General features: G+C 63.4%; 52 protein-coding genes, 1 tRNA gene and 1 pseudogene (2 of these 54 only partly in view). 28 read left to right on the top strand and 26 right to left on the bottom strand.

Translation table 11 applies throughout. The annotated features are described in order from the left end of the window. From ABIB80_RS21235 to ABIB80_RS21225, 3 genes are all read left to right on the top strand, one after another. Positions 1-623, top strand: partial view of an ABC transporter permease gene (locus ABIB80_RS21235; protein WP_219684330.1) — the 3' portion only. The gene continues 238 nt to the left of window position 1, outside the view; only the last 623 of its 861 coding nucleotides appear in the window; its start codon lies off the left edge, out of view; it ends in the stop codon at positions 621-623. Positions 624-879: 256 nt separating this feature from the next. After that, complete coding sequence (gene ilvD, locus ABIB80_RS21230) at positions 880-2730, top strand: dihydroxy-acid dehydratase (RefSeq protein ID WP_219684328.1); 1851 nt, start codon at positions 880-882, stop codon at positions 2728-2730. A gap of 236 nt (positions 2731-2966) precedes the next feature. Next, entirely contained in the window at positions 2967-3290 is a 324-nt protein-coding gene (locus ABIB80_RS21225; protein ID WP_354128248.1) for a hypothetical protein, read from the top strand. 35 nt (positions 3291-3325) lie between these two features. Here the strand turns inward: ABIB80_RS21225 and ABIB80_RS21220 are convergent, their stop codons facing one another. Beyond that, entirely contained in the window at positions 3326-4441 is a 1116-nt protein-coding gene (locus tag ABIB80_RS21220) for a helix-turn-helix domain-containing protein (protein ID WP_219684369.1), read from the bottom strand. Positions 4442-4735: 294 nt separating this feature from the next. On the opposite strand from ABIB80_RS21220, the gene ABIB80_RS21215 reads away from it, so the two are divergent. Further along, entirely contained in the window at positions 4736-5497 is a 762-nt protein-coding gene (locus ABIB80_RS21215) for an SDR family NAD(P)-dependent oxidoreductase (protein WP_219684327.1), read from the top strand. A gap of 120 nt (positions 5498-5617) precedes the next feature. Here the strand turns inward: ABIB80_RS21215 and ABIB80_RS21210 are convergent, their stop codons facing one another. Continuing rightward, positions 5618-8536 carry an ATP-binding protein gene (locus ABIB80_RS21210; protein ID WP_354128240.1) on the bottom strand — a complete coding sequence of 973 codons (2919 nt, stop codon included), beginning with the start codon at positions 8534-8536 and terminating at the stop codon, positions 5618-5620. 148 nt (positions 8537-8684) lie between these two features. Further along, positions 8685-9635, bottom strand: a complete 951-nt coding sequence (locus ABIB80_RS21205; RefSeq protein ID WP_219684324.1) for a helix-turn-helix domain-containing protein — start codon at positions 9633-9635, stop codon at positions 8685-8687. A gap of 298 nt (positions 9636-9933) precedes the next feature. Here ABIB80_RS21205 and ABIB80_RS21200 point away from each other — a divergent pair. Beyond that, a tRNA-Ser gene (locus ABIB80_RS21200) sits at positions 9934-10023 on the top strand. Between the two features lie 50 nt (positions 10024-10073). Beyond that, complete coding sequence (locus ABIB80_RS21195) at positions 10074-10817, top strand: DUF7168 domain-containing protein (RefSeq protein ID WP_219684323.1); 744 nt, start codon at positions 10074-10076, stop codon at positions 10815-10817. A gap of 24 nt (positions 10818-10841) precedes the next feature. Here the strand turns inward: ABIB80_RS21195 and ABIB80_RS21190 are convergent, their stop codons facing one another. Then, complete coding sequence (locus tag ABIB80_RS21190) at positions 10842-11048, bottom strand: hypothetical protein (RefSeq protein WP_007591053.1); 207 nt, start codon at positions 11046-11048, stop codon at positions 10842-10844. A gap of 148 nt (positions 11049-11196) precedes the next feature. On the opposite strand from ABIB80_RS21190, the gene ABIB80_RS21185 reads away from it, so the two are divergent. From ABIB80_RS21185 to ABIB80_RS21170, 4 genes are all read left to right on the top strand, one after another. Continuing rightward, entirely contained in the window at positions 11197-11493 is a 297-nt protein-coding gene (locus ABIB80_RS21185) for a hypothetical protein (protein WP_219684322.1), read from the top strand. Positions 11494-11678: 185 nt separating this feature from the next. Continuing rightward, positions 11679-13712, top strand: a complete 2034-nt coding sequence (locus ABIB80_RS21180) for a VTT domain-containing protein (RefSeq protein WP_219684321.1) — start codon at positions 11679-11681, stop codon at positions 13710-13712. Further along, the gene (locus tag ABIB80_RS21175) at positions 13712-14407 is read left to right on the top strand and encodes an endonuclease/exonuclease/phosphatase family protein (RefSeq protein WP_219684320.1); all 696 of its coding nucleotides are present in this window, start codon (positions 13712-13714) and stop codon (positions 14405-14407) included. Before ABIB80_RS21180 ends, ABIB80_RS21175 begins: the two co-directional genes overlap by 1 nt. Before the next feature lie 138 nt (positions 14408-14545). Then, complete coding sequence (locus tag ABIB80_RS21170) at positions 14546-14737, top strand: hypothetical protein (protein WP_007591059.1); 192 nt, start codon at positions 14546-14548, stop codon at positions 14735-14737. A 49-nt stretch (positions 14738-14786) separates the two neighbouring features. On the opposite strand, the gene ABIB80_RS21165 is transcribed toward ABIB80_RS21170, so the two are convergent. Continuing rightward, on the bottom strand, positions 14787-15011 hold the full coding sequence (locus tag ABIB80_RS21165) for a hypothetical protein (RefSeq protein WP_007591061.1): 225 nt from the start codon (positions 15009-15011) through the stop codon (positions 14787-14789). A 251-nt stretch (positions 15012-15262) separates the two neighbouring features. Between ABIB80_RS21165 and ABIB80_RS21160 the strand changes: the two genes are divergently transcribed. Further along, entirely contained in the window at positions 15263-15580 is a 318-nt protein-coding gene (locus ABIB80_RS21160) for a DUF1476 domain-containing protein (protein ID WP_007591062.1), read from the top strand. 18 nt (positions 15581-15598) lie between these two features. Here ABIB80_RS21160 and ABIB80_RS21155 read toward each other — a convergent pair whose 3' ends face one another. Together ABIB80_RS21155 and ABIB80_RS21150 are read right to left on the bottom strand one after the other, a co-directional pair. Next, positions 15599-16093, bottom strand: a complete 495-nt coding sequence (locus ABIB80_RS21155) for a GNAT family N-acetyltransferase (RefSeq protein ID WP_219684319.1) — start codon at positions 16091-16093, stop codon at positions 15599-15601. Further along, positions 16083-16667, bottom strand: a complete 585-nt coding sequence (locus ABIB80_RS21150) for a TIGR00645 family protein (RefSeq protein WP_007591065.1) — start codon at positions 16665-16667, stop codon at positions 16083-16085. The genes ABIB80_RS21155 and ABIB80_RS21150 overlap by 11 nt, the downstream gene beginning before the upstream one ends. Before the next feature lie 158 nt (positions 16668-16825). Between ABIB80_RS21150 and ABIB80_RS21145 the strand changes: the two genes are divergently transcribed. Further along, entirely contained in the window at positions 16826-17140 is a 315-nt protein-coding gene (locus ABIB80_RS21145) for a hypothetical protein (RefSeq protein WP_219684317.1), read from the top strand. A 667-nt stretch (positions 17141-17807) separates the two neighbouring features. Beyond that, complete coding sequence (locus ABIB80_RS21140) at positions 17808-18743, top strand: septal ring lytic transglycosylase RlpA family protein (protein WP_219684316.1); 936 nt, start codon at positions 17808-17810, stop codon at positions 18741-18743. On the opposite strand, the gene ABIB80_RS21135 is transcribed toward ABIB80_RS21140, so the two are convergent. Continuing rightward, positions 18737-19693, bottom strand: a complete 957-nt coding sequence (locus ABIB80_RS21135) for an alpha/beta fold hydrolase (RefSeq protein WP_354128239.1) — start codon at positions 19691-19693, stop codon at positions 18737-18739. The two genes, ABIB80_RS21140 and ABIB80_RS21135, sit on opposite strands and share 7 nt — an antisense overlap. Before the next feature lie 149 nt (positions 19694-19842). Here ABIB80_RS21135 and ABIB80_RS21130 point away from each other — a divergent pair, with 149 nt between their 5' ends. From ABIB80_RS21130 to ABIB80_RS21090, 9 genes are all read left to right on the top strand, one after another. Next, complete coding sequence (locus ABIB80_RS21130) at positions 19843-21105, top strand: D-alanyl-D-alanine carboxypeptidase family protein (RefSeq protein WP_354128238.1); 1263 nt, start codon at positions 19843-19845, stop codon at positions 21103-21105. Positions 21106-21107: 2 nt separating this feature from the next. Continuing rightward, positions 21108-21794: a dTMP kinase gene (gene tmk / locus ABIB80_RS21125; RefSeq protein WP_007591078.1), complete on the top strand. Its 687-nt coding sequence runs from the start codon at positions 21108-21110 to the stop codon at positions 21792-21794. After that, positions 21791-22837 (top strand): DNA polymerase III subunit delta', encoded by a 1047-nt coding sequence (locus ABIB80_RS21120; protein ID WP_007591080.1) that lies wholly within the window; start codon positions 21791-21793, stop codon positions 22835-22837. The genes tmk and ABIB80_RS21120 overlap by 4 nt, the downstream gene beginning before the upstream one ends. 109 nt (positions 22838-22946) lie before the next feature. Continuing rightward, complete coding sequence (gene metG / locus ABIB80_RS21115) at positions 22947-24929, top strand: methionine--tRNA ligase (protein ID WP_219684311.1); 1983 nt, start codon at positions 22947-22949, stop codon at positions 24927-24929. Between the two features lie 13 nt (positions 24930-24942). After that, positions 24943-25719 carry a TatD family hydrolase gene (locus ABIB80_RS21110; RefSeq protein ID WP_219684310.1) on the top strand — a complete coding sequence of 259 codons (777 nt, stop codon included), beginning with the start codon at positions 24943-24945 and terminating at the stop codon, positions 25717-25719. 13 nt (positions 25720-25732) lie between these two features. Beyond that, positions 25733-26530: an MBL fold metallo-hydrolase gene (locus tag ABIB80_RS21105; protein WP_007591086.1), complete on the top strand. Its 798-nt coding sequence runs from the start codon at positions 25733-25735 to the stop codon at positions 26528-26530. A 166-nt stretch (positions 26531-26696) separates the two neighbouring features. Further along, positions 26697-27290, top strand: coding sequence for a TRAP transporter small permease (locus tag ABIB80_RS21100; protein WP_007591089.1), 594 nt, complete (start codon positions 26697-26699; stop codon positions 27288-27290). Positions 27291-27292: 2 nt separating this feature from the next. Then, positions 27293-28606: a TRAP transporter large permease gene (locus tag ABIB80_RS21095; RefSeq protein ID WP_007591091.1), complete on the top strand. Its 1314-nt coding sequence runs from the start codon at positions 27293-27295 to the stop codon at positions 28604-28606. A 35-nt stretch (positions 28607-28641) separates the two neighbouring features. Further along, positions 28642-29619, top strand: a complete 978-nt coding sequence (locus tag ABIB80_RS21090) for a TRAP transporter substrate-binding protein (protein WP_007591093.1) — start codon at positions 28642-28644, stop codon at positions 29617-29619. A 194-nt stretch (positions 29620-29813) separates the two neighbouring features. Here ABIB80_RS21090 and ABIB80_RS21085 read toward each other — a convergent pair whose 3' ends face one another. Beyond that, positions 29814-30719 carry an AraC family transcriptional regulator gene (locus tag ABIB80_RS21085; protein WP_354128237.1) on the bottom strand — a complete coding sequence of 302 codons (906 nt, stop codon included), beginning with the start codon at positions 30717-30719 and terminating at the stop codon, positions 29814-29816. Positions 30720-30906: 187 nt separating this feature from the next. Between ABIB80_RS21085 and ABIB80_RS21080 the strand changes: the two genes are divergently transcribed. After that, on the top strand, positions 30907-31425 hold the full coding sequence (locus ABIB80_RS21080) for a hypothetical protein (protein ID WP_354128236.1): 519 nt from the start codon (positions 30907-30909) through the stop codon (positions 31423-31425). 121 nt (positions 31426-31546) lie between these two features. On the opposite strand, the gene ABIB80_RS21075 is transcribed toward ABIB80_RS21080, so the two are convergent. The 5 genes from ABIB80_RS21075 to ABIB80_RS21055 form a co-directional block, all read right to left on the bottom strand. Then, complete coding sequence (locus ABIB80_RS21075) at positions 31547-33028, bottom strand: NCS1 family nucleobase:cation symporter-1 (RefSeq protein WP_354128235.1); 1482 nt, start codon at positions 33026-33028, stop codon at positions 31547-31549. A gap of 315 nt (positions 33029-33343) precedes the next feature. Continuing rightward, positions 33344-34036, bottom strand: a complete 693-nt coding sequence (locus ABIB80_RS21070) for a TetR/AcrR family transcriptional regulator (RefSeq protein WP_007591097.1) — start codon at positions 34034-34036, stop codon at positions 33344-33346. A 165-nt stretch (positions 34037-34201) separates the two neighbouring features. Beyond that, positions 34202-35851 carry an acyl-CoA synthetase gene (locus ABIB80_RS21065; protein WP_354128234.1) on the bottom strand — a complete coding sequence of 550 codons (1650 nt, stop codon included), beginning with the start codon at positions 35849-35851 and terminating at the stop codon, positions 34202-34204. Between the two features lie 23 nt (positions 35852-35874). Then, positions 35875-37764 carry a TRAP transporter large permease gene (locus tag ABIB80_RS21060; RefSeq protein WP_354128233.1) on the bottom strand — a complete coding sequence of 630 codons (1890 nt, stop codon included), beginning with the start codon at positions 37762-37764 and terminating at the stop codon, positions 35875-35877. A 15-nt stretch (positions 37765-37779) separates the two neighbouring features. Further along, the gene (locus tag ABIB80_RS21055; RefSeq protein WP_219684298.1) at positions 37780-38799 is read right to left on the bottom strand and encodes a TRAP transporter substrate-binding protein; all 1020 of its coding nucleotides are present in this window, start codon (positions 38797-38799) and stop codon (positions 37780-37782) included. A gap of 457 nt (positions 38800-39256) precedes the next feature. On the opposite strand from ABIB80_RS21055, the gene ABIB80_RS21050 reads away from it, so the two are divergent. Beyond that, entirely contained in the window at positions 39257-40453 is a 1197-nt protein-coding gene (locus tag ABIB80_RS21050) for a M24 family metallopeptidase (protein WP_219684297.1), read from the top strand. Between the two features lie 139 nt (positions 40454-40592). On the opposite strand, the pseudogene ABIB80_RS21045 reads toward ABIB80_RS21050, so the two are convergent. From ABIB80_RS21045 to ABIB80_RS21010, 8 genes and pseudogenes are all read right to left on the bottom strand, one after another. Further along, positions 40593-41421: pseudogene (locus ABIB80_RS21045) on the bottom strand (hypothetical protein). Positions 41422-41502: 81 nt separating this feature from the next. Then, positions 41503-42792 (bottom strand): siderophore utilization protein FsrB, encoded by a 1290-nt coding sequence (fsrB, locus tag ABIB80_RS21040; RefSeq protein WP_354128232.1) that lies wholly within the window; start codon positions 42790-42792, stop codon positions 41503-41505. Positions 42793-42811: 19 nt separating this feature from the next. Further along, positions 42812-45106 carry a TonB-dependent siderophore receptor gene (locus ABIB80_RS21035; protein WP_473253595.1) on the bottom strand — a complete coding sequence of 765 codons (2295 nt, stop codon included), beginning with the start codon at positions 45104-45106 and terminating at the stop codon, positions 42812-42814. 208 nt (positions 45107-45314) lie between these two features. Beyond that, a complete protein-coding gene (locus tag ABIB80_RS21030) occupies positions 45315-45980 on the bottom strand; it encodes a methionine ABC transporter permease (protein WP_219684292.1) in 666 nt (221 codons plus the stop codon). Then, the gene (locus tag ABIB80_RS21025; RefSeq protein ID WP_354128231.1) at positions 45970-47136 is read right to left on the bottom strand and encodes a methionine ABC transporter ATP-binding protein; all 1167 of its coding nucleotides are present in this window, start codon (positions 47134-47136) and stop codon (positions 45970-45972) included. The genes ABIB80_RS21030 and ABIB80_RS21025 overlap by 11 nt, the downstream gene beginning before the upstream one ends. A gap of 230 nt (positions 47137-47366) precedes the next feature. Then, entirely contained in the window at positions 47367-48839 is a 1473-nt protein-coding gene (locus ABIB80_RS21020; RefSeq protein WP_007591112.1) for a DASS family sodium-coupled anion symporter, read from the bottom strand. 114 nt (positions 48840-48953) lie between these two features. Then, complete coding sequence (locus ABIB80_RS21015) at positions 48954-49760, bottom strand: enoyl-CoA hydratase/isomerase family protein (protein ID WP_007591115.1); 807 nt, start codon at positions 49758-49760, stop codon at positions 48954-48956. A gap of 33 nt (positions 49761-49793) precedes the next feature. Further along, positions 49794-50552, bottom strand: coding sequence for a PA4824 family protein (locus tag ABIB80_RS21010; RefSeq protein ID WP_219684289.1), 759 nt, complete (start codon positions 50550-50552; stop codon positions 49794-49796). 62 nt (positions 50553-50614) lie between these two features. On the opposite strand from ABIB80_RS21010, the gene nthA reads away from it, so the two are divergent. Genes nthA through ABIB80_RS20995 form a run of 3 tightly spaced genes read left to right on the top strand, consistent with a single transcriptional unit; the run spans position 50615 to position 52277 of the window. Beyond that, entirely contained in the window at positions 50615-51241 is a 627-nt protein-coding gene (nthA, locus tag ABIB80_RS21005) for a nitrile hydratase subunit alpha (RefSeq protein ID WP_007591118.1), read from the top strand. Further along, on the top strand, positions 51238-51897 hold the full coding sequence (gene nthB / locus ABIB80_RS21000) for a nitrile hydratase subunit beta (RefSeq protein WP_007591120.1): 660 nt from the start codon (positions 51238-51240) through the stop codon (positions 51895-51897). The genes nthA and nthB overlap by 4 nt, the downstream gene beginning before the upstream one ends. After that, entirely contained in the window at positions 51897-52277 is a 381-nt protein-coding gene (locus ABIB80_RS20995; protein ID WP_007591121.1) for a nitrile hydratase accessory protein, read from the top strand. The genes nthB and ABIB80_RS20995 overlap by 1 nt, the downstream gene beginning before the upstream one ends. Before the next feature lie 147 nt (positions 52278-52424). On the opposite strand, the gene queC is transcribed toward ABIB80_RS20995, so the two are convergent. Then, positions 52425-53138 carry a 7-cyano-7-deazaguanine synthase QueC gene (gene queC, locus ABIB80_RS20990; protein ID WP_219684288.1) on the bottom strand — a complete coding sequence of 238 codons (714 nt, stop codon included), beginning with the start codon at positions 53136-53138 and terminating at the stop codon, positions 52425-52427. 139 nt (positions 53139-53277) lie between these two features. Between queC and mazG the strand changes: the two genes are divergently transcribed. Then, positions 53278-54138 (top strand): nucleoside triphosphate pyrophosphohydrolase, encoded by an 861-nt coding sequence (gene mazG / locus ABIB80_RS20985; RefSeq protein ID WP_007591123.1) that lies wholly within the window; start codon positions 53278-53280, stop codon positions 54136-54138. A gap of 190 nt (positions 54139-54328) precedes the next feature. Here mazG and hflX read toward each other — a convergent pair whose 3' ends face one another. The 3 genes from hflX to ntrX form a co-directional block, all read right to left on the bottom strand. Then, positions 54329-55711: a GTPase HflX gene (hflX, locus tag ABIB80_RS20980; RefSeq protein WP_007591124.1), complete on the bottom strand. Its 1383-nt coding sequence runs from the start codon at positions 55709-55711 to the stop codon at positions 54329-54331. Positions 55712-55722: 11 nt separating this feature from the next. Further along, entirely contained in the window at positions 55723-55971 is a 249-nt protein-coding gene (gene hfq, locus ABIB80_RS20975; RefSeq protein ID WP_007591126.1) for an RNA chaperone Hfq, read from the bottom strand. Between the two features lie 238 nt (positions 55972-56209). Continuing rightward, positions 56210-56481, bottom strand: partial view of a nitrogen assimilation response regulator NtrX gene (gene ntrX / locus ABIB80_RS20970; RefSeq protein WP_007591127.1) — the 3' portion only. The gene runs 1099 nt beyond the window's last position; the window shows 272 of its 1371 coding nt (coding positions 1100-1371); its start codon lies off the right edge, out of view; its stop codon occupies positions 56210-56212.

Genomic DNA, 56481 nt, shown 5'->3' with positions numbered 1-56481 from the left:
GGCTGCTCGTCTCGATCCGCATCTCGCTCCTGATCGCGTTTGGCGCCACGGCGATCTCGGCCATCGTCGGCACCACGCTCGGTTTCCTCGCCGCGCATTTCCGCGGGCCCGTCGAGCAGCTGGTGCTGATGTTGTCCGACTTCCAGGCCAGCATGCCCTTCCTGATCATGGCGCTCGCGGTGCTGGCCTTCTTCGGCAATTCGCTGCCGCTCCTGATCGGCTTGATGGGATTTTTCGGCTGGGAGCGCTACGCCCGGATCGCGCGCGGCCTTGCCATTTCCGCCAATGCCCAAGGCTATGCGGCGGCGGTCCGGCAGCTCGGCGCGACGCCGGCGCGGATTTACCTCCGGCATATCCTGCCCAACATCGCCTCGACCCTGATCGTGTCGACCACGCTGGTCTTTCCCGAGGTGATCCTGATGGAGTCGGGCCTGTCGTTTCTCGGCCTCGGCGTGCAGCCGCCGATGACCAGCCTCGGCAACATGGTGGGCTACGGCCGCGAGTACCTGACCCGGGCACCCTGGATCATGCTGGCGCCGGCCACCACCATCGTGGTGACCACGCTGGCGGTCTCCGTGATCGGCGACTGGCTGCGCGACCGGCTCGATCCCGAGCTGCAATAGAGCCAAGGGCGCTCTTGTAGCCTGGATGGAGCGAAGCGTAATCGCGGGGGCCGGTCTCGCCCCCGGCGCGCACTTGCCCCGGATTGCGCTGCGCTCCATCCGAGCTACGAAGAGCCCGCGCCGGGAGCAGGGGAGCCCTGTCCGGCTCAAGTTCCCGTTGCGCGCGTTCCCCCCGTGCGCTATCCGGCCGGAAAGGCCTGAGCGGCTTCGAAAATTTGCCCCGCCCGGCCGGCCAAACCCGAGGACGGAAACCGCCATGCCAGCCTATCGCTCCCGCACCACCACCCACGGCCGCAACATGGCGGGCGCCCGCGGCCTCTGGCGCGCAACCGGCATGAAGGATGGCGATTTCGGCAAGCCGATCATCGCGGTGGTCAATTCCTTCACCCAGTTCGTGCCCGGCCACGTCCATCTCAAGGACCTCGGCCAGCTCGTCGCCCGCGAGATCGAGCAGGCCGGCGGCGTGGCGAAAGAGTTCAACACCATCGCGGTCGACGACGGCATCGCCATGGGCCACGACGGCATGCTCTACAGCCTGCCATCGCGCGAGCTGATCGCCGACAGCGTCGAGTACATGGTCAATGCCCATTGCGCCGACGGCATGGTCTGCATCTCCAATTGCGACAAGATCACGCCCGGCATGCTGATGGCGGCGCTGCGGCTCAACATCCCCGCGGTGTTCGTCTCGGGCGGACCGATGGAGGCCGGCAAGGTCACGCTGCAGGGCAAGACCAAGGCGGTCGACCTGATCGATGCCATGGTCGCAGCCGCCGACTCCAAGGTCAGCGACGAGGACGTCAAGGTGATCGAGCGCTCGGCATGCCCGACCTGCGGTTCGTGCTCGGGCATGTTCACGGCCAATTCGATGAACTGCCTCACGGAAGCCCTTGGCCTTGCGCTCCCCGGCAACGGCACGGTGGTCGCAACCCACGCCGATCGCAAACGCCTGTTCGTCGAGGCCGGCCACACCATCGTCGACATCGTGCGCCGCCACTACGAGCAGGACGACGCCTCGGTGCTGCCGCGCAATGTCGCGAACTTCAAGGCGTTCGAGAACGCGATGACGCTGGACATCGCGATGGGCGGCTCGACCAACACCGTGCTGCATCTGCTCGCCGCCGCCCATGAAGGCGAGGTCAAGTTCACCATGCAGGACATCGACCGTCTCTCGCGGCGCGTGCCCGTGCTGTGCAAGGTCGCACCGTCGGTCGCCGACGTGCATGTCGAGGACGTCCATCGCGCCGGCGGCATCATGGGCATCCTGGGCGAGCTCGATCGCGCCGGCCTGATCGACACCTCGGTCTCGACCGTGCACGCGCCGACCATGAGGGACGCGCTGGAGCGCTGGGACATCAAGCGCTCGAAGAGCGAGTCTGTCCGCACCTTCTTCCGGGCCTCGCCCGGCGGCATCCCGACGCAGGTCGCGTTCAGCCAGGAGCGTCGTTACGACGAGCTCGATTCCGACCGCGAGAAGGGCGTCGTCCGCAACCTCGAGCACGCCTTCAGCAAGGACGGCGGTCTTGCCGTGCTCTACGGCAATCTCGCGCAGGACGGCTGCATCGTGAAGACCGCCGGCGTCGACGCCTCGATCCTGAAATTCTCCGGCCCCGCCCGCGTGTTCGAGAGCCAGGACGCGGCCGTCGAAGGCATTCTGGGCGGCAAGGTCGTCGCCGGCGAGGTCGTGGTCATCATCTATGAAGGCCCGCGCGGCGGCCCCGGCATGCAGGAGATGCTGTATCCGACCAGCTATCTGAAATCGATGGGGCTGGGCAAAGCCTGCGCGCTCGTCACCGACGGACGCTTCTCGGGCGGCTCGTCGGGCCTGTCGATCGGCCATCTGTCGCCGGAAGCGGCCGAAGGCGGCAACATCGGTCTCGTCAGGACCGGCGATCGCATCGCCATCGACATCCCGAACCGCAGCATCACCCTCGATGTCTCCGACGAGGAGCTGGCCAAGCGCCGCGCCGCGGAAGAAGCGAAGGGCGACACCGCCTGGCAGGCGATCGGCCGCAAGCGCAACGTCTCGACCGCGCTTCAGGCCTACGCCGCGCTCACCACCAGCGCCGCGCGCGGCGCGGTGCGCGAAGTGAAGCGGCGCTCGAGGTAACAGCGTCTCGTGCGGGCGTGATGCAACTTTCGCGCATCGCGCATGGTCAACAAGTTCTGAACGGCCGGCGCAAGCCGGCCGTTTGCATTAAGGATGCCCCGACGAACTTCGGCAAAGCAAGGTTTTGCGGCGTATACTGCAGCGACCTTCGCAAATCCATTTCGGGCAATTGGGGCACCACAATAATGTCTCGCACTCTCGCTGTCGTTTTCTCGACCGTCGTCGCTGCGATTTCCATGACGAGCGCGGCCTCCGCCGGCTGCTACAATTGCTACACGCCGCCGCCGTGCACGACCTGCTACCGGCAGCAATATGTGCAGCCGCAATACCGCACCGTCGACGAGACCGTGATGGTGTCGCCAGGCGCCGTCGTGGCGCACCGCGCGCCGGCGCAGTACCGCACCGTGATGGTGCCGCAGACCGTGATGGTGGCGCCGCCCAGCGTCCAGTACGAACGCATCCCGCCCCAATACGCCACGCGCCAACGCGTCGAGATGGTCCAGCCGGGCTATTCCTATTACGCCCCGGTGCAGATGGGCTGCGCGTCCTGCGGGTACTGAGCCGGCGAAGCTACGAAAAATTCAAGCGGCGCTCCTTACGGGGCGCCGTTTCGCTTTTGAGGGCGGCAAATGAGGCCTGGAAACGGAAGCGACACCAAACCGGGCTTCGCGGCCGGGAACATGTTTCGCGAATGCGAGCCATTTCCCGATTCGCATGGCCTCGCGGCTGCGGTCTGGGTGGCTGCGCGTCCCGCGTGCTCACACCGCGCAGCTTTTTGAACCGAAGAGAAAGCATTCTTGCTTTCTGATCTCCAGCGCGCAGGCGTTTCGCCTGTCGTGCGTTTGAACACCGTGGAAAAATGCGCCTGCGTGCAGAAGCCAACGGCAAGCGCGACCTCGACCAGCGGCGTTTCGGTGTTTGATAATAGTGACTTGGCACGTTCGATGCGCTGATGCTGGAGATATTCATGCGGACGGTAGCCAGTCGCAATTCGGAATTGCGCCGCGAAGTGCATGCGAGAGAGACCGGCGATGTTTGCGAGGTCGGAAAGACCGATGTCGCGGTCGAAATGCGCTTTGACGTACTCTTCGACACGACGCAGACGCCACTTGGGCAAGCCATTGACCTTGATCTGTGGGCCTTCGAGCCGAGCCACATGCATGGCGAGGGTCCGGCCTATGCAACGTGCAAACTCCCTGTTGGTCGTGTCCCCATACCCGGTCAGCACCTTTGCAAGTTGATCGACGAGAGGATCACGCAACAATACCAGTTCATTCATGCTTTCGGCCGCGAGTAACTGTCGCGTCGATTGCTGTGAAATCATGTAGTCGGCAGAAACGCGGAAGTGCAGGAAGTCACACGGCGAGTGAAATTGCGCGATGATTCGCTTCGACGGCGCCGAGACGTACAGCGTGCCTGCCGGCATGTTGCCATCGAAGATCGCCTGCCCATCGCCGGCGAATGTCAGGCGGGACGCCTTGAGCGCGATTCCCAAAAAATATTGATCGGGTGGTGTCGTCGCTTCGGCACGCAGTGTGGCATCCTGCAGGTTGGTCCAGCGCGAGATTACGATGTCTCTGGCGACGACGCCGGGGTGGACTCGACGCCAGGACTGTTCCTGGTAGAGGCCCTCCGTTTCGAGTAGACTTTCATCTCGCAAGGGACAGTCTCGACGATTGAACGATCGCTCCACTTGTGTGCCGATGGACATCATCCGTTCTTTCCGGGTTTCGCGGCCATTGCGATCGTGAAACCTCAACATGTGCGATAAAGGGAAAGATACGTCTGAAGGCGGATCGATATGGGTTATCGATTGCAAAATATTGCTATATCTCGAAAGAGGCAGTCACTGTCGAACGGAGAGTGTGGCGTCACGTTGCTCCATTGAGGTGCATTGGTCGTCTTAGCAATTCTTAGCAATTCACAACGCGCGGGAGGGTGCCCCATCGCTATCTTGACCTCGTGGCATTTAGGATAAGGGCCGCGAGGATCAAGGAGAATTCAGATGGAACAGCGTAGACGAATCGCCATCGTCACGGGGGGCAGCCGCGGTCTTGGGCGTAACACGATGGTCAGCCTTGCCCGCAGAGGTGTCGATACCATCTTCACATACAAGTCGGCACGCAATGAAGCTGACATGGTGACTGCGCAAGTTAGAGAGATGGAATCCCGCGCCATACCTTTGCAGCTGGATGTCGGCGACGTGAGCGCATTTGGCGGCTTTGTCGCGCAGGTGCGGGAAGCCCTGGCTTGCCTCGGAGCAACGCATTTCGATTATCTGGTCAACAATGCCGGCATTTCACATCACAATTCGTTTGAAATGACGACTGAGGACGAACTCGATGCCCTCTACAGGGTGAATTTCAAGGGCGTGTTTTTCCTGACGCAGAAATTGCTTCCGCTCATCAGAGACGGCGGCAGGATCGTGAACATCTCCAGCGGCCTCGCCCGGATCATCATTCCCGGCAGCGCGCCGTACGGCGCGTTGAAGGGCGCCATTGAGGTCCTTACGCGTTATCAAGCCAAAGAACTGGGCCCGCGTGGGATCGCCGTGAATGCTGTGGCCCCCGGCGCAATGCAGACCGACTTCAGCGGTGGTATTGTGCGCGACAATCCAGCACTTAACAAACGTGTCGCCGATATGACTGCGCTCGGACGTCCTGGTGTCCCGGACGACGTCGGGCCGATGATTGCTTCGCTGCTGTCCGAGGACAACCGCTGGATCAACGCCCAGCGAATCGAGGTCTCGGGCGGCATGGCGATCTAGCTGCCCGCAACGGCTGTGCGGACTCCTTGAAATCAAACCGGGGTCTCGCTATTTGCGTGGCCCCGTTATCTGCCGATGAGAGATCGTCAAGACGGACGGCGGGCTGGGAGGTCGACCCGATCAGACGTGGAAGTCGCACGGCGCCTCCAGAATGCTTGCGGCGGCGACGAGATCGGTCGAGCCCGTTTTCTCCGAATGCGCGCGATAGATTGGGCCGATGAGGGCGAGGGCTTCGTGGATGCGGCGAGTTTGTATCAACAAGCGTGCCAGCGGCACGGCAGCCTTTAATTCCCAACCAGGGGAGGCCTGCATTCCCGCAAGTTCAATGGACTTGCGCAAGGATGACTCGGCGGATTCGAAGTCCGGTTGGGGGCTTCTCAAGATAATTTGGCCTTGTGTGCGCAGAAGGCTCGGAAGGTAGAATTGCTGATTCATTTCCCGGGCCGATGACAGGGCGCCGTCGATCGTCGCGCGCGCCTCGTCATGATTTCCGCACTGGGATAGCCCATCCGCCAGAGCTATCGACGCTGTTGGAGTGAGCATGTGCAGGCGCTCGCGGCTAAGCCGTTCGAGCGCTTGTCGCAATGTCTCAACTCCGGTCGAGAAGTCTCCGGTCATCAAGAGCCATTCTCCCCTCAGCGCCAATGCGGCAGACGTGTGAGTTTTGATCGATAAACGTTCGGCGTGTACAAGCAAGCGCTCGATATACAGGGCCGACTCAACGGTGTTGCCGCTCCAAAGCAAGACAGGTACGGAGTGGGTGATCGCCATGGTGTAGTTGCTTGGCAGAGATATCTCCGCCGCATCGTCCATGGCCTTGATGGCCAGCTTGCAGGCGCTATCGGGGGATCCGCGGAGCCAGACGCAGCGTGCCAGCGAGATCTGGGCCCTCAGGCGATCGTCGTATCCGAACAGATTGATTTTCGCGCGGCCGGTCGTGGCTTCAAGCCTGGAACCGCGCTCGTAGTGGGCGATCGTTGCCAGTTGGTCGCCTGCCATATGACTGGAAGCTGCCATCAGCCATTCAGCATTGATGCGATCTTCAGGAGAATCGCTGCGTTCTGCGATGGCTCCGCTGCGCTTCACGGCGGCCAGCGCCGCTCCGAAATCGCCAGTTCGGTTGAAGAAGAGGGCCAGGTCGCCCAGAAGGCGAAGCTGTTGGGGCGCTTGCCCGAGAGCCTCGGAGAGAACCAACCCACGCTCCAGGGCATTCCGAACCTCCGGCGTATTTCCGAGGGTGTACATCGTGGACACCGCCAGCGCTTCCTGCAGGCGCGCTTCGCTCTCGGGAATTTCGCCGAGGTCGTCTTTAAAGCTTAATGCCAGTTGTGACCAGTGCCGGCATTCGTTCAACAACCAGAGACCGAGAAAGAGCGGGGCGGTGTCGGCCGCAAGCTGAACGCCAAGCGGGCGGGACTTCTCGTTGGAAAATGTCCATTCGAGTGCCTTTCGCAAATTTCCGACATGCGGCGCGTGACGTCCAATATCAGCATAGGTGCCGTGCTCGAGCGCGGTGGCCTTGAACAGCTTCGAAAAATAGAGCGCGTGGCGCGCGGCAATCGATTCAGTCTGTTCGGTCTCGGCCAGCTTGGCGGCCGCGTATGCCCGAGTCGTGTCGGGAAGCCGATAGAAGACGGTGTCACCTTCCCGATGAACCCAGACGAGAGACCGGTCGATCAAGCTCATGATCGTTCTGGAGACGTTGGCGCTATCATGGTCGCCATTGTTCGTGATCGAACACGCGGCGTCCATTGTGAACAGACCGACGAGCATGGAGAGGGCGGATAGGACGCGCTGTTCCTCTCGATTGAGAAGCCTGAAGCTCCAGTCGAGCATCGATTCGAGCGTTCGATGTCGGGGAGCCGCGTCGCGGCGACCAACCAGGCCGAGGTCAACGTTACCGACAATCAGGTTGGCGACCCCAGAAATACCGTAGGTGCCAACCCTGCTGGCCGCCATTTCGATTGCCAGTGCAATTCCGTCGGTTCTTCGGCATATTCCGGAGACGATCGGCGCCTCGATATCGCTCAGCTCGCCATTGAATCCGCTAAACTTGGCGCGATCCAGGAAGAGTTGCACGGCTGGCGTGGCCAGCGCCTGCGCTGCGGTGGGGCACTCCTCCATCGGGCAGGCGAGAGGGCTTAGCAAATGGATCGTCTCGCCGTCGACACGCAGCGCTTCTCGCGACGTCGTCAGCAGATGGACAGCTGGAGCTTGTTGAAACAAGCGCGCGGCCAGACCGGATGTTGAATCGAGGAGATGCTCGCAACTATCAAAGATGATCAGCACGCGTCTGCCGGTGAGGAAGTTCAAAATCTCCTCAACGGGATCGGCGCCTCCGATCCGGCAGCCAATTGCCGAGATGATAGCCTCGGGTATCCGTTCGGGGTCAGAGACGGCGCCGAGATCGACAAAAGCAATATTGTCGTCACCAAACTCCGCTCGCAAACGGTCCGCAACGGCTGTCGCGGTTGTAGTTTTCCCGATGCCTCCGGAGCCGACGATACTTACGAACCGACGTTCAAGGAGAAGTTCGACCAGGCTGTTGACAACATCGTCGCGGCCGACCAGCAACCGGGGTGGTGGCGGCACGCGGCCCGTGAGCCGGGGCGCCGGGGATGCGGTCGGCAGAGACGGCGCCTCGGTGGCCTCTCGCGTGACGGATGCGACGAAGCTGTAACCTACACCGCTGACATTGACGATGTAGCGTGCACCGTCGCGACCGTCTCCCAAAACGCGGCGAAGCGATGCAATGTGTACTCTGACACCCGCATCGTCGACGGCCACGCCTCGCCATGCGAGATCGACCAACTCGCGCCGACTGACGACCTCGCCGGCGCGATCGATCAGGACGATCAACAGGTCGAGCGCGCGAGAGCCGATCCGCACCGGCTTTCCGTCCTTGGTCAGCAAGCGGCGCGCGCGGTCCAGGCGGAAGTTTCCGAACGACGTCGTCGTTTCTCCTGAATGAAGATCGTTGTCGCGCTGGGGCGATAAGGGCGAGGGGGCTTCGGCTCGAACCTTCGCATGAACTGCCACCTGCGACTCCCTTTCCCCGGTCGATAAATATCGTGCGCAGGGCGCAGGCAAAATCTTCCAGAATCGCAGGTAAAATCTTCCAGAATTGTGACGCAGGTTGCGGAAAACTGATCCGCCCGGGCTATCCATTGGTCGAAGGGCGCCGGCCTTAGCCGTTATCGATGGTCTCTGGTTGGTCACCTGATCGACGCCAACGCCCGGGGCCGACACCCACATTCTCCGTGAAGGAATTGGTGAAATGGCTTTGGCTGGAAAATCCGCACGCAAGGGCAATCTCGGCTATCGAAAGCGTCGACCCTGACAGCATTGCTTGTGCCCGCTGCATGCGACGACCGAGCTGCCACTGATGAGGTGACATTCCGGTGGTGCGCTTGAAGGCCCGACCGAAATGGGCGACCGAAATGCGGCATTCCCGGGCGAGTTCGGCCATGGAGACGTCGAGCTGGCTGTTTATTAGGTCTTTCGCACGACGTTCCTGCCATGCTGCCAGCCCGTATGTTCGAGTTTTGTTTGCGCCATTCAACGTCGCATATTGTCCGAGCACGTTGATGCACGCAGCATCAAGGATCGAATCGAGCAGAAGTCCGGTCGTCGCGTGGGGCCGGTCCAAGGCCGCAAGAGCCGTCTCGGAGAGATGACGCATGACAGGATCGTCATGGCCGGTCGTCGGCCGATGGATGAAATCCGCGAATGCCGGTAAGTCATTCTGTTCGGCGTAGGCCTTCATGGTCGAAATCGGCATGTAAAAGTGCACAGTGCCGCCGGGATTCCGACAAAGGACCCGAGGATCTTCTCTAAGATCGATGATGTAGGTTGTTCCACCTTGCACGGGATCGGATGAGACGAACCGACTGCCTTGCCAGAATTCCTGCCGAATACTTTTGAGTGGAACGATCACCTGATAGGCGTCGAGAAAACCGAGCGAGCCGCTTGGCTTTCCTGTGGCTCCTCCTCTCAGCACCGAGACAGCGATGGTCCCTCGCTGCAAGGTACGACGGACATGGGTGGGAGGTTCGGGCAAACGGAAACTGGCTGCCAGATGCGCACCATAGGCGCCTTTGCTGGCCGATTTCCCACCGGTGGCGTGTGGCTCGCTCATCTGGAAACCTCGACGGCAATTATGCGACCGAATGCTCGATCGATCGATCTCAAACGCACGATTTCGTTGACTTCTGGACGTCATGCGCGCCTGACGAAGTCGGCGAGTGGCTCGGCAAGTTCCCGGAACAGAAGCCCCTGTAGGTCTTACTTGGTGCCAGTCCGAAGGGTCGAGCGTTGACGGCGCTATGGGTCTCACCGTAAAGAGCACTCACTGACCACGTTGGGTAGTAAAGCGGTAGTAACGGCCTTTTTTCGTTCAGCTCGCGCCGCTGCTAACCCTCTGAAATTGTTGCTCCGGAAGGGTGGCCGAGTGGTTTAAGGCACCGGTCTTGAAAACCGGCGTGCCCGCAAGGGTACCGTGGGTTCGAATCCCACCCCTTCCGCCAGTCGATCCGACCGGGGGTCTATCGGTCAGGCTTTCCGGGGCAGGTGATCCGTGAATCCAACATCCAATCCGGCCGTGCTCGACAAGCTGAAGCTCCGCATTCAGGCGTTGCGTGCCAAGACGATCGCCAATGGCTGCACCGAGGACGAGGCGCTGTCGGCGGCCGCCAAGGTCGCCGAGCTGCTGGATCGCCATGATCTGTCGCTCTCCGACGTCGAACTGCGGGCGTCACCGTGCGAACGGAAGGTTTACGAGACCCATCGCAAGAAGCGTATTCCCCTGGACGACTGCATCGGCGCGATCGCTCATTTCTGCGATTGTCGGGTCTGGCGCGAGAAGAACGCGGCCGGCGAGAACCACTATGTGTTCTTCGGTCTCGGCGCGGATATCGAGGTCGCGCATTATCTGGCTGAATTGATCGACGGCGCCGTGCGCGCCGAGCTCGGCCGTTTCAAGACTTCGATCGACTACAGCAGGTTCCGGCACCAGCAGCGGCACCTGGCCAATGCTTCCTTCGCGCTCGGCATGGTGGCCTCAATCGCGCAGAGGCTGGTGGCGATCAAGGCCAGTCGCGATCAGGTCAACGAAAGCGCCGGCCGCGGGCTGGTGGTTCTCAAGACCTCGGTGGTCGATGCGGAGTTCGACAAACTCGACCTGAAGATGCGGACCCAGCGCAGCGCCAGCCGGATGGTATCGATGACGGCCTATGAAGCCGGCGGCGCCGCCGGTGCGTCGCTCGCCATCAATCCCGGGCTTGGCGGGTCGCAGGCAGGGACAGCTCGTAAGGGAAGCTGAACGCAGCCTCACCGTCATTGCAGTTCAGTCGATCGATTTCTCGAGCTTCTGGGCTGCGCGGAAGTCGTCCATATGCTGCAGGTTCGGCCCGTAGGCAGCCTCTTTGGTCAGCAGGTGGTAGATCCGGGCCACGACGGTTTGGAGATGCTTCATTCGACCGCGCGGCATCGCCCGGGCCTTGCAAAGGGCCCGGACCGCGTGCGCCCGGAAATAATCAAAAGCGTCTGACATCGCGGACTCAACGTCCCGCGCAATGATTGGTTCTTGGATTGGTTCTTGTTCGCGCGTCCTAAAACGCTGCCAGGAACGCAATCGCGTTCAGGAACCTGGCCCAGGTTGGCCTGTTGTTCGCACTCTCGTCCAGCTACGGAGGGCGCCCTTGGAAAGTACGATCATCGGAGAATTCGACACGCGCCGCGGCGCCGAGCTTGCGATTGAGCATGTCGTGCAGGAATGCGGCGTGCCGCGAAGCGACGTCTTCGTCCAGGCCGCCGGTGGCGCGAACACGTCGGGGACACGCACCGCCGGTCCTGACGCCAAGGCCGCGCCTGCGCCGGAGGGGCACCAGAAGCTGGAAGGTCCAATCGAGGTCTCCGTGGACTTTCACGGCGATGCGCCCGAGAAGATTGCGGACGCCTTGAAAGGCGCAGGTGCAAAGACTGTCCGAACCAAGTAGCGGCGAGGGGAGACTGTGGCGCTGGAATCCGCACACGCCGAACGGTCAGCCTGGTTCTGGTTGGGGAACCCCTTCCGCGTTCAGCGCGTTTCAACGCGAACGCAAATTGCGAGGCCTCCCTGCTTCAGAGCTCATCGACCCTGATCCCCGGCGACACCGTCTGGCGGCGGTGCGAGGCGCGGCGTGTGGCGGTTCTCAACGATGCTGCCGCTTATTTCGCGGCCCTGCGGGAGGCCCTGCTGCAGGCGCAGGACCTCGTTTATATCGTCGGTTGGGATATCCATAGTGAAACCAGGCTGGTCGGCGAGTCCGGGCGAGCGGATGATGGCTTGCCGGAACAGCTCGGCCCGTTCCTGCGCGCGCTGGTCCAGCGACGTCCCACCTTGCGCATCAACATTCTCATCTGGGACTTTGTCTCGTTCTACGCTTCCGAGAGGGAATGGAATTCCGCGGCGAAATTCACCGCCGACACAGATGGCCGCGTCCGGTTTTATCTTGATTCCACACTTCCATTTGGGTCGGCCCAACACCAGAAGATCGTCTGTGTCGACGGCTCACTGGCGTTCGTCGGCGGGCTCGATCTGACGATCAGGCGCTGGGACACGAGTGATCATCGCGCCGATCACGCGTCGCGCTGTGATCCCCAGGGCAAGCCATACCTGCCGTTTCATGATGTTCAATGCCTGGTCGACGGGGATGCGGCGGCGTGGCTGTTCGACCTCGCGGAGGAACGCTGGCGCGCGGCAGGCCAACAGATTGACGATCGGCGCCCGCTGAAAAGCTTGCGCTGGCCGGCGAATGTTCCGGTCGAGGCTGAGCATATGCCGGTGGGCATCGCCAGGACCGAAGTGGTTTGTCCGGCAGGTTCGACGCTCCGGGAGGTCGAACGTTCGTTGATCGCAGCGATCCGGTCCGCGACGAGCTTCGTGTACATCGAGAACCAGTTCACCAGCGCCACCAAGATCGCGCGCGAATTGGCGGAGCAGATGCGGCGCGTGCCTTCGCTTCGGGTTGTGGTCGTCACGCCAAAACTGCATTCCTCGTGGCTGGAATCCCAGGCCATGCAGAACGGCCGCGGCGCCTTCATCGACTGCTTCAGTTCGGCCGGCGTCGCCGATCGCATCCGCTTCGTCTATCCGGTATCGGGGAACGGGGACACGGAAGCGGCCGTGATGGTGCACAGCAAGCTCATGATCGTCGACGATCTCATCTTGAGGATCGGTTCGGCCAATCTAAACAATCGATCGATGGGCGCCGACAGCGAATGTGACCTGATCTTTGAAGCCACATCGGACGAGCATCGAAATTTCATCGCTTCGGTCCGCCGTCGCCTGATCGCCCATTTCTGCGGCCTCGATGAACAGACCGTCGCGCAGAACGACGATCGTCTTTTTGCGCTCCTGGACGACGTCTCAAGAGAAGGTGGGACGAAGGCGCTGCGCGACGTGGAATCTTCGGTCCTGACCAGCGCTCTGGCCACGATGGTTCAGCCGGTGGCGGACCCTGAGCGGCCTCTTCATCTGGAGCGGGCGGCATCGCGCATGTGGAGCACGAAGACGATCATCGGGATGGTCTCGATAGCCGTGGCGCTTTGCGGACTCGCAATGGCCTGGTCGTACACGTCCTTGAGCGATTTTGCCGACGCGGGCCGGATGTCGTCGCTTCTGTCCGCCTATTCGCAGTCCGTCTGGGGGCCGCCATTCGCGATTGCAGCTTTCGTCGTCGGCGGGCTGGTCGTGTTTCCGGTTCTCGTGCTCATTGCGGCAACTGCTGCCGCACTCGGACCATGGCTAGGCTTCGTCACCGCCATGACGGGGGTCGTGCTCAGCGCCTTTGTCCTGTTTGCGATCGGACGGGCACTCGGCCGCGAGCGCCTGCAGCGTTTGCTCGGACGACGTACCGCGCGCATCCAGGAGCGTGTTGTCGGCAAGGGCATTCTGGCCGTCGTCGTCATCCGGATGATTCCGATCGCGCCGTTCTCGGTGGTGAATGTCGTGGCTGGCGCGAGCACGCTGCCGCTGCGTGACTTCCTGGTTGGAACGCTGCTCGGCATGACGCCGGGCATTCTCGCCATGGCAGTTTTGGGTGCTCAGATCGCAGATCTCGCCAGGAATGCGTCCTGGGTCAACATATTGCTGCTCGCACTGGCGTTCCTGGGCTGGCTCGCGATCTGCGCCGGCGCGCAATTCGTCGCGACGTGGCTCGCCGGGAGGCGATGATGGCGCCGATGCGCTTCATGACGTGGAATGTGCATGGCACCTTCAATCTCAATCCGAAGTTCGATCTGGAAGGTATCTGTTCCATCATTCGCAAATGGGCTCCCGATGTCGTCGCGCTTCAGGAGGTGGATTCGCGATCGCGATCTGACGATCCGTTTGCGAAGCTGGCGAGTGTCGTCGGCGATCACCGTGTTCACGCCAAGTCGATCGTCACGGCGGATGGCGAATACGGCCAGACGCTCCTGAGCCGCTTCCCATTCTCCGGCCCGCCCGAGATCGTCGACGTGTCGTATCGTGAGCGCGAGCCGCGCCGGGCGATCGCGGCGGGACTGCTGACGCCGGTCGGCGATGTCCGCGTGGTGGCCACGCATCTCGGCTTGAGCATCCACGAGCGCCATGCGCAGGCTCACGCGCTGGTGAGCCTGATGAAGCCCGGAAGGACCGTCGTCCTCGGGGATTTCAACGATTGGTTCTGGATCAAATCGGTGCGGCGCGTGCTCGCGCAGGCCTGCCCAAACCGTACGCGGCTGCGAACTTTCCCGTCGCATTTACCCCTGCTGCGGCTTGACCGGATCTATGCGACCTCCGACAGCCCGATCGGGAAGGTTTGGACCGACGAAGGGGCGCGGGCTTACTCAGACCATTTGCCCGTTATTGCAGACATCGAGATCGCCGGCGGGTCAAACGCGTCTTAAGCGCGATAGAAAAGTTCTTTCTGCAGAAGGACTTGGCTACTGTGCATGGGGTTGTTTTCGCACATTTGTGCAGTCGGCCCACGCTGCCGCCCGGCGGGACCAAGGGGAACCCTTTCCTGACCCCCGCGTTATCTGGCCATGACGGAAGACATTTCCTACCGGCGCAAGCCCTTGACCCCCGAACAGCGGCAGGCGCGCGATGCGACACGCCGTATCGAAGCCGAAAAAGCCATGCGCGATCATGAAGCGGCGCAGAAGGCGTTTTATGCCAACAAGGAGCGGCTGAGAGCCGAACGGTTGGCACGTGAACAGACGGAAGCCAAGGGCTGACCGCGCGCTGTCGCCCCGTCAAAGATGTCCTTGCCTGCGAGCGCCGGCCTCAGTGCCGGTGAGGGACGCGCGTCACGCTCAACGCCTGCTTCAGCGCCTGAACGGCGGTTGCGAAAGATCTGCGAGGCGATTGCGCCTCGATCGCTTCGGCTGCGACGCGACAATCGTCGGCGACCTTGAGCAACCCGCTTCGCGCCAGGTCCATGGTGGAGAGGGCTGCCTGCTCAAGGCAGACCCGTTCAAGCCGTCGAAACTCCCGCAGTTCTTTGTTCATGCGTCAGCTCTCGATGTCTCCGGGCCATGGGGCGCTGAGTCTGCTTAATCAATGGTAAACATCTCTGCCTAGCCGGGTTGGCTGGCGTAGAGCTGGTGGGTGACCTGCACACACCCGGTCTGGGCACGCCCAGCGGGCTTGACGGCGTTTGGCTTCCGCCGGAAGCTTCCAACGATCCAGATTTGAACCACGGAGACGTTCGCTTCCAGCCAGTCCGACCCCGATCAGCGAAAACCGAAATGGAGCTGACCATGACCACGTTCGACAAGCGCGAGCAGGGCTTCGAGGCCCAATTCGTCCACGACGAGGAACTCATGTTCAAGGCCACGGCCCGGTCCAACAAGCTGCTCGGGCTCTGGGCCGCCACCCAGCTCGGCCTCAGCGGCGATGCCGCGGCCAGCTACGCGACGGCGTTGGTGACGGACCATCTGGAGAACCAGTCGATGGACGACGTCGTGGGCAAAGTCTCGGCCGATCTTGCCGCCAGGGGCGTATCGCGCGAACAGGTCGGCCAGAAGTTCCAGGAATGCCTGCAACAGGCGGTTCAGCAGCTCGCGGCAAAATCCTGAACGGCGCGCCGTCGGCGCTCACAGCTCCATGTAGACGATCTCGATCGGCTCGCCGCCGAGGCCGTGAGAGAATTGCCCTCTGCCAGTGCTTCTGAAGCCGTATCGTTGGTAGAAGACTTCGGCATTGATCGTGGCTTCGAGACGGATTGGTCCGCTATGTCCGTCACGCGCCTGGGCGACGCCGATGTCGAGCAATCGCTGGCCAAGCCCGGAGCCGGCGGCCTCGGGCAGTACGAACAATCGGGCGACCTCGCCCGGCTCGGCGTCGACGAAGCCGACGATGACGCCGTTGCGAAGGCAGACGGTCATGCGTCCCCTGGCGATGAGCTCTTGGTAGAAGCGGGGCGTGCGCTCACCCATCCAGTTCTCGATCTGCGCCGGCGAATAGCATCCGTGCGCCAGACCTGCGATTGAAGCCTTGGTGATGTCGAACACCGCTTTCGCATCGTCCGCGCGTGCCGCCCTGAAAGACAGCTCTCCATCGGCGGAGCGCGGGCGGTCATTACTCGGCATGTTTGCGCATTCCGGAGTCGCTGAGCTTGTCGACGTAGGCTATGCCTAGGGCCGAGACGATGAAGGTGAGGTGGATCAGCACCTGCCACATCACGCCAGTCTCGGTGAATCCGGCGCGGTTCGACCCGAGATTGCCGGCCTCGATAAAGGTGCGCAGGAGCGCGATCGAGGAGATGCCGATGATGGCCATGGCGAGCTTGATCTTCAGCACGCTCGCGTTGACGTGGCCGAGCCATTCCGGCTCGTCCGGATGACCCTGAAGGTCGAGCCGCGAGACGAAGGTCTCGTAGCCGCCGACAATGACCATCACGAGCAGGTTGGAGATCATCACAACGTCGATCAGCGCCAGCACGCTCATCATGATCTGCTGCTCGGTGAGATCAATCGCGTGCCAGGACAGATGCCAGAGCTCCTTCAGGAACAGCACGATGTAGACGCATTGCGCCACGATCAGACCGAAATAGAGCGGCAGCTGCAGCCAGCGCGAGCCGAAGATGATCATCGCGATCAAGCCCAGGCGCGGCAAGGGCAGGCGCGGTTCGGTGCGGAGTTCGGGTCCAGGCTCAACCGACATTCAGCAGCATCCTCGCACCAAGATCATCCCGCTTCCTGTAACCCGACAAGATGGCCCGCGGAAGACGTGAGGCGCCTGTCGCTTTCCGAGGACCGTGCTGTTTCGTGCTATCGTGCCCGAGCGGCCTTCGTGCGACGGCCAGGATCGGGAGGCGGGTGGTGGCTTGCGGACTATCTTGCGGAGTATCTAGCAGCAGCTTCGGCAAATGGCCCGGCGCGATCGCGCTCGCTGCTGCAATCCTGGTCGGCTGCGGCGGCGCTGAGGTATCGGCCACACCGCTGACGCCATTTCGCTACGAGGCGCAGGCGCAGCGTCATTGCCCGCACGACCGGGTCGTCTGGCTCGATTTCAGCAAAGGTGTCTACTACGGCAAAAGCCAGAAGCGGTACGGCCAGGGTTTTACCGGCAGCTTCGTCTGCTTGAGCGAAGCCCGCGACAGCCTCTATCGGCGTTCGCTGCTTGGACTGCGGTAAGCGTATTTTTCGTGCTGGGTGCTCAGGCGAAGGCCAATGCCACGAGGCTGGAGCACAGCAAGACCAAACCGCCGGCGGTCAATGCCAGGAAGCCATCGGATACGAGGTCATGCTTGCGCATGGGACACCTGCCGCTCTCGTCTGCGATGCTCGATCGGATCGATTAAAAATGTCCGAACGCGCCGTCTTGAAAGGGTGATGCTTGCCGTCCGCGCGAGTGCCTCAGGCCCTCGTGCGGTAACCTTCAAACGCGTGGGCCAGGAAGATCCCCGCGCTTACCAAACCCATCAGTGCCGAAACCGTCTCGATCATCGTCTCATTCCATTCCGCCCTGCACGCGAGAAAACGCGGGCGGCCTTGCACAGTCAAAAGAATTCCAGGGAGCGGCGCGACAATGGGGGTGGAGTGAGGATTTGGCGCAACAGAATGTCCAGCCGTGGCACAGAGCAGGGCGCCCGCGCCCCGTAGTTCAACGGGGCGAACGCATACGCCCCGTTTACCATCCCGGCGGGATCGTTGTGGGCTCCCCATTTCCGCCGTGTTCGGGTTGCGTTATCGTTACCACTTCCGACGCGGTGGTGGGTCGCCTTGGAGCAAAGGACCGGACAGCGCTGCCCGTAGTCAAAGCGGGTTAGGTACGCCTCCGGCAAAGTGGTATTTGGGGCGAATGGGGATCCGACGGTCAGATTCGGTTTTGCGGGCCGCGCGCGGTGTTGCGGCGGTCGCGACCTGCCTTGCGCTTGCCAATTGCGCATCCTCCAACAAATTCGCCAGCCGGGTCGATCCGAAATACGGCGTGTCCTCGAGCCCCCGGGTCGTGGCTTTGGGTGATCCGGTCCCGAAGGGCGGCGGCGCCTACCGCGTCGGCAAGCCCTATGTGGTGGGTGGCCGGACCTATGTTCCCGAAGAGGACGTCAACTACCGCGCCGAGGGAATGGCGTCCTGGTACGGCGACGATTTCCACGGCCGCCTGACCGCCAATGGCGAAGTGTTCGACATGGGCTCGCTGACGGCGGCGCATCCGACCCTGCCGATGCCCTCCTATGCGCGGGTGACCAACGTTTCGAACGGCAAGTCGCTGATCGTCCGCGTCAATGACCGCGGGCCCTATCACGGCAACCGGCTCATCGACGTCTCGAACAAGGCCGCCGAACTGCTTGAATTCAAAGGCAATGGGATCGCCAAGGTTCGTGTCGAATATGTCGGGCGGGCGCCGCTGGAAGGCTCCGACGACCGCCAGCTGATGGCCACCTTGCGCACCGGGACCCCGGCGCCGTCGCCCTCGATGGTCCGTGTCGCCTCGGCGAGGCCGTTCGTGCCGGAGCTGCCGTCGTCGAACCGCGGTGCCATGCGCGGCGAAGTTCCGACGCCGGAGGGACGGCCCTACAATCTCGGCAACACCTCCGCCGACATGGCTTCACTCAGTGCGACCTCGGAAATGTCGGCCTCGAGCCGCAACCGGGGCCGGGCGCTCCAGAACGCCCGCGCCGTGTCCTATGACGGGGACGGCCGCTATGCCACCGAGAGCACACCGTCCGGCGCCTACGCCTCGGACGGCGCTGCCGAGGCCCGCGGCATCCTGAGCGGCCGCGGCCTCTACTGAGCGGCGCTTTCCTTCAGGAAACTCACCAGCGCCGCATTCACCTCATCGGGCCGCTCCTGCTGGACCCAATGGCCGGCGCCCTCGATGATCAGCTTTCGTTTCAGATTGGGCAGCACGCGCTCGAGCTCGTTGATGCGCTTGGCTCCGATCAGGCCGGTGATGACGGCGTCTTTCGAACCGGCAATGAAGAGCGAGGGCTGATGGATCTGCGCATCCTGCCAGGGCGCCGTCAGCTCCCAATTGCGGTCGAGGTTGCGATACCAGTTCAACCCGCCACGAAAACCGGACTTGCGGAAGGTTTCGGTGAAATAGGCAAGGTCAGTCTCGCTGAGCCAGGCCGGCAGAGGCTCCTCCGGGTTGCAGTGGCCGAGGAATCCCTTGCCGTCCAGCACGAACATGGCTGCGGTGGGATCGGCAAGGCCGCGCCCGCCGAGCACGATGCGCATGGTGCGCGCGACGTCACGCTCGAACTCGGCTTCGGCAACGCCGGGCGCCTGGAAATACTGCCAATAGAAATTGGTGATGCCGCCCTGGCGCAGGAGGTCAAGCGGCTTGCCGCGGCCGCGGAACGGCGGCGGCACGCTCAGGCCGGCGACCGCCGTGAAGATGTCGGGCCGGAACAGCGCCGCGTGCCAGGCCACCGGAGCACCCCAGTCGTGACCGACCACCATCGCTTTGCTCTCGCCGAGCGCCTGCACGAGGCCGACGATGTCGCCGACCGTGTCGAAGATCGAATAGGCCGTCGCCTCGGGCGGCGCTGAGCTTTGGCCGTAGCCGCGCATGTCAGGGGCGACGACGCGAAACCCGGCCTGCGCCAGCGCCGGGATCTGGTGGCGCCAGGAATAGGAGAGTTCCGGCCAGCCGTGGCACAGCACCACCAGCGGACCCTGACCGGCTTCACGGATGAACAGATCGATGCCGTTGGCCTTGATCACGCGGGTGGAGGACATCGCTTTTCCGCCTTGTTTCAGGGGTTTGGTCAGAAAATCTGAGGTGCCACGATAGGGGCGGGACGAGAATCGTGCAATCTCGGGACAAGACCACCCCGTGTTGTTCGCACCCGCTCCAACTGTTAGAACGCCGCTCTCAGGGCTTGGCCATGGAATTTCATCTTTCCTCGTTTGGGCGCACCCGGTTCACCGCCGGAGCGCTGGCGCGCGGGCTGATCGCGACGGCTCTGGTGGCGGCCATTGGCTGGGGCGGGGCGCTCTACGCCGCCAACCAGAGCGTCCAGGGCGCCAAGAAAACAGATGATGCCGGCTTCGACGGCGACGCCCCGACCGCGATCCTGATCGAGGCCTCCAGCGGCAGCGTGCTGTTCGAGAAGAACGCCGACGAACTGCGCGCCCCCTCCAGCATGATGAAGCTGATGACCGCGGAGGTCGTCTTCAACGCCATCAAGAAGGGCGACATCAAGCTGACCGACGAATACCGGATCAGCGAGAACGCCTGGCGCAGGGGCGGCGCACCCTCCGGCGGGTCGACCATGTTCGCCGCGATCAACAGCAAGGTCACGGTCGACGATCTCCTGCACGGGGCGATCATCCAGAGCGGCAACGATGCCTGCATTGCGCTGGCCGAAGCCATGGCGGGCAACGAACGGATTTTCGCCGCCGACTTCATGACCAAGCGCGCCCGTGAGCTTGGCCTGACGAAGTCGACCTTCGGCAATTCCAACGGCTTGCCCGACCCCGCCAACAAGATGACGGTGCGCGAGCTCGGCATCCTTGCCCGGCACATCATTCTCGACTTTCCCGAATTCTACAAACTGTTCGGCGAGAAGGAATACACCTGGAACAAGATCCGCCAGCCCAACCGCAATCCGCTGCTCAATTCCATGGAAGGCGCCGACGGTCTGAAGACCGGTTACACCAAGGAAGGTGGCTACGGCATGGTCGGCTCGGCGGTGCAGAACGGCACGCGGCTGATCGTCGTCGTCAACGGGCTGGAAGACCCCGAAGATCGCGCCACCGAAGCCAAGAAGATGCTGGAATGGGGTTTTCGCAATTTCGAGACCCGCACCCTGATCGCGGCCGATCAGCCCGTCGGCTACGCCAAGGTGTTCGGCGGCGAGAGCCGCTCGGTGAAACTGGTCGCCAAGACGCCCGTGAAAGTGATGGTGCACAAGAACGGCACCGACAAGCTGATCGCGCGCGTCGTCTATAGCGGTCCGGTGCGCGCGCCGGTCGAGGCTGGGCAGAAGGTCGGGCTGGTCAGGGTCTGGCGCAGCGGCAACATCGCGGTGGAGACGCCGGTCTATGCCGCTGACGCGATCGGCACCGGCTCGACCGTACGGCGTGCAATCGACGGCGCCAGCGAGCTCGTGATCGGCATGTTCCGTGCGGGCGCCGAGAAGCTCTGATCATGAGTGAAAGCGCGGTCAAGTGGCCGTCCGGACGCGGGCGTTTCGTCACCTTTGAAGGCGGCGAGGGCACGGGCAAGTCGACCCAGATCAAGAAGCTCGCCGACCGTCTCAAGGCGGCCAGGATGCGCATCCTCGTCACCCGCGAGCCGGGGGGCTCGCCCGGCGCGGAGATCATGCGCCACCTCGTGCTGTCAGGCATGGGCAAGCTGCTCGGACCCGAGGCCGAGACGCTGCTGTTCGCGGCGGCCCGCGACGACCATGTCCGCACCGTGATCCAGCCTGCGCTCAACCAGGGCACCTGGGTGCTCTGCGACCGCTTCGCCGATTCGACGCGGGCCTATCAGGGCAGCCTCGGCCAGGTGCCGGCGGCGCTGATCAACGCGATGCAGCGGGTCACGATCGGCGATCTCAAACCGGACCTCACCATCATTCTGGACCTGCCGGTCGAGATCGGCTTGCAGCGCGCGGCCGCTCGCCGCGGCAGCGGCACGCCAGACAGGTTCGAGGCCGAGAAGCTCGGTTTCCATCAGGGCCTGCGCGAAGCCTATCGCAAGATCGCGGCGGACGATCCTGCGCGCTGCGTGCTGATCGACGCCAATTCTGACCCCGACACGGTTGCCGGGCGCGTCTGGACCGCGCTGCGCGATCGCCTGCTTCCGACGCCGGCATCGGTGGTGTCCATATGAGCCCGCGTCAGACCGAGCGCGAAACTGCCATGTCTCATCCGCGCGAGACGAGCGTTCTGTTCGGCCATCGCGAGGCCGAGACCGCGCTGCTGGCCGCCTATCGCAGCGGGCGCATCCCGCATGCCTGGCTGATTGGCGGGCCGCAAGGCATCGGCAAGGCGACGCTGGCATATCGGATGGCGCGCTTCGTGCTCGCTCACGGCCAGCCGTCCGCTCCCTTCGTGCAGCGCGCCGAAGACCTCGCCATCAATCGTGATGACGCCGTGGCGCGGCAGGTGGCGGCGAGCTCGCATGGTGGCCTGCTGACGCTGGAGCGCACCGCCAATGATCGCGGCGTGATGCGCACCGTGATCACCGTGGACGAGACGCGCGAGACGATCGGCTTCTTCGGCTCGACCGCAGCGGCCGAAGGCTGGCGTGTCTGCATCGTCGACACCGTCGACGAGCTCAATCCGAATGCCGCCAACGCGCTGCTGAAAATTCTCGAGGAGCCGCCGCAGCAATCGCTGTTCCTGCTGGTGAGCCACGCGCCGGCGCGTGTGCTCGCCACAATCCAGTCGCGCTGCCGCAAGCTGCGCCTGCGCGCGCTCGCAACCGACGACGTGATTGCTGCAGCCGCAACAGCTGCCGATCTCGACCCGAATGATCCGGCGTTGCGCGAGGCGGCGGAGGCGTCCGAGGGCAGCGTCGCGCGGGCGCTGACGCTGCTCGGCGGTGACGCCCTGAAGCTCCAGCAGCGCACGGCCGCGCTGCTGGCGCGGCTGCCGCAGGTCGATCCGCGCGAATTGCACACGCTCGGCGAATCGCTCGGCACCAGCGACCGCGTTGCGCTTGCCGCCTTCATCGACGGCATCGATCGCTGGATCGCGGAACGCCTGCACGCCGACGAGGCCAATGCCAACCAGAATCTGCCGCGCCTTGCGCGCCTAGCTGAGGTATGGGAAAAGATCGTCCGCGCCGCGCGCGACACCGAAACCTACAATCTGGAGCGAAAGCCCTTGGTTTTCTCGGTGTTCGGCTGGCTGGCGGACGCGACGCGCTAGAGCATGATCCGGAAAACTGTGCAGCGGTTTTCCGATGGGGCCATGCTCAAGACGATAAACTAACGCAGGTTCGTTTCCAAATTTCGAGAAGCCGGTAAAGGAATTCGTCGTGGCAGCGCGAGCTAAGAAAACCGCCAAGGGCAAGAGCAGCAAGAAGAAGGCTGCCACGAAGGCCGTCAAGAAAGCCGCGAAGAAGGCCGTGAAGGCGCGCACACCCAAAGCTGCCAAAAAGGTCAAGAAAGCCACGAAGACCAAAAAGACAGCCGCCAAGAAAAGCGGGAGGAAGAGCGCCGCGAAGACGGCGAAGAAGCAGGTCGTTGCAAAGAAGCCGGTGAAGACAGCGACCAAAAAGCTAGCCAAGGCCTCGGCAAAAAAAGAGGCTTCGGCGAAGAAGATAGCCAAGACGGCAAAGGTGGCTACGCCTGCCGTGACCGCCACACCAGCTCCTGTCGCCGCGCCGCCGAAGCCCAATGTCTCGAAGCCCAAGGCTCCGCGCGCGCCGAAGTCCATCGCAGCGCCGCAGGCCAACACGCCCATGGCCGTCCCCGCGCGCGACAACGTCTTCTACATCACGACCGCCATCGCCTATCCCAATGGCAGCCCACATATCGGCCACGCCTACGAGGCGATCGCGACCGATACGTTGGCGCGGTTCGCGCGGCTCGACGGCAAGGACGTGTTCTTCCTGACCGGCACCGACGAGCACGGCCAGAAGATGGTTCAGACCGCGGCCAGCGAAAAAATGTCCGTCTCGGAGCTAGCAGCCCGCAATGCCGGCCGCTTCAAGCAGATGGACGAGCGCCTCGACGTGTCGTTCGACCGTTTCATCCGCACCACCGAGGAACAGCATCATCGCTCCAGCCAGGAGATATGGCGGCGCATGGAAGCGAACGGGGATATCTATGCCGACATCTATGCCGGCTGGTATTCCGTGCGCGACGAAGCCTATTACGCGGAGGACGAGACGCGCCTGAACGACGACGGCGTGCGGCTCGGGCCGCAGGGCACCCCGGTCGAATGGGTCGAGGAGAAGAGCTACTTCTTCCGCCTGTCGGCCTATCAGGACAGGCTGCTCAAGCTGTACGAGACGCAGCCCAATTTCATCGGCCCCGACTCCCGCAAGAACGAGGTGGTGAGCTTCGTCAAGGGCGGCCTGCGCGATCTGTCGATCTCGCGCACGACGTTCGACTGGGGCGTCAAGGTGCCCGGCGACGAAGAGCACGTGATGTATGTCTGGGTCGACGCGCTCACCAACTACATCACTGGCGTCGGTTTCCCCGACGAGAGCGACAAGAACTGGCGTTATTGGCCTGCCGACGTGCACATCATCGGCAAGGACATCATCCGCTTCCATGCGGTGTACTGGCCGGCTTTCCTGCTGTCGGCCGGGATCCCGCTTCCGAAGCGGGTCTATGCCCATGGTTTCCTGTTCAGCAGGGGCGAGAAGATGTCGAAGTCGGTCGGCAACGTGGTTGATCCCTTCAACCTCGCCGACCAGTACGGCGTCGACCAGATGCGCTATTTCTTTCTGCGCGAGGTCCCGTTCGGCCAGGACGGCAACTACAATCACGAGGCCATCGTCGCGCGCATCAATGCCGATCTCGCCAACGATCTCGGCAACCTCGCGCAGCGCTCGCTGTCGATGATCGCCAAGCAGCTCGGCGGCGTGCTCCCGGAGCCCGGCGAGTTCAGCGACAACGACAAGGCGATCCTGTCACAAGCTGACGGCATGCTCGCGGCGTCTCGCGAAGCGATGGCGACGCAGCAAATCCATCACTGGCTCAATGCCGTATGGGCTGTGGTCGCCGAAGCCAACCGCTATTTCGCGGGCGAAGCGCCGTGGGCGCTCGCCAAGACCGATCCTGTCAGGCAGAGGACGGTGCTCTATGTCACCGCCGAAGTCGTGCGCCAGATCGCGATCCTGGCCCAGCCGGCGATGCCGACGGCCTCGGGATTGCTGCTGAACAGCCTCGGGATCCCCGAAGGGGAGCGCAACTTCGCTGCGCTCGGCGGCGCAACGCGCATCGCGCCAGGTACGACGCTGCCCGCGCCGACGCCGGCCTTCCCGCGCTACATCGAGCCGGCAGCCTGAGGGCGTTCGCACCATGTTGGTCGACAGCCACTGCCATTTGGATTTTCCGGACTTTGCGGAGGATCTCGACGGGATCGTGTCGCGGGCGCGAGCGGCTGGTATCGGCCGCATGGTCACCATTTCGACGCGGGTGAGAAAGCTGAACCAGCTTCTGGCCATCGCCGAGCGCTACGACGACGTCTATTGCTCGGTCGGCACCCATCCGCACAACGCGGACGAGGAAGACGGCATCGCGCCGGACGAGCTGATCGCACTGACGCAGCACCCCAAGGTCGTCGCGCTCGGCGAAGCCGGGCTCGACTATTTCTACGACAACGGCTCGCCGGAGGCGCAGGCGAGGGGCTTTCGTGCCCACATCGCCGCCGCCCGCGCCACCGGCTTGCCGCTGGTGATCCACACCCGCGAGGCGGATGAGGATTGCGGCCGTATCCTGGAAGAGGAGACGGCAAAGGGATCGTTTCGCGCGGTGTTGCATTGTTACACCGGCGGGCGCGAGCTGGCGCTGAAGGCGGTCTCGCTCGGGCTCTATATCGGCTTCACGGGCATCCTGACCTTCAAGAAGTCCGAGGCCTTGCGCGCGCTTGCGGCCGAACTCCCGTCCGACCGTATTCTGGTTGAAACGGATTCGCCCTATCTTGCGCCGGGCAAGTTCCGGGGCAAGCGCAACGAACCGGCCTACGTGGTCGAGGTCGCAAAAGTGCTCGCCGAAACACGCGGCGTGTCGTTTGACGAGATCTCGCGCCAGACAAGCGAAAACTTCTTTCGCCTGTTCTCCAGGGTGAAAGCTTAGAACTGGGAGCCGCATGACGCTGACGCTGACGATCCTGGGCTGCGGCTCCTCCGCCGGCGTGCCGCGCCCGGCACTCGGCTGGGGTGCCTGCGATCCCAACAATCCCAAGAACCGCCGTCGCCGCTGTTCGCTGCTGGTCGAGCAGACATCAGACGAGGGCACCACGCGTATCGTGATCGACACCTCGCCGGACCTGCGCGAGCAATTGCTCTCGACCAATGTCGACCACATCGATGCAGTGTTCCTGACCCACGAGCACGCCGATCAGACCCATGGCATGGACGATCTGCGTTCGGTGGTGATGCACATGCGCCGGCGGATTCCGACGTATCTCAACCAGACGACTGCGAACGACATCATGTCGCGGTTCTCCTATTGCTTCGTCTCGCCGGCGGGCAGCGATTACCCGCCGATCCTGACGGCGCAGTCGATCGAGGCTGGTGAAAGCCAGACCATCCAGGGGAAGGGCGGCCCGGTGACGATGACCGCCTTCCTGGTGCAGCATGGCAACATTCCTGCGCTGGGCTATCGCATCGGCGATGCCGCCTACACACCCGACCTCAACGACATCCCGCGCGAGAGCTGGGGCGCCCTGGAAAATCTGGATCTCTGGATCGTCGATGGCCTGCGCTACACCAGCCATGTCAGCCATTTCAGCATCAACGACGCGTTGTCCTGGATCGAGCGCTTCAAGCCGAAGCGCGCCGTCATCACCAACATGACGGCCGACGTCGATTATGAGGTGATCCGGCAGTCGCTGCCGGCGGGAGTGGTGCCCGCGTATGACGGGCTGCGGCTCGAGACCCGCTGAACCTGCGGTGGAAATTCCGGCGAGAGCCGGCATACTCCTTGCTTGCGCTGGCCCCATCATGTTGATCTAACGTCTGAAAGACAGGGCGCTGGGCAGGGGCGATATTCATGCAGGACCGGCGCGCGACGTGCGATCGCCGGGACCGTCTGAATCGCCTCGTGTGAGGATGGGGATCGCGTTGGCAGGGGACGATGTCACGAGCCGGGGACCGGTGCGACGCGCGCTGGATCTCCTTTATCTCGGTGCGGGCTACGCCGCCGGCGCCTTCATGGTTGCGATCTTTGCAATCATGATGATCATGTCGATCGGGCGCCAGTTTGCGGTCAACATTCCCGCCGGCGATGATTTCGCCTCCTGGTGCATGGCCGCGATGGCATTCCTCGGCCTCGCTCACACCTTCAAGCGCGGCGAGATGATCCGGGTCGGCCTGCTGCTGGAGCGTTTGCATGGGCGCTCCAAACAGGTTGCGGAGGTCGTGGCCCTCGGCATTGCCGCTGCTTTCATCCTCTATTTCACCCGGCATGCCGTGCAGATGACCTACGATTCCTGGCGCTTCAACGACGTGGCGCAGGGCGTCGTCGCGCTTCCGCTCTGGATTCCGCAGCTCGGGTTTTCCGGCGGACTCGTGATCCTGTCGATCGCGCTCATTGATGAAATGGTCAGTGTCGTCAGCGGCAACCGGCCGAGCTACGAGAAGGGCTCGCCGGACGAGACCCCGGACGAATTCATCGAACGCATCTCACAGGGCGGCGGAGGTTGACGATGGCCAATCTCGGCATGATCGAACTGTCGTTCATTCTGCTCGGCGTCATGATCGTGCTGCTGGGAAGCGGCATCTGGATCGCGGTCTCGCTCGGCCTCGTCGGCTTCGTAGCGATGGCGCTGACCACGAGCCTGCCGCTCGGCTCGGTGCTTGCGACCACGACATGGAGCGCAAGCTCGTCATGGACGCTCGCCGCGCTGCCGCTGTTCATCTGGATGGGCGAGATCCTCTTCCGCACTAAATTATCCGAGGAGATGTTTCGAGGCCTGTCGCCCTGGGTGCAGTGGCTGCCGGGGCGTCTGACCCATGTCAACGTGATCGGCTGCGGCATCTTCGCGGCGGTGTCGGGCTCATCGGCGGCGACCTGTGCAACCATCGGCAAGATCGCGCTGCCCGAACTGGACAAGCGCGGTTACGACAAGGGCCTCAGTCTCGGCTCGCTCGCTGGCTCCGGCACGCTCGGCCTGCTGATCCCTCCGTCGATCCCGATGGTGGTCTATGCGGTCACGGCGAATGTCTCCGTGCTTCAGGTGTTCCTCGGCGGCTTTCTGCCCGGCGTGCTCGTGATGGTGCTCTATTCCGGCTACATCATCATCTGGTCGCTGCTGAACCCGAAGAAGATTCCGCCGCGCGATCCCCCGATGCCGTTTCGCCAGAAGCTGCGCGAGTCGGCCAGGCTTGCGCCCTGCCTGTTGCTGATCCTGGCGGTCTTCCTCTCGCTCGTGCTCGGCTTTGCGACGGCGACCGAATGCGCCGCCTGGGGCGTTTCGGGCGCGCTGCTGCTGGCGTGGTGGAGCCGCACGCTCACGCGCAAGAACTTCCTCGAGAGCATCATGAGCGCGACGCGCCTGACCTGCATGATCATGCTGATCCTGGCGGGCGCTGCCTACACGACCGCAGCGATGGCCTATACGGGCATTCCGGCGGCTCTCGCCACCTGGGTCCAGGGCCAGCAGCTCACGCCGGGCATGCTCGCGCTGTATCTGAGCATCATGTACATCATCCTGGGATGCCTGATCGACGGCATCTCGATGATCGTCCTGACCGCCGTGATCGTGCTGCCGATGGTCAAGCAGGCCGGTCTCGACCTGGTCTGGTTCGGCGTCTATCTCATCATCCACGTCGAGATGGCGCAGATCACGCCGCCGGTCGGTTTCAATCTGTTCGTGCTCCAGAACATGAGTGGGCGTGATACCTTGACCGTCGCGCGGGCGGCGTTCCCGTTCTTCGTGCTGCTGCTCGCGGCCGTGTTCATCATCACGGAATATCCGCAGATCGTGATGTTCTTGCCCAAGCTCGCTTTCCCAGACTGAGCGTACCGTTTGAATTGACTGTGAGGAGAAGCCCGATGATGTCTCGTTTATTCCGCGCATCCCTGATCGCCGGCGCCGTGCTGGCCGCGACACCCGCTTTGGCTCAGACCAAATGGAATCTGCCGGCGGCGTATCCGGCCGACAATCCGCACTCCGAGAACCTCGTTGCCTTCGCCAAGGACGTCGAAGCCGCCACGTCCGGCAAGCTCCAGATCACGGTCCATCCGGGCGCCTCACTGTTCAAGGCGCCCGACATCAAGCGCGCGGTGATGACCGGGCAGGCGCAGATGGGCGAAGTCTTGCTGTCGATCCACGAGAACGAGGATCCGGTATTCGGGGTCGACGTCGTGCCGTTTCTGGCGACCAGCTTCCCGGACGCCATGAAGCTGTACCAGGCGTCGAAGCCGCTGATTACGAAGAAGCTGGAGGCGCAGGGGCTCAAGCTCCTGTTTGTCGTGCCGTGGGCGCCGCAGGGCGTCTATGTCAGCAAGCCGCTTGCGACCATCGAAGACATGAAGGGCCTGAAATGGCGGGCTTATAACGTTGGAACTGCGCGCATCGGCGAACTGGTCGGTGCGCAGTCCGTCACCATTCAGGCCGCCGAGCTGCCGCAGGCACTTGCGACCGGCGTCGTGAACTCCTTCATGTCGTCAGGCGGCACAGGCTACGATGCGAAGGCATGGGAGTCGCTGAAGTACTTCTATGACGTGCAAGCCTGGATCCCGAAGGACTACACCTTCGTCAACAAGGCTGCGTTCGAGGCGCTCGACAAGCCGACCCAGGAGGCCATCCTCAAGGCCGCCGCGACCGCGGAAACCCGCGGCTGGAAGGCTTGGCAGGACAAGAGCACCTGGTACATCGATCAGCTCAAGGCTAAGGGCATGACGGTCGAGCCGCCGAGCCCGGCCCTGAAGGCCGGCTTCCAGAAGATCGGCGAACAGCTCACCGCCGACTGGCTCAAGAAGGCGGGAGCCGACGGCCAGGCTTTGGTTGACGCCTACAAGAAGATGTGAGGGCAGGAATATCTTCCGTTCGCTTTCGCGACGCGAGCGGAAGGTCTCTCCCGTATCAGCGGCAATTGTCTACCAGGCAAGATCACCAGGCGTAACGCAGCACGGCCTTGCTGGTGGGAGCGCTCCGGGGAGCGGAGCCGAAAACCTCGCACCGGCGACACGGCCGCTGCGTTCCTGGACATGGTCATCCGGGATTAAGCTTTGCGGACCAGTCGCCAGCGTCCTGGCGTGGCACCCGTTGCTGCTGAGAACGCTCTGGTAAAATGGCTCTGATCCGCGAAGCCGCATTTGATGGCGATTTCCGTGAGCGATAGGGGCGAGCTTGCCAGCAGGCTCTTGCTTTGCTCGATACGCTGATTCATCAACCATCGATGCGGCGGTGTTCCCGTGCTGACTCTGAATGCTCGGGCGAAGTGGGCGGCTGACACGCCACACTCAGCGGCAATTCGGGCCAACGCGATCTCGCCATCGAGATTTGCGCGAAGGAGTGCCTTCGCGGTCCGAAGTTGCCATGGCGCCAATCCGCTGCGGTGAGAGCGATTGCGAGGTTGGCCGACGGCATAGGTCTTGAGAAAATGCGTGTTGAGCGCCATCGCGACGTGGCCCACGAAAAGCTCGTTGGCCTCATGCGGTCTTTCGAGCGCCGGCAGAAGGCAAGCACCCAGATGAGCCATGACTGGATCCAGGAAGTTCGCGCCCGCGACAACGTCATATTCGACGCGACCAAGATCAAGCTGGCTCGCCAATTCATTTAGCGTGCCGTGCGGTAGATACAGGTAGAGAAAGTCAAAGGGATCGCGGAAATGAACGACCGTTTCACATCGCAGATCGTAGATGCTCGTCTCGTCTTTCAAGGCGCCCTTGAGCGCATATCGGCCATCCAGCCACGACTCCGCTCTCTGATGCTGCAGCCGAAGGCAAAGTGCGAAGGCCTCGTCCGGAGGCGATGGCAGCGTCGGATCGCCGACCGGTCCGGAATATGCCATCCGCACCGCGGCGAACGTTCCTTTTTGTAGCGACTTGACGAGGCCCGAGCTCGGCTCGCTGATCATTGGAAATAGCTTCGCAAGCCGGTCGCCGTAGAGGCCATCATCGGTCATGATGTGTCTCCACTGCGCGGCCGAACACGACCGACCCACTCTGCGTTCGGTTTTGAGGCCCTTGCCTGATTTCCTTCCAGGCCCGTTTCGATCAATCGTGGCTCAGGACGTTCAAGCACCTCGGGTCGGATGACCTTAGATCTAGGCAACACTTCAACTTTCACGTTGGTTGCCTCCGGGAGCATTGATGTATTTCAAAACGATCAAACCGCACGTCGTGTCGGGGTCGGCGCAGACCAATCTGTCTTTCCTGGAAGATATCGTCCGCGCGGCCCGTTCTCGGTTCGCCGCGCTTGTGGACAAACTCGCCGGATTGCAGGCCAGGACATTATCGAGGGCCTCGATCGAGCGGAGTTCACATGACGACAATCCGGGCAGCCGCGCGCTCGGTCTGGCGACCGTGACCGATGATCTGCTCGCGATCGTCACAGTGATGGATCGGATGGCAGGCGAGCTCCTGCTGGAATCCGAGCAATTATGGGCCTCGGTCGGATATGTTTCCGGGAACGTCCACAAGATCGCCTTTGGACGGTGGCGATTGCTCGGTAGCCGGAAGCGGAACGATCTGTTCGCCGCCGCGATCGACGACAGGCTGAGGCGCACGCCGCGCTTGGTGATCTCGCTGCTGGAGGTTGCTACCATCCTGGAGGAAGCGGTTGCAGACCTGCATCCAGTCCAGACTGGCGAAGGGGCTCGCAGCAGGTAGCGATATCGCCACCGATCATCGCGACGTCGTATCTGGGTAGCATGCGCGTTCGACCGAACGCGCATGCCAAGAGTATTGCGGGGCCGCCGCCCACATGGCGATGGATCCGCAACTTCGAACGTCATTCGCCCGCCCCGACAATGACGGAAACCGGCCTTTGCTCCTTCGAGAGGGCTCGGTAGATCAGTCCGCCGGCAGTGGCCCCGATGAGCCAACCCCAGTCGCCGACGTTGAAGATCAGTCCATAGGCGCCTGCCAGCGAGAGTCCGATCGACAGAGTGCCGGACACCGCAAGTGCAATCAGCGCCTTGTAGTTCCAGCCGCCGTCGTAATGGAATTCACCGGCTGGTGACATTGTATAGAGGTCCTCCAGCACGACGATTTCCTTTTTCACGAGATAGTAGTCGGCGATCATGATGCCGAACATGGGCCCGAGCGCAGAGCCGAAGATGCTGACGAACAGCGTGATGGCCGACGGGCTGGCCACGAACAGCCAGGGGCAGACGAGTACCGACAGGATCGACGTGATGAGGCCTCCCAGCCTGAAATTGATGCGCTGGGGATTCAGGTTGGAGATGTCGTAAGCCGGCGAAACGAAATTCGCGACGATGTTGATGCCCATCGTCGCGACGATGAACGTGATCGATCCGATAACGACGACGAACGGATTGCCGATCTTCTCCACGATCAGCACTGGATCCATGATCGCCTCGCCAAACACCTTCAGCGTACCGGCCGTCACGATCACTGTGATGATCGAGAAGACCAGGAAATTGACGGGAAGCCCGAGCAGATTGCCGGTTTTCATGGCTCGCTCATCCTTGCCGAACCGGGCGAAGTCGCCGAAATTGAGCAGGAGCGCCGAGAAGTAGGCCACGATCAGCATCGCGGCATTCGCCATCACGCCAATCGTCGCCGCGGTTGTGGCGGCCGGCGGGCTGAGTTGAAGAGACAGGCTTGAGAAACCGGCCTGCCATAACATCCAGATCGCCAACGCGAACATGACGACGTAGACCACGGGTCCGCAGAAATCGATGAAGCGGCGGATGCGCTCCATCCCGCTGAGGAAGATGAGAAGTTGGAACAGCCACATGAAAAGGAAGCTGAACCATGCGAGCGTCGACAGGCCGGCGATGCTGTTGTGCGTGAGATCGGCGGCCGACGGCATCAGAGTGACGATCAGGACTTGCACCGCCTTCGAGGCGAAGTAGGTCTGCACGCCGTACCAGACAATGCCGACGACGCCCCGCACCATGGCGGCGAGATTGGCGCCCATCACCCCGAACGAGATGCGGGCCACGACCGGGAACGGAATGCCGTAGCGTAGCGAGGGCCGTCCGATCAGGTTCATCAGGAAGTAGACCGCCGTGATACCCACCAGCATCGAGATCAGCACCTGCCAGCCTGTCAGGCCGAGAAAGAACAGGCTCGCCGCGAATGTGTAGCCGCCCACGGAATGGACGTCCGACATCCACATCGCAAACAGGCTGAAGACACCCCAGGTTCGGCCCTCAGGCGCGGTTGGAGCAAGGTCGTGATTGTAAAGCTTTGGATGGGCGCCGGTGATGATCAGCGTGGGAACGTCGCCGCTGTTGGATGACATGTCCTCTACCTCGGATTTGCTGGCGCAGGGCAACGGCGTTGGAAGCCGCAGTCCCTGCTATGGGTGCTCGCACTTTGCGGAAGATCGGGTCGAAGCAAGCGACATGCCATTTTATAACGATCGATAAAATCATTTTACGATCGATAAAATATTTTTACAAACACGAATTTCGGATCTGGCGCCGGCTACCGGCGCAAAACGCCTCGCTGCAACCGAAAATCCAGTGCGGTTCTGGCTAGGATGTCCCGCACGTGAGCGTAATGGCGGCGGGGGGAAACAGGGCCGCTGGCGAAAAACGAACGGCCGAACAAAGGGCTAGGCGCCAGCCTCGGCAGGGCCCGAAAGACCAAGTCCGCCGAGAACGAGCTGGACGATCGTCGCCTTGGCCGCGGTGTAGTCGGCCTCTTCGAGCTGTCGCTTACCTTTCATGATGATCATCTGGCTGGAATAATCGGCATAGGCCTGGGTCATCGCCCAGATGCAGAAGAAAAGATCGACGGCGCTGATCGGCCGAATCGCCCCGCTGGCGGTCCATTGGTCGAGCGTCTTGACCTTGTCGAGCAGCAACGGGGTCGAGACTTTTTCAATGAAGCTGCCGATGAATTGAGCGCCGCTGATGATTTCGTTGGCATAGATGCGCGACAGATGCGGGTGATCTCGCGAGAAATCGATCTTCCTGCTGATGTAGCGCACGAGGATGGTCTCGACATCGGACGTCATGTCGAGACTGTCCATGTCTCGTGCCCACATGTTCATCGCACGTTCCAGCACCGCGCGATACAGATCCTCCTTGTCTTCGAAATAATAGTAAATGTGGGGTTTCGCGATCGATGCTTTTTTAGCGATCAGTGCCGTCGTCGCTCCGCGAAAGCCGAAATGCCCAAAGACGAACTCTGCCGCATCGAGGATTTTTCCCTCGATGTCCGGGCCCGGCGCTGCCTTGCGGCCACCTTTTGGCGCGCGGCGGATGCGAAAGAGCTTCAACTTGTCGGCGGGGATGGCTGCCATAAAGCCTCGATAGGGAGCTTCGCCTTCACCGGCGAAGGCTGAGCGGGATCGGTCGCCGGATTGATGTCGGCGATTCCGGCTGGACGTTGCCTTGCCTGTCCAGCTTTATCAAGCAATTAGGACGGCAGGGGCCGCTCAATGCGTTGCCAGACTCATGGAATCGGCTCAGGCCGAGATCGCCTTCGCCGATCCCGCTTCGTTGCGCAGCAGGAATTTCTGGATCTTTCCCGTTGACGTTTTCGGGATCGGTCCGAACACCACGGCCTTCGGCGTCTTGAAGCCGCTCATATGCGAGCGGCAGAAGGCGATGATGTCGGCTTCGCTCGCGCTCGCGCCGTCCTTCAGCTCGACGAAGGCGCAAGGCACTTCACCCCATTTCGGATCGGGCTTTGCGACCACGGCGGCGAACAGCACGGCGGGGTGCTTGTAGAGGATGTCCTCGACCTCGACGGAGGAAATGTTCTCGCCGCCGGAGATGATGATGTCCTTGGAGCGATCCTTGATGATGACGTAACCATGCGCATCGAGCACGCCGAGATCGCCGGTGTGAAACCAGCCGCCCTCGAAGGCTTCCTTGGTCGCCTTGTCGTTCTTGAGATAGCCTTTCATCACGATGTTGCCGCGGAACATGACCTCGCCGATGGTCTCGCCGTCGCGCGGCACTTGCCTCATGGTCTGGGGATCGATGACGGTGACGGCTTCCTCGAGCGGGTAGGGCACGCCCTGCCGCCGCTTCAGGCTGGCGCGCTCGGCGGCGGGCAGATCATCCCAGCCAGGCTGCTCGGCGCAGACGGAGGCGGGGCCGTAGACCTCGGTCAGGCCATAGACGTGCGTCAGCTTGATGCCGATGCTCTCGGCGCCCTCGAGCACCGCGACCGGCGGCGCGGCACCGGCGATCAGACCGACGACATGGCGGGCGGCGCCGCCCTTCGGGGCATCGGGCGCGTTGATCAGGGTGTTGTAGACGATCGGCGCGCCGCACATGTGGGTGACGCCGTGCTGCTTGATCAGCTCGAAGATCTTCGTCGGCTCGACCTTGCGCAGGCAGACATTGATGCCGGCAGCCGCCGCAATGGTCCAGGGGAAGCACCAGCCGTTGCAGTGGAACATCGGTAGCGTCCAGAGATAGACCGGATGCTGGCCGAGTTGGCCTGCGAGAATATTGCTGACGGCATTCAGATAGGCGCCGCGATGATGGGTGACGACGCCCTTGGGATTGCCCGTGGTGCCCGAGGTATAGCTCAGTGCGATCGCGTCCCATTCGTCGCCCGGCAGGATCGCCGCGAAGTCAGGATCGCCTTGCGCGAGCGCGGCCTCATACTCGATCTCGCCGATGCGCCCGCCGCCCTTGAAGGCAGCATCGTCGACGTCGATCACGAACGGTTTTGGGCCACTCATCTGTGACAGCGCATCGGTGATCACGGCGGAAAACTCGGGGTCGACCAGAATGATCTTTGCGCCGCCATGGTCGAGCTGAAATGCGATCGAAGGCGCATCCAGCCGGATGTTCAGCGCGTTGAGCACGGCACCCGTCATGGGGACGGCGAAATGCACCTCGTTCATCGCCGGAATGTTCGGCAGCATCGCCGCGACGGTGTCGCCGACGCCGATGCCCTTGCCGGCAAGATACGAAGCAAAGCGCTTGCAGCGCTCATGCGTCTCGCGCCAGGTGAAGCTGCGCCCCTCGTAGACCGTGCTGACATGATCGGGATAGACCGCGGCGCTGCGTGCGAGGAAGCTCAACGGGCTCAGCGGCACGTAGTTGGCGGGCGTCTTGTCGAGGCCGATATTGTACTGGTTCTGCCGCTCACTCATCGACACCTCCCTCACGCGCCGGCCTACAGGAATCCGATGGAGATCCACGGAAACACGGCGACGACGATCAATCCTACCAGTAGCGCCAGCAGATAGCCCCAGATCGGCCTGATGCCTTCGGCCGGATCGACGCGTCCAATGGCGCAGGCGGCATAATAGCCAACCCCAAAGGGCGGGGCGAATAGCCCGATACCCATGGCGAGAATGATCACCATGGCATAGTGCACCTCGTGCACGCCGACCGCACGCGCAATCGGAAACAACAGCGGCCCGAACAGCACGATCGCGGGGATGCCCTCCAGCACACTGCCGAGGATGGTGAAGGCCAGGATCGAGACGGCGATGAAGGTCGCCGCGCCGCCCGGCAATCCGGTCATGGCGGACGCCAGCGAGCGCGAGAAGCCTGATTGCGTCAGGCCCCAGGCCATGCCGGTGGCCGTGCCGATGATCAGCAGGATCGCGCCCGACAGCGCAGCGGTCTCGACCAGCATCGGAAACAGCCGCCGCCAGTCGAAGCGGCGGTAGACGAGCAGGCCGACCAGGGCGCCATAGACGATGCCGATGGTGGAGACTTCGGTGGCGGTCGCGATGCCTTCGACCACGGCGTAGCGGATCACGAAGGGCAGCGCGAGCGCGGGCAGGGCGATGACGAAGGTCTTGCCGATCTCGCCGCCTGTGGCGCGGCGGACATGGCTCATGTCCTCGTGGCGGTAGCGCCACCACACCAGCATGCACAGCGTGATCGCGAGCACCACGCCGGGCAAGAGGCCGCCGGTGAACAAAGCGGCGATCGAGACGCCGGTGACCGAACCGATCGTGATCAGCACGAGGCTCGGCGGAATGGTCTCGGTCTGCGCGCCGGTCGCCGCCAGAAGCGCGACGAGATCGCCGGGCTTGGCGCCGCGCTGTTTCATCTCCGGGAACAGCACGGGCGCGACCGCGGCCATGTCGGCCGCCTTGGCGCCGGAGATGCCGGAGACCAGGTACATCGCGCCGACCAGGACGTAATGCAGTCCGCCGCGGACATGGCCGAGCAGGCTGGCTAGGAACGCCACCATGGCCCGTGCCATGCCGGTCATTTCAATCAGGAGCCCCAGGAATACGAACAGCGGCACCGAGAGCAAAATGAGGTGGCTCATGCCCTCGTCCATCCGTCCGACCAGCACCATGACCGGCGTGCGCGTGGTCAGTGCCAGATAGCCGAAGATGGCGAGCCCGAAGCCGAACGCGATGGGAACGCCGGCAAAGACGCAGAAGCCGGCGACGCCCACGAAGAAGATGACGAGGTTGAGATTGCCGAGCGGTCGCAGATAAGGCTGCGCCAGCCAGAACAAGCCGACGACGATGGCAACGGCGACCGCGGCCGTCAGCACCATGCGGTAATCGGCTGCGCGCAGCAGCCGCAACAGCGCGAACGCCGCCATCAGGCAGATACCGGCCGGAAGCGCCGCGGCGCGCCACATATTGGAGATCTGCAGCGCCGGCGTGGTGATGAAGCTTTCCTCGTAGGCGTAGTCCCAGGACGGCCAGACGATCAGCGCCAGGAAGGCCAGCGCCGCGCAGGTCGCGACGAGATCGAGCCAGGCCCGCGTGGCCGGCTTGGCGCTGCCGACGACCGCAGTCATGCGCATGTGCTCGGAGCGGCGGAACGCGACCGCCGCGCCCAGCATGGCGAGCCACAGGAACAGGATCGAGGCGAGCTCGTCCGACCAGATCAGCGGCCGGTGCAGGCCGTAGCGCGCGACCACGCCGGCAAACAGGATCGCGATCTCGGCGACCACCAAAATGGCCGCAGGGATTTCGACGAGGAGGCCGAGTGCGCGCTCCGTCGAGGCCAGCAACGAAGGTCGGCGAGGGGACCGAACAGTCGCCTCGCCCGCCACTCCGCTCCCTTCGACCTCAACATGAGCCATGACGGCTCCAACGCGTTACGACAGCTTGCCGACGGCCTTTTCCAGCAGGTCCCAGGCCTGATCGCCATATTTGCCTTTCCACTCGGCATAGAAGCCGGCGGACCGCAGCTTGTCGCGGAACGGCGCAACGGCGGGCAGGTTGAAGGTCAGGCCCTTGCCCGCGAGCTCCTGCTGCAGATTGGCATTGAGCTTGGCGGTGTCCTCACGCTCCTTGACTGCGGCCGCATTGATGTTCTTGGCGACGACCGTGCGAATATCCTCCGGCAGCGCGCTCCAGGCCTTGCGATTGGCCAGGAACCAGAAGCCGTCCCACATGTGGTTGGTGAGCGAGCAGTATTTCTGGACTTCGTAGAGCTTGGCGGTCGAGATGATCGCCAGCGGGTTCTCCTGGCCCTCGACGATCCTGGTCTGCAGCGCGGAATAGACCTCGGCGAAATTGATCGAGGCGGGCGCCGCATCGAACGCCTTGAACATCGAGGTCCACAACGGCGACACCGGCACGCGGATCTTGAAGCCCTTGAGATCGTCCGGACCGGTGATCGGCTTGCTCGACGACGTGGTCTGGCGGAAGCCGTTGTCCCAGATCTTGTCCATGACCTCGAGCCCGGCCTTCTTGATCTCGCCGCGGACAAAGGCGCCGAGATCGCCGTCCATGGCCTTCCAGACCGTGCCGTAGTCCGGGAACGCGAAGCCGATGCCGTTGATGGACGCCGCCGGCACCAGGGTCGACAAGATCAGCCCCGACAGCGTGAAGAACTCGACGCCGCCGGACCGGATCTGGCTCAGCATGTCGGTGTCGGACCCGAGCTGGTTGTTCGGGAAGATCTGGAGGTCGAACTTGCCACTGGTCTCGGCCTTGATCGCCGCCGCCATCTCCTTGGCGCGCACGTTCAGCGGATGGGTGTCCGGCAGGTTGTTGGCGTATTTGTAGGTGAACTCGGCGCTCTGGGCGCGGGCCACATGGGGCGCACTGAGGCCGCCCAGGACCGCGGTCGCGGCGGAGGCCTTGAGAAGCGTGCGGCGGGAAAAGCTCATGGGTCTGCTTCCTCGGAAAGTTTGTTGTTGTTCTGAGATGCAAACCTATACGGACGGACGGTCAGAAGGTCATCTGCGATCTCGCGAAGCCTCGCTTATTGCAGCCGGACATCCTCACGGCAATATCGGCTTTCGGAGGCATGGGCCGGATTCAAAAACGCGAAAACAACCCCATGCACAGTAGCCGTCAAAAGCTGGGGCGACGTGCCACGGCCGGTCCGGAAAAGAACGAGGAACGAAGGTTCAGTGAGAGGAATTCCAGCTAAGTAATTGACCTGATTGTATATAAATATATTCCATAATATACCTTATGCGAATCGTAGATATGGCTGTGCAGATCAGGCCAGATCATTCCGCAGCTACCCAGAACCCCGCTCTCGGCTCACACTTGGTGCCAAACAAGCCCCGGGCAAACCGCGGCAGCGGTTGATGCCCACGCCACCATGGGAGGTTCGTCATGCAGGAGAACGTCGCCCGCGCAGACCGCTCGCGCGCCATTCCATTCGATGCCGCCAAGCTCGACCGCCTGATGGAGGCCGCCGGCCTCGACGTTCTGGTCGCGACCTCCAAGCACAATGTGCAGTACCTGCTGGGTGCCGACCGCGCGATCTTCTTCGACTACATGGATGCGCTGGGCGTCAGCCGCTATCTGCCGGTCCTGGTCTATCCCAAGGGTGCGCCGGAGAAAGCGGTCTATATCGGGCACCGGCTGGAGACCCATCAGCGCGCTGTTGCGCCGCCCTGGGTGGCGCAGGTCCGGACCGAGTCCAACGGCTCGGTCGATGCGATCACGCGGGCCGTCAGCCTGATCCGCGGCGCCGGCGTGCCCCTGAAGCGAGTCGGGGTCGAGATGGCGTTCCTGCCGATGGATGCAGGCCGGGCGCTCAGTGACGCCCTGCCCGGTGCCGAGCTCAAGGACGCGCTGCTGGTGCTGGAGCGGCTGCGTGCGGTCAAGTCGGCGGAGGAGCTGGCAAAACTCAAGACGGCGTCCGAACTGGTGACCGCCTCGATGCTGGCGGTGATCGCCGGGCACGGGCCGGGCACGACCAAGCAGCAATTGTCGGACGCCCTGCGGATCGCCGAAGCCAATCGAGGGCTGACCTTCGAATACTGCCTGCTCGCCTGCGGCAACAGCCACAACCGGGCGCCGTCGGCGCAGCGCTGGGAGCAAGGTGACGTGCTGTCGCTCGATTCCGGCGGTAATTATCACGGCTATATCGGCGACCTCGCGCGCATGGCCGTGCTCGGTGATCCCGATACCGAGCTGAAGGACTGTCTGGCCGAGATCGAAGCGGTCCAGCGCGCGGCCTTCGCCGCGGTGCGGCCCGGCGCCATGGGCGGCGACATCTACGTCGCGGCCGAGCGGCAGCTGGCGAAAATCACCCAGCGCGACTGCACGGAGTTTCTGGCCCACGGCATGGGCCTCGTTAGCCACGAGGCCCCTCGCCTGACCGCCAAGGGTCCGGTTCCCTACGACGACACCGACGCCCGGCTGCCGCTCGAAACAGGCATGGTGGTGTCGATCGAGACCACGATGAAGCATCCGAAGCGTGGGTTCATCAAGCTCGAGGACACGGTCGCAGTGACGGCGACGGGATATGAGATTTTTGGCGAGGGTGGCCGCGGCTGGAATTTGGGTGGAAGCACACGTTGATCTGAGACCCTCATGGTGAGGAGCGCGGAACGCGCGTCTCGAACCATGAATGGCCCAGCTCTCGCCAGTGGCCATCCTTCGAGACGCCCGCGTTGCGGGCTCCTCAGGATGAGGTGCGGAGTGTCCTGAAGCTGCGCAGCTACCGCGCCATCAGCAGCTCCAACTGGCTCTGCGCCTTCTTCACGGCCGTCGCGTACCAGCCCTGGCTCGGTGCTTCCTTGGCGAAGCACGCCGTGTACGCGGTCATCGCATTGTCTTCGCGGGTGATGTCGCCGCGCGGGTCCTTCTTGTCGATGGGCCTCGCCATCATCTGCTTCCAGACTTTCTCGCAGGCCGGCATCTCGGCCGTCTTCACGGCGTCGCTGACGGCGAGAAAGAAGACCTTGTCGCCCTGGATCGCGACGACGTCGATTTCATGCGGCGGTCCCTTCAGATCGCCATTGCCGCGCACGCCCAGTACAGCAACCGCCGCGCTTGCGCCCGCGGGCTTCGTGATCGGCAGCTCGGCATATTTGGCGAAGGCGGAGTCCTGGATCGCCTGATAGTAGAAGCGGTCCGACTTGAACGCGGCGCCAATCTCCTGCGGCATGCCGTCCTCGCGGTGCTCGCGAAGCCAGTGCTTGAGCAGCGCGGTGGTGGTCACGACGGCCTGCATCTTGTCGCCTTCGGACGCGAAGCCGAGGCCGTCGAGATGGCCGAAGCCGGAGTCCCCCCTTGAAGAGCGTGTCCGCGTTCGTCCTGCCGTCGGCCGGCAGTCCCTTGATCGCGACTGGGCCCACCAGGCCGCGCAGGACGCCCGTCAACTCCTTGAGCGCCGCGTCATGCTGCTTGGTGGTCTCGTCGTTTTCCGCAGCCTTCGAGAATTTCGCCATGTAGCGATCGCGCAGGTCGAGATAGTGCTGCTCGGGCGTCGCCGCATGAGCGGGCGTCGCCAGGACGAGCAGGCAGAGCAAGGCAAGCGATCTCATTCGAAGTCCGAAAGGCTGGGGGTGATCTCCTGTCTTTGTGCCGATGCCGGACGGGAAGGTTCATCCGGCAAGCCGGGTGCCCTACTCCGCCGGTGTGAGCTGCCGGTTCAGCCGCATCGCAGCCGTTTCCCGCACGCGCACACGCGCGCGGCGCTTGCGCCACCAGATCACGATTCCGGTGACCGAGAGTGCCGCCACCACCAGCCCCATGATCGAGATCAGGATGCGGCCGAACAGCCCGACGATGCGGCCCGAATGCAGCGGGAATTGCGCCTGCACGAAGATGTCGGCGGCGGTGCCGACCCAGGGCAGCCGTTCGCCGATCGGACGGCCGTCCTCGCTGTCGTAATAGAGCTGCGCCGGGCCGACCCCGCCGGCGCCGTGATCGTCGCCGGGATGGAAAAAGGCGGCGGCATAGACGCCATGAGCCGGCCCGTAATTGATAGAGCCGACCGGGACGGTCCACCCTCGCCCATTGCCGTCGGCCGCAGCGCGCGCCGCGATCTCGGCGAAAGTCACCTTGGGCTCGATGGGATCGTCGAGATCGCGATACGGCCGCTGCTCATAGGGCGTCGGCGTGTAGTTCGACACCATCTTCATCAGCGGCGAGAACACCTCGAAATAGAGGTTCAGCGAGAACGCCGTGAAGGCGATGATGAACAGCACGCCCCAGGTCCACAGGCTGAAAGCGCGGTGGATGTCGAAATTGATCCGGTAGGCGCTGCCTGACGGCTTGATGGTCCATGCCGGCGCCCAGCGCGCCCAGAAGCCGCGTTCGAGCTGGCGCGTGACCTGAGGCGCCCGCGCCGCCCTGGCGCGCCGCCGCGAGGGCAGCGTCAGGTAGAAGCCGACGAAGCAGTCGATGGTCCAGATGATCGCGATGATCCCGAGCAGGCGCATACCCCAGCGGTCGCTGCCCCAGAATTCCGGGATGTGCATGGTGTAGTGCAGCTTGTAGAGGAACGAGACGAAGTTTTCGCGCGTCACCGGCCACACTGCGCCCCAGTAGCGGCGGCCGAGCTCGACGCCGGTGTTGGGATCGAGGAAGATCTGATTGTAGTCGAGCGCGTAGCGCTTGCCGGTCGCGGGATCGATCCGCGGCATGACAAAGAACCACAGCGAGCGGCCCTCCTCCGGCGTCATGAACAGGTAGACCACGCGCGCACGGGGATCGCGCTGCTCGATCATCTTGGCGAGATCAATCGAGGGAATCTCCGGGCCCTTGCTGCTGACGTCGAACAGATGGCTGTTCAGGACCTCGTCGATCTCATGGTCCCAGGAGATGATCGCCCCGGTGATGCCGGAGAAGAACAGGAACCCGGCCGTGAGCAGTCCCGCCCAGCGATGCAGCCTGCCGAATATCGCTCTCATCGTTCGCCCTCGTTCCAACTCACCAGCGGTAGGTCAGCTTGCCGATGGCCTTGCGACCCTCCGCGTAGAAGCAGCCCGACAGGCTGTAGCAGGCGGCGACATAGCGGGTGTCGGCGAGGTTGGTGACGTTCAGCGATAGCCGCCAATTGTCCCTTGTGTAGGCGAGCAGCGCGTCCAGCACGGTCGAGGATCCGACCTTGAACGTGTTGGCGTCATCGCCCCAGGTCGCGCCGACATAGCGGACGCCGCCGCCGAACTGCAGGCCCGCGAGCGGCTCGGTCTGAAGCGTGTAGTCGTTCCACAGCGAGGCGCGGTTGAGCGGCACGGTGACCGGCGCCTTGCCGACATTGACCGGATCCTGCGTGACCATTGCATCGACATAGGCATAGGCCGCGCGCAAGTTCCAGCCGTCGGCGAGCGACATCGTGCCTTCGAGCTCAAGGCCGCGCGATTTTACTTGCCCGGTCTGTTCGGCAATGTTGAGCGGAGGCGCAAAGGTAACGACGTTGTCGCGCGTCAGGTCGAAGGCGGCGAAGGTGAACAGCGCGTTCCAGCCGATCGGCTGATACTTGACGCCCACCTCGTACTGCACGCCGGTCTCGGGATTGAGCAGCTGTCCGCTCGGGCCGGTGGCGAGCACCGGCAGGAACGATTCCGAATAGCTGAAATAAGGCGCGATGCCGTTGTCGAAATTGTACATCAATGCGGCGCGGCCGGTGAAGGCCGATGCATCCTTCGCGACTGACGTGTTGAAGACGCCGCTGTCCACCTGGGTCGTGACGAAATCCTGGCGGCCACTGAGCTGGAACGAGAGCCGGCCGAGCTTGATCTGGTCCTGGGCGTAGAGGCCGACTTGCGACTGCTTGACGCCGGTATCGTCGCTCATGGCGCCCATGGTCCAGTCGTAGCTGTAGACCGGATTGAAGACGTTGATCTCGGGCGCGGATGTCGTGACGCCAAAGGCGGTGTCGCGGAAGCTGGTGTTGCGGTAGTCGATTCCGACCAGCGTGGTGTGGCTGAGGAAGCCGGTGGTGAACTTGCCCTGGAGCTGATTGTCCACCGCGAAGGAGTTGATGTAGGAGTTGCTGTAGCTGCCGAAACGCGCGAGCTGTCCCGCGGCCTCGTCGGTATAGGCTCCGCCGAAAAACACCTTCTCCTCGTTGTGCTGATAGGCATAGCGCAAATTCTGCCGGAACGTGATGTTGTCGGTGAAATTGTGCGAGAGCTGGTAGCCGGCGGTCGCGATTTCGGTGTTGAACGCGTTGAAGCTCGGCACGCCCGCGAAGAACGAGACCGGGATGGTGCGGCCGTTGTTCGGCCAAACCGTGCCCGAGGCCGGCAAAAACTGAAGGCCCCACCCTGCCCGGTCGCGCTGGTAGTTGGCGAGGATCGTGATAGTGGTGTCCTCGTTCGGCTTGAACGTGACGGCCGGCGCGATGAAGACGCGGTTGTCCTTGGTGAAGTCGACCTGGGTCTCGCCGTCGCGCACCACGCCGGTCAGGCGCCACAGCACGGTGCCGTCCTTGTTGGCGGGACCGCCCACGTCGAACTGGCCCTGGTAGCGGTTGAAGCTGCCGCCGGAGATCGAGACTTCGCCGAACTGCTGCGCCGTCGGCAGCTTGGTCACGTAGTTGAGGATGCCGCCGGTGCCGCTGCCGCCATACATCGCCGAGGACGGGCCCTTGAGGACTTCGAGACGCTCTGCGCCGTAGGGATCGAGACCGTTGAAGTGCACGTAATTGCTGGAGGGAATCCGCAAGCCGTCGACGTAGAGGCCGGACATGGTGGTGTCGAAGCCGCGAATCTGGAGGGCGCCGAAGCGAGTGTCGGAGCCGCCATTGACGTCGCCGCTGACGCCGGCGGTGTAGCGCAGCGCCTCACCGATCGAGACCGCGCCCTGATTCCTGACCTGGTCGGTCGTGACGACGGAGACGGACTGCGGGGTTTCGATCAGCGGCGTATCCGTCTTGGTCGCGGTGCCGCTGCGCGTCGCAACGAAACCGCGCACCGGACCGTTGGCGCGTTCACCCGTGACGCCGTTCGAGGATGCCGATTGGGTTGGCGCGGCTTGCTGCGCGGGAGAGCGACGATCGGCGCGCGCGGTGCGTGTCGCGCCTGACCTTCGCGATGAAGCGACCGCCGCAGGCCGGGCGCGCTGAGCCGGAGCTTCGACGGTGACGGCGGGGATCTGCGTCTGCGCCTCCACGGCACCGAAGGGAATGACGAGAGCAAATGTGCTGGCCGCTCCGAGGAAGAGAATCTGTATCTGTCGACGACGCGTGTCAGAACGCGAAACAAGTTGGAAGTCGGTCACGTCGAGGCCCCACGCACTGCCGGCTTCGCCGGTACCGTTTTTGATGCCTCGCCCTAACGCAGGCGATTTCGGAGTGCGATAGGAACTGCGTTAGAATTTCTCCAGACGCGTGCGCAACGCGTGCGACGAATGCGCTCAGTCGTGTCTCGAAGTCTGGAATGCTTCCAGACCGACAAGAACCTGCTTGTTCGAAATGTCTAAAACGGCGTCAGTGATGTCGCAGACGGCGATTGACCCGGCGCGCGAGATAATCGCCGGCGCTCTGCACGAGCTGCACCAGCGCGATCAGCACCACGACGACGGCCAGCATCATCTCCGGCATGAAGCGCTGATAGCCGTAGCGGATGCCGAGATCGCCCAGGCCCCCGCCTCCGACGGCGCCGACCATGGCGGAATAGCCGAGCAGGCTGACCACCGCGAGCGTCAGCGCCAGCAGAAGACCTGGCAGCGCTTCGGGGATCAGCACCTTGAACACGATCTGCATCGGCGAGGCCCCGAACGAGGATGCGGTCTCGATCAGGCCGCCATCGACCTCGCGGATCGCGGCCTCGACCAGGCGCGCGATGAACGGCGCCGATGCGATCGTCAACGGCACGATCGCGGCCGTCGATCCGATCGAGGTGCCGGCCACCAGCCGCGTGAACGGGATGATGGCGACGACCAGAATGATGAAAGGCGTGGACCGCGTCGCGTTGACGACGATGCCGAGTACGCGATTGACGACGGGCGCCGCGAACAGCTCGCCTTTCCGGCTGGTCGCGAGAAAGACGCCGAGCGGCAGGCCGAAGGCGGTGCCGATCAGCGCCGCGAGCCCGACCATGTACAGGCTCTCGCCGGTCGCCTGGACGATCAGGTTGATGAGTTCAGGCGACATAGCCGAGACGCTCCGCGGGAAATTGAAATTGTGAGAGCCAGGCCAGCGTGCGCGTCGTCGCGTCCTCGCCGCTGGACATGCCGAGAGGGATACCAAGCGTCAGCGAGCCCACATGCTGGCCGCCGATCTCGTCGATGCGGGCCGACAGCAGCGACACGTCGAGGCCGAGTTCGCGCGCGAGCCGCGCCACCAGCGTGTCGCCGGCCCCTGCCCCGCGCACCTGGACGCGGATCACCGCCTGCCCGCCCGCAGGCGGCGCCGAAACGATCCGGCTCGCCAGCGACACCGGCAGGCTGTCTCCGATCACTTCGGCCAGGAAGGATTGCGTGATCGGATGCTTGGGGTGAGTGAAGATGTCGGCGACATGGCCGCTCTCGACGACGCGGCCGGCATCGAGCACCACGACGTCCTTGGCGAGCTGGCGCACCACGGACATCTCGTGGGTGATCAGCACGACGGTCACGCCGAGCTCGCGGTTGATGTTCGCGAGCAGATCGAGGATCGCCCGCGTGGTCTGCGGATCGAGCGCCGAGGTCGCCTCGTCCGACAGCAGCACGCTCGGCCGGGTCGCGAGCGCACGGGCAATGCCCACGCGCTGCTTCTGGCCGCCGGAGAGTTCTGACGGGTAGCGGTCGTGCTTGTCGGCGATGCCCACCAGCGCCAGCAGCTCGGCCACGCGGGCACGGATATCGGCCTTGGCCCAGCCGGCGATCTCGAGCGGCAGTGCGATGTTGGCGGCTGCGGTACGTGAGGACAGCAGGTTGAAGTGCTGGAAGATCATGCCGATCGAGCGCTGCGCGAGCCGCAGTTCGCGGCCTGTGAGCGCCGAGATATCTCTGTTATCGACGACGACGCGGCCGGTGGTCGGCCTCTCCAGGCCGTTGATGAGCCGGACGAGGCTCGATTTGCCGGCGCCGGAGCGGCCGATGATTCCGGTGATCGAACCGCGCGGGATTGCGAAGTCGATGTTTTGCAGGGCATTAACGCCGGGCTTGCCGCGATAGGCTGGATAGGTTTTCGAGATGCCTTCGAAGCGGACCATCGCGTCAGGCGCAGTCGCGGCAGGTGAGATCGCGCGACCTGAGATCGCATCAAGCTGTTCGATCGGCTGTCCGATCGCGAGCGACGGGTGGACGTTCATGGAGGCGGCCTTCATGCACAATAGTTCCGCTCGCCCTTGGGGCATCCGGGAACCGGTCGCATCAAGCGACGGAGAGTGAAACTGCGACGAGGACTCGGCTGGAGCGCGCTGCACCGCAGCAGGCACCATCGCCCTTTCAGGTCACTCTTGCAATGTCAGATATTTGTGGGGAGTTGGACGAAGTTTTCCAAATGTCTCCCCGCTGAAGAAAATTCATCTGCCGCGGTGTTGGCCTCCCGCCCGGCTCAGGTGACCCTCAGCCAAGGCCATACGATCAGCAGGAGCCCCCCGAAATAGAGCATCCCGAAGATCAGCCCAAAGCCCCAGAACTGACCCTTGCCGATATAACCGCTGCCGAAATACATCGGCGCCGGCCCCGTGGCGTAAGGCGAGATCACACCCATCAGGCCGAGCGAATACATGCAGAGCATGGCGAGCGTCGTGACCGGCAGGTCGGGGATGCCGGATCCGACCGCGAGCACCACGGGCAGCACGGCGGCGGCATGCGAGGTGATGCTCGAGAAGAAGTAGTGGATCCAGAAGAACAGCGCGACCAGCAGGAGCATCGCGGTCGACGGCGACAGCCCGGCGAGCGGCTTTGCATATTCGGTGGCGAACCATTTGATGAAGCCGATCTCGTTGAGACCCGAGGCCAGCGTCAGCAGCGAGGTGAAGTAGAAGAACACCTCCCAGGCGCTCTTCTCCGCGACGATGTCGGCAAACTCGATCACGCCCGTCACCAGCATCAGCGAGATCACGATGAACACGACGGTGGTGGCGTTGACGAAATTCGAGCCCAGAAGCGGCACGCGGATGTCCGGGCTCGAGCCCGCGATCCACAGGAACATCGCGAGCAAGATCAGCGTCAGCATGATCCATTCGTTGCGCGACATCGGGCCCATCTCCGCGAGCTCCTTCGATGCCCATTCGGAAATTTCCGGGCTGCTCTTCACCTCGGGGCGGCAGACCGCGTAGCTGAGCAGTGGGACCAGCACCATCAGGAGGAGGCCGAGCGGCGCAAAGCCCAAGAACCATTGCGCCCAGCTGACGTCGATTCCGACGGTCTTCTTGGCGATGGCCAGCGCCGCCGCATTGGGTGCGAGCGCGGTGAAAAACAATGAGCTGGTGACGGCAGTCGACGCGAACGCGGTCCACATCACGTAGGTGCCGATCTTGCCGGCGGTCGGTCCAGGCTCGGAGCCGTAGATGCGCGGGATGTTGCTGATGATGGGATAGACGATGCCGCCGCTGCGCGCGGTGTTGGACGGCGTCGCCGGCGCCAGCAAGAAGTCCGATATCGCCACCGCATAGCCGAGGCCAAGCGTGTTGCTGCCGAGCTTTTGCACCAGCACGAGCGCAATACGCCGGCCCAGCTGGCTCTTGCGATAGCCGATCGAGAACACGAAGGCGCCGACGATCAGCCACACCGTGCTCTCGGCAAAGCCCGCCAGCATCCAGCGCAGCGACTTGGTCGGGTCGGGATCGATATAACCGCCGACGCCGGCAACCGTCAGCCCGATCAGGCCGACCGCGCCCACCGGCATCGATTCCAGGATGAGCCCGGTGATGACGGCCGCGAAGACGGCAAAATAGTGCCACTGATTGACGTTGAGCCCTGCCGGCACCGGAAACAGATAGATCACCAGCCACACCGCGAGCGGCGCGATCAGCTTCCAGCGAAACCCTTTCGCCTCAGGCGCCTGCGAGCTAGTGGTCATGGGCCCTCCCCCTCGATCGTCATTGTCGTTTGCCGGCCCGTTGATCGGGCCTATTTTGTCCCAGCGCCGCGTATACGGATAGTCCGCGGCGCAATCAATGGCCCCAGCCTGTTTCTACCGCCCTCTGAACTTCGGTTTGCGTCGCGTCAGGAACGCCTCGACGCCCTCCTTGTGGTCCTCGCTGAGGCTTGCCAGGGCGAACTGGTCGACGTCCATGTGGCTGGCGAGATTATCCAGCGCGTGCGCCAGCCGGTTGACCGTGAGTTTCGTCATGGCGACGGAGAGCGGCGGCTGCGCTGCCACCTTGCGCGCAAGCTCCATCGCGGCATCGAACGCATGGCCGGGATCGACCACCTGCTCGACCAGGCCCCACGCATAGGCCTCATCCGCGCTGATGCGCTGATCGGCCAGGATCACCGCCTGCTTGGTGCGAGCCGGGCCGATCAGATGCAGCATGCGCGGAATGCTTTGCCAGCTCATGTTCATGCCGAGCCCGATCTCGGGCACGCGCAGATGGGCATCGCGTCCCATGACGCGAAAGTCGAGCGCGACGGCCAGCGCCACGCCACCGCCGACGCAAAAGCCCTCGATGGCGGCGATCGTGATCTGCTCCATCTCCTGCCAGGCGTGGGTCAGGCGCGGTCCGAGCTTGAGATGCCGCCGCAGCGTGCCGAGGTCCATCTCCTTGCGCGAGCGGCCTTCGGCATCCTTGAGGTCGAAGCCGGCGCTGAACGCGTCCGCGCTGCCTGTCAGCACCACGACGGAGGTCGCGGCGTCATCCTCAAAACTGCGCGCGGCCGCGGTGAGCTGGCGCAGCGCCTCCGGCGACAGCGCATTGATGCCATCGCCGCGGTCGAACCGCACCACCGCAATCCGCCCCTCCGGCCCGAGGCCCTTCTCGATCTTGACATAGTCAGGCAACGCAAACTCCCCTGGTCTTGGTCTTCCTGGCGCTCACAGATGCCCGGTACGCCGATGTTCGGGTTCGCTTCCATGGACCGGAAACCGGATCGTGGTGCCGATGGTGATCCAGTTGGCATTTTCGCCGGTGATGTTGCGGCCGTAGATCACATCGACGGAGAATATCTCGTTCGGTCGGTAGCGGACACCGGTCTGGAAACGCGGCTGCACGGCGCTTGCGATCTCGGAGGCGCCGGCTTGCCCGTAAGCCTCGATCGTCCATTGCAAGGTGTCGGTGAATTTCCAGTCGAAGCCGATGCCGTAGGTCAGGTAGTGGCGATCCACCGTGCGATCCCAGAGCCAGCCGCCATTGACGTTGATGCGCATGGTCTCCGACAGGCGGAAGGTCGCGGGGACGACGGCAAAGGCGGATAGCGCATCGCCGGTCGCCGCGTCGAACGATCCGCCGCCATAGGCCGACAATCCCCACCGGCCGATCCCGGTCGGGATGAAATTCGTCTTGGCTTTTGGAGCGACCGTCGTGCTCCAGTCGCCATCGCTGCGGGCCCGGATGGTCTGCAGGCTCAGCTCGATCGGCCGGAAGGGGTCGACAACACAGGAGGGATTGGCGACCGCCGAAAAATCCGTGTTGGAAGCCGTCGACATCCAGCTCTCCACCTTGCAGGAGCCGACCTCGGAAATGTCGGCGGCATCGACCGCATAGGCGCCATTCGCGGCGCGCGCATCCTGCGCCGCGAATGCGCCAAGAGCCGCGATTGCGGCGGTTATTCCGGTTCTTGCAGCCCAGCCCATGGTGTGATGTTAGCAGAGTCTTCGCCTCGACAACGCCCGGATTCTGGGACTATCTTTGCCTCATGAGCGACCATCATCATCACCACGATCACGACCATTCCGAGCTGTCGGAGACCGAGCTGCGCGTGCGCGCGCTCGAGACGATCCTGACCGAAAAAGGCTATGTCGAGCCGGCCGCGCTCGACGCCATCATCCAGGCCTATGAGACCCGGATCGGTCCCCATAACGGCGCGCGCGTCGTCGCCAAGGCCTGGAGCGATCCGGCGTTCAAGACGGCACTGCTGGAGGACGGCTCGAAGGCGATCGGCACGCTCGGCCATGTCAGCCGCGTCGGCGACCACCTCGTCGTGGTCGAGAACACGCCGCAGCGTCACAACATGGTCGTGTGCACGCTGTGCTCCTGCTACCCCTGGGAAATGCTGGGGCTGCCGCCGGTCTGGTACAAGGCCGCGCCCTATCGCTCACGCGCGGTGAAGGACCCGCGCGGCGTGCTCGCCGATTTCGGCGTGCAGGTCGCCAAGGACGTTGAAATCCGGGTGTGGGATTCGACCGCCGAAACGCGCTTTCTTGTGTTGCCGATGCGCCCCGCGGGCACAGACGGCTGGAGCGAGGAGCAGCTCGCCGAGCTGGTCACGCGCGATTCCATGATCGGTACCGGCTTTCCCAAGGCGCCCGGGGCGCCGTCATGAACGGCGTGCACGACATGGGCGGCATGGACGGCTTCGGCAAGGTCGAGCCCGAGCCGAACGAGCCGGTGTTCCACGAGGAATGGGAGTCGCGTGTTCTCGCCATGGTGCGTGCGATGGGCGCGGCCGGCGCCTTCAACATCGACACCTCGCGCTTCTATCGCGAGACGATCCCGCCGCATGTCTATCTCTCGAGCTCCTATTACAAGAAATGGTTTCTCGGGCTCGAGGAGATGCTGATCGAGAAAGGCTATCTCACCCGGGAGGAAGTCGCCGCCGGCCACGCTATGCAGCCGGCCAAGGCGCTCAAGCACGGCAAATTCGATCTCGGCCAGGTCGAGCGCATCATGGTGCGCGGCAAGTTCGCCCGTCCTGCTCCGGCGCCGGCGAAATTCAAGATCGGCGACAAGGTTCGTACGAAGAACATTCATCCCGCAACCCACACCCGCCTGCCGCGCTATGTGCGTGGCCACGTCGGAATTGTCGAGCTGAACCATGGCTGCCACGTGTTTCCGGACTCGGCGGCGATGGAGCTCGGCGAGAATCCGCAATGGCTCTACACGGTCGTGTTCGAGGGCCGCGATCTCTGGGGTGCGGATGGCGATCCAACCTCGAAAGTCTCGATCGACGCGTTCGAGCCGTATCTGGACCCGGCGTGATGAGCAGCACGGCTGCTGCTGCCGCGACGGCAGCGATCCCGAGCATTCCGCGCGATGATGACGGCCCGGTGTTCCGCGCACCCTGGGAGGCGCACGCGTTTGCGATGGCGCTGACGCTGCACGAGCGCGGCGTATTCACCTGGCCCGAATGGGCGGCAGCCCTGGCCTCCGAGATCAAGCGCGCGCAGGCGGCCGGCGATCCCGATACGGGCGAGACCTACTATCTCCATTGGCTCGCCACGCTGGAGGGTCTCGTCGCGCGCAAGGGCGTTGCGTCTGCGGAGACGTTGCATCGCTACCGCGACGCGTGGGATCACGCGGCAGATCGCACCCCGCACGGCAAGCCGATCGAGCTGAAGGCTGAGGATTTTGCGCAATAGTCGCTTTGGGTACACCCTCACCCCAACCAACACTGTCATTCCCCGCGAAGGCGGGGAATCCAGTACGCCGCGGCCTCGCGATTATCACTATCGTCTCGGAGTACTGGATCACCCGCTTTCGCGGGTGATGACACCGAGTCTATGGCGTCACCGCCCCGCCACATACTCCCGCCACCCCTTCGCCCGCAGGCTGCAGGCCGGGCACTCGCCGCAACCGTAGCCCCAATCATGCTGCGCGCCGCGTTCGCCGAGATAGCAGGTGTGCGACTGCTCGCGGATGAGGTCCACCAGCCCGTCGCCGCCGAGGTCATGGGCGAGCCTCCACGTCGCGGCCTTGTCGATCCACATCAGCGGGGTATGCAGCTCGAATTTGCGGGCCATGCCGAGCGACAGCGCGGCCTGCATGGCGCGGATGGTGTCGTCGCGGCAATCGGGATAGCCGGAATAGTCGGTCTCGCACATGCCGCCGACGATGTGACTGATGCCGCGCCGGTAAGCCAGCGCCGCGGCGAATGTCAGGAACACCAGGTTGCGGCCGGGCACGAACGTGTTCGGCAGGCCGTCGGCGCCCATCGCAATCGCGACGTCGCGCGTCAGCGCCGTCTCGGACACGGCCGCCAGCGTCGGGATCGACAGCGTGTGGCTCTCGCCGAGCCTGGAAGCCCAATCCGCGCGCAGGCCCTTGATGCCGTCGAACAGCCGGTCGCGGCAGGCCAGCTCGATGGCGTGGCGCTGGCCGTAATCGAACCCCAGCGTCTCCACGCGCGCAAAACGATTCAGCGCCCAGGCGAGGCAGGTGGTGGAATCCTGGCCGCCGGAGAACAGCACCAGCGCGGTTTCGGATGAAAATGCGTCGCTCATGGCCCGCGCTTTAGCATTGCGCACGCGGCTCGCCAATCCGGCCCGCCAACCGGTGGAAATCACCCTGTTCCGCCGCGCTACGCTGGGAACGGGGGCTCGCTTTTGGCATAAGGCTTGAGAGCCAGGAGACTGCCCCGCAATGACCCCTTCCCGCGACATTTCCCGCCTGATCGAGATCATGGCGGCGCTGCGCACGCCGGTGACCGGCTGCCCCTGGGACCTCGAGCAGAATTTTGCGACCATCGCGCCCTATACGATTGAGGAAGCCTATGAGGTAGTCGAGGCCATCAGCCGCGGCGATCTCGACGATCTCTGCGAGGAGCTCGGCGACCTGCTGCTCCAGGTCGTCTTCCACGCCCAGATGGCGTCGGAGCAGAACGCCTTTGCTTTTGGCGATGTCGTCGAGGCCATCACGCGAAAAATGATCCGGCGCCATCCTCACGTTTTCGCCGACAAGGACGGCAACCTCGCCTCCTCCCACGTCAAGGAAGTCTGGGATCGCATCAAGGCCGAGGAGAAAGCCGAGCGCGCCGCGCGCCGGCCGCCGGAACAAATGCCGCCGCACAAATCATTGCTCTCGGGCGTCAAGGCCGGCCAGCCCGCCCTGACGCGCGCCATGGAGCTGCAGCGCAAGGCCTCCACCGTCGGCTTCGACTGGAACGATCCGCGCGCGGTGCTGGCAAAAATCCGCGAGGAAGCCGATGAGATCGAGGCAGCACTCGACCGCAACGACAGCGAGGGCCTGGCGGAAGAGACCGGCGACCTGATGTTCGCGCTGGTCAATCTCGCCCGCCATGTCGATGCAGATCCGGAAGCCGCGCTCCGCGCGACCAACGCGAAGTTCGAGCGGCGTTTTGCCTATATCGAGCGGGCGCTGGAGGCGCAGGGGCGGACGCTGGAGCAGGCATCGCTCGCGGAGATGGACGCGCTGTGGAATGAGGCGAAAGGTGAGGCGAAAAGCGCTGCGCCGGCGGAGAAAAGCAACCAAGCCCGCTCCTAGCTCGAGCGTCGTCCTGGCGAAAGCCAGGACCCATTACCCCGAATGCACATTGTTGAACCACGCTGGAGCTACCAGCGTGCCAATTCCAGCCGCTTGTGGTTATGGGTCCCGGATCTGCGCTTACGCTTGTCCGGGACGACAGCGTTGCTTGAGGCAGCAGTTAGCTCAACTCACTGGCGGGCGACGGCGTCTACGCGGACAGTCGCGGCACGGCGTCGAACCTGTTCACCACGATATCCCGCTTGGTCTCGTCCACCCGTACCGTCATGTCGAAGCGGCCGTCGTGCAGCTCTTTCGCCAGCACCTCGGAATTCCGATGCAGCCAGCTGATGCCGGCGCCGTCGGAGGCATCGATCGAGAGATCGAGCGTGATGCGCTTGGCCGCCAAGCGCTCCTCGATTGCGGCGAGCAGTGCGTCGACCCCCTCGCCCGACACAGCGGACACCAGCATCGCCGGATGATCCTCCGGCCTGCGCGCGGCGATGTTCAAAAGTTCTTCGCGCTGTTCGGGACCATAACGGTCGATCTTGTTCCAGACCTCGATGATGCGGCCTGAATCATCGGGATTGATGCCGAGCTGGCGCAGCACGGCGTCGACGTCGCTCTGCTGCGCCTCGGCGTCGTCGTGCGAGATGTCGCGCACGTGCAGGATGACGTCGGCTTCCAGCACCTCCTCCAGCGTGGCGCGGAAGGCGGCGACGAGCTGCGTCGGCAAATTGGAGATGAAACCGACGGTGTCCGACAGCATCGCCTTGCCGCCATGCGGCAGGGTGAGCGCGCGCAGGGTCGGATCGAGCGTGGCGAACAGCATGTCGGCGGCCTGCACGTCGGCGCGGGTCAGGCGGTTGAACAGCGTCGACTTGCCGGCGTTGGTGTAGCCGACCAGTGCGACCACGCGATACGGGACGCGCTGGCGGCCTGCGCGATGCAGGCGGCGTGTGGCCTGCACCTTCTTCAGTTCGCCCTCGAGCTTGGAGATGCGCTCCTGGATCAGGCGGCGGTCGGCTTCGATCTGGGTCTCGCCGGGACCGCCCATGAATCCAAAGCCGCCGCGCTGGCGTTCGAGATGGGTCCATGAGCGCACCAGGCGCGAACGTTGGTAGTTGAGGTGCGCGAGCTCGACCTGGAGCGAGCCTTCCTTGGTCTTGGCGCGGCGGCCGAAGATTTCCAGGATGAGGCCGGTGCGGTCGAGCACCTTTGCCTGCAGCTCCTTCTCGAGATTGCGCTGCTGGATCGGCGCAAGCGCGCAATCCATCACCACGAGCTCGACATCGAGGCCCTTGGCGAGCGCGGCGATCTCCTCGACCTTGCCCTTGCCGATATAGGTCGCGGGGCGGATCTGGCTGATCGGCGCGATGATTGCGTCGGCAACGACGAGATCAATCGCGCGTGCGAGGCCGGCGGCTTCGTCGAGCCGGGCTTCCGCGTCACGCAGGACATGAGCTTCCGATTGCGCGTCGGCATTGCCTGCGCGCACCCGCAAATAGGGACCGATGACAAGCACCCGCCCCGTCTGCTTATCCCCTGCCGACCGCGGACGGTCGACATCCCCGTCGAAATTCCGGGGTTCCAATCAGATCACTCTCAAGCCGGCTGGTCCTCGCCGCCTTCGAACAACTGGATCGGAGCGCCCGGCATGATGGTCGAGATCGCATGCTTGTAGACGAGCTGCGAGTGACCGTCGCGCCGAAGCAGCAAACAGAAATTGTCGAACCAGGTCACGATGCCCTGGAGCTTCACTCCGTTGACCAGAAAGATCGTCAGTGGCGTTTTGGTTTTGCGAACGTGATTAAGGAAGGTGTCCTGCAGGTTTTGTGCGCGGTCTGCCGCCATTGTTTTTTTCTCGCTTTGAGTTTCTTTTTATTGCGCCGGTTGCGGCCCTCTTTTGAAAATTCGGGGTCCTCGTCCGGTTGCCGTCCCTCATGAGATCCCCCTCGGAGGGACAGCGGTTCAATTAGAGGACAGGTAGGCTTATTAGGCAAGCCGCTTCACGCGGCAGCCCATGCCGTATTGCCCCGAAAAACTACGGAAATCGATGATTTTCCTCGCCTATTCGAACGACGTCGCAGCGTTAGCCGACGCCGAGCGCCTTCAACTTCCGGTGCAGTGCCGAGCGTTCCATGCCAACAAACTCGGCCGTGCGAGAAATATTTCCTGAGAAACGGCTGATCTGTGCAATCAAATAGTCGCGCTCGAACACTTCGCGCGCTTCGCGCAGCGGCAGGCCCATGATGTGCTCGCCATTGTTGCTGGTCGGCATCGCCGGCACCATGGAGCCGACGTCCTGCGGCAGCATGTCGGCCGTGATGATGACCTCCGGCCCGCCCGCGGCCAGAATCATGA

This window comes from Bradyrhizobium sp. i1.15.2 (assembly GCF_040548425.1).
GTDB lineage: Bacteria > Pseudomonadota > Alphaproteobacteria > Rhizobiales > Xanthobacteraceae > Bradyrhizobium > Bradyrhizobium canariense.
The sequence above is the reverse complement of the archived record's forward strand: the minus strand, read 5'-3'. Positions and strand labels throughout refer to the sequence as shown.

Excerpts from the sequence above, each read along its gene's own strand:
- ilvD (WP_219684328.1), top strand. The coding sequence starts at position 880 with ATGCCAGCCTATCGCTCCCGCACCACCACCCACGGCCGCAACATGGCG.
- ABIB80_RS21225 (WP_354128248.1), top strand. The coding sequence starts at position 2,967 with ATGACGAGCGCGGCCTCCGCCGGCTGCTACAATTGCTACACGCCGCCG.
- ABIB80_RS21220 (WP_219684369.1), bottom strand. The coding sequence starts at position 4,441 with ATGTCCATCGGCACACAAGTGGAGCGATCGTTCAATCGTCGAGACTGT.
- ABIB80_RS21215 (WP_219684327.1), top strand. The coding sequence starts at position 4,736 with ATGGAACAGCGTAGACGAATCGCCATCGTCACGGGGGGCAGCCGCGGT.
- ABIB80_RS21205 (WP_219684324.1), bottom strand. The coding sequence starts at position 9,635 with ATGAGCGAGCCACACGCCACCGGTGGGAAATCGGCCAGCAAAGGCGCC.
- ABIB80_RS21190 (WP_007591053.1), bottom strand. The coding sequence starts at position 11,048 with ATGTCAGACGCTTTTGATTATTTCCGGGCGCACGCGGTCCGGGCCCTT.
- ABIB80_RS21175 (WP_219684320.1), top strand. The coding sequence starts at position 13,712 with ATGGCGCCGATGCGCTTCATGACGTGGAATGTGCATGGCACCTTCAAT.
- ABIB80_RS21170 (WP_007591059.1), top strand. The coding sequence starts at position 14,546 with ATGACGGAAGACATTTCCTACCGGCGCAAGCCCTTGACCCCCGAACAG.
- ABIB80_RS21165 (WP_007591061.1), bottom strand. The coding sequence starts at position 15,011 with ATGAACAAAGAACTGCGGGAGTTTCGACGGCTTGAACGGGTCTGCCTT.
- ABIB80_RS21160 (WP_007591062.1), top strand. The coding sequence starts at position 15,263 with ATGACCACGTTCGACAAGCGCGAGCAGGGCTTCGAGGCCCAATTCGTC.
- ABIB80_RS21155 (WP_219684319.1), bottom strand. The coding sequence starts at position 16,093 with ATGCCGAGTAATGACCGCCCGCGCTCCGCCGATGGAGAGCTGTCTTTC.
- ABIB80_RS21150 (WP_007591065.1), bottom strand. The coding sequence starts at position 16,667 with ATGTCGGTTGAGCCTGGACCCGAACTCCGCACCGAACCGCGCCTGCCC.
- ABIB80_RS21140 (WP_219684316.1), top strand. The coding sequence starts at position 17,808 with ATGGGGATCCGACGGTCAGATTCGGTTTTGCGGGCCGCGCGCGGTGTT.
- ABIB80_RS21135 (WP_354128239.1), bottom strand. The coding sequence starts at position 19,693 with ATGTCCTCCACCCGCGTGATCAAGGCCAACGGCATCGATCTGTTCATC.
- ABIB80_RS21130 (WP_354128238.1), top strand. The coding sequence starts at position 19,843 with ATGGAATTTCATCTTTCCTCGTTTGGGCGCACCCGGTTCACCGCCGGA.
- tmk (WP_007591078.1), top strand. The coding sequence starts at position 21,108 with ATGAGTGAAAGCGCGGTCAAGTGGCCGTCCGGACGCGGGCGTTTCGTC.
- ABIB80_RS21120 (WP_007591080.1), top strand. The coding sequence starts at position 21,791 with ATGAGCCCGCGTCAGACCGAGCGCGAAACTGCCATGTCTCATCCGCGC.
- ABIB80_RS21110 (WP_219684310.1), top strand. The coding sequence starts at position 24,943 with ATGTTGGTCGACAGCCACTGCCATTTGGATTTTCCGGACTTTGCGGAG.
- ABIB80_RS21105 (WP_007591086.1), top strand. The coding sequence starts at position 25,733 with ATGACGCTGACGCTGACGATCCTGGGCTGCGGCTCCTCCGCCGGCGTG.
- ABIB80_RS21100 (WP_007591089.1), top strand. The coding sequence starts at position 26,697 with ATGGGGATCGCGTTGGCAGGGGACGATGTCACGAGCCGGGGACCGGTG.
- ABIB80_RS21095 (WP_007591091.1), top strand. The coding sequence starts at position 27,293 with ATGGCCAATCTCGGCATGATCGAACTGTCGTTCATTCTGCTCGGCGTC.
- ABIB80_RS21090 (WP_007591093.1), top strand. The coding sequence starts at position 28,642 with ATGATGTCTCGTTTATTCCGCGCATCCCTGATCGCCGGCGCCGTGCTG.
- ABIB80_RS21085 (WP_354128237.1), bottom strand. The coding sequence starts at position 30,719 with ATGACCGATGATGGCCTCTACGGCGACCGGCTTGCGAAGCTATTTCCA.
- ABIB80_RS21080 (WP_354128236.1), top strand. The coding sequence starts at position 30,907 with ATGTATTTCAAAACGATCAAACCGCACGTCGTGTCGGGGTCGGCGCAG.
- ABIB80_RS21075 (WP_354128235.1), bottom strand. The coding sequence starts at position 33,028 with ATGTCATCCAACAGCGGCGACGTTCCCACGCTGATCATCACCGGCGCC.
- ABIB80_RS21070 (WP_007591097.1), bottom strand. The coding sequence starts at position 34,036 with ATGGCAGCCATCCCCGCCGACAAGTTGAAGCTCTTTCGCATCCGCCGC.
- ABIB80_RS21065 (WP_354128234.1), bottom strand. The coding sequence starts at position 35,851 with ATGAGTGAGCGGCAGAACCAGTACAATATCGGCCTCGACAAGACGCCC.
- ABIB80_RS21060 (WP_354128233.1), bottom strand. The coding sequence starts at position 37,764 with ATGGCTCATGTTGAGGTCGAAGGGAGCGGAGTGGCGGGCGAGGCGACT.
- ABIB80_RS21055 (WP_219684298.1), bottom strand. The coding sequence starts at position 38,799 with ATGAGCTTTTCCCGCCGCACGCTTCTCAAGGCCTCCGCCGCGACCGCG.
- ABIB80_RS21050 (WP_219684297.1), top strand. The coding sequence starts at position 39,257 with ATGCAGGAGAACGTCGCCCGCGCAGACCGCTCGCGCGCCATTCCATTC.
- fsrB (WP_354128232.1), bottom strand. The coding sequence starts at position 42,792 with ATGAGAGCGATATTCGGCAGGCTGCATCGCTGGGCGGGACTGCTCACG.
- ABIB80_RS21030 (WP_219684292.1), bottom strand. The coding sequence starts at position 45,980 with ATGTCGCCTGAACTCATCAACCTGATCGTCCAGGCGACCGGCGAGAGC.
- ABIB80_RS21025 (WP_354128231.1), bottom strand. The coding sequence starts at position 47,136 with ATGAAGGCCGCCTCCATGAACGTCCACCCGTCGCTCGCGATCGGACAG.
- ABIB80_RS21020 (WP_007591112.1), bottom strand. The coding sequence starts at position 48,839 with ATGACCACTAGCTCGCAGGCGCCTGAGGCGAAAGGGTTTCGCTGGAAG.
- ABIB80_RS21010 (WP_219684289.1), bottom strand. The coding sequence starts at position 50,552 with ATGGGCTGGGCTGCAAGAACCGGAATAACCGCCGCAATCGCGGCTCTT.
- nthA (WP_007591118.1), top strand. The coding sequence starts at position 50,615 with ATGAGCGACCATCATCATCACCACGATCACGACCATTCCGAGCTGTCG.
- nthB (WP_007591120.1), top strand. The coding sequence starts at position 51,238 with ATGAACGGCGTGCACGACATGGGCGGCATGGACGGCTTCGGCAAGGTC.
- ABIB80_RS20995 (WP_007591121.1), top strand. The coding sequence starts at position 51,897 with ATGAGCAGCACGGCTGCTGCTGCCGCGACGGCAGCGATCCCGAGCATT.
- queC (WP_219684288.1), bottom strand. The coding sequence starts at position 53,138 with ATGAGCGACGCATTTTCATCCGAAACCGCGCTGGTGCTGTTCTCCGGC.
- mazG (WP_007591123.1), top strand. The coding sequence starts at position 53,278 with ATGACCCCTTCCCGCGACATTTCCCGCCTGATCGAGATCATGGCGGCG.
- hfq (WP_007591126.1), bottom strand. The coding sequence starts at position 55,971 with ATGGCGGCAGACCGCGCACAAAACCTGCAGGACACCTTCCTTAATCAC.